49 protein-coding genes are annotated in these 57671 nt (G+C 59.9%); 22 read left to right on the top strand and 27 right to left on the bottom strand.

Annotation, left to right across the window (positions count from 1 at the left end; translation table 11 throughout):
• Position 1: 1 nt before the first annotated feature.
• The 3 genes from BV034_RS09745 to BV034_RS09735 form a co-directional block, all read right to left on the bottom strand.
• Complete coding sequence (locus tag BV034_RS09745) at positions 2–1144, bottom strand: FtsW/RodA/SpoVE family cell cycle protein (RefSeq protein ID WP_050026491.1); 1143 nt, start codon at positions 1142–1144, stop codon at positions 2–4.
• 209 nt (positions 1145–1353) lie between these two features.
• Positions 1354–2142, bottom strand: coding sequence for an ATP-binding cassette domain-containing protein (locus BV034_RS09740; RefSeq protein ID WP_265592818.1), 789 nt, complete (start codon positions 2140–2142; stop codon positions 1354–1356).
• A gap of 88 nt (positions 2143–2230) precedes the next feature.
• Positions 2231–4963: a hypothetical protein gene (locus tag BV034_RS09735; RefSeq protein WP_050026488.1), complete on the bottom strand. Its 2733-nt coding sequence runs from the start codon at positions 4961–4963 to the stop codon at positions 2231–2233.
• Between the two features lie 246 nt (positions 4964–5209).
• Between BV034_RS09735 and BV034_RS09730 the strand changes: the two genes are divergently transcribed.
• The 6 genes from BV034_RS09730 to smc all read left to right on the top strand — a co-directional run bounded on the left by BV034_RS09730 (position 5210) and on the right by smc (position 13532).
• Positions 5210–5722 (top strand): hypothetical protein, encoded by a 513-nt coding sequence (locus BV034_RS09730; RefSeq protein ID WP_050026486.1) that lies wholly within the window; start codon positions 5210–5212, stop codon positions 5720–5722.
• 105 nt (positions 5723–5827) lie between these two features.
• Positions 5828–6418 carry an HAD family phosphatase gene (locus BV034_RS09725; protein ID WP_050026485.1) on the top strand — a complete coding sequence of 197 codons (591 nt, stop codon included), beginning with the start codon at positions 5828–5830 and terminating at the stop codon, positions 6416–6418.
• A gap of 63 nt (positions 6419–6481) precedes the next feature.
• Complete coding sequence (locus BV034_RS34165) at positions 6482–7963, top strand: CbiX/SirB N-terminal domain-containing protein (RefSeq protein ID WP_063768730.1); 1482 nt, start codon at positions 6482–6484, stop codon at positions 7961–7963.
• A gap of 87 nt (positions 7964–8050) precedes the next feature.
• Entirely contained in the window at positions 8051–8350 is a 300-nt protein-coding gene (locus BV034_RS09715) for a hypothetical protein (RefSeq protein WP_050026483.1), read from the top strand.
• 48 nt (positions 8351–8398) lie between these two features.
• Positions 8399–9178 (top strand): hypothetical protein, encoded by a 780-nt coding sequence (locus tag BV034_RS09710; RefSeq protein WP_050026481.1) that lies wholly within the window; start codon positions 8399–8401, stop codon positions 9176–9178.
• Positions 9179–9545: 367 nt separating this feature from the next.
• Positions 9546–13532 (top strand): chromosome segregation protein SMC, encoded by a 3987-nt coding sequence (gene smc / locus BV034_RS09705; protein ID WP_050026479.1) that lies wholly within the window; start codon positions 9546–9548, stop codon positions 13530–13532.
• 462 nt (positions 13533–13994) lie between these two features.
• Here the strand turns inward: smc and BV034_RS09700 are convergent, their stop codons facing one another.
• From BV034_RS09700 to BV034_RS09690, 3 genes are all read right to left on the bottom strand, one after another.
• Positions 13995–14249: a hypothetical protein gene (locus tag BV034_RS09700; RefSeq protein WP_050026477.1), complete on the bottom strand. Its 255-nt coding sequence runs from the start codon at positions 14247–14249 to the stop codon at positions 13995–13997.
• On the bottom strand, positions 14246–15451 hold the full coding sequence (locus BV034_RS09695) for a S41 family peptidase (protein ID WP_265592817.1): 1206 nt from the start codon (positions 15449–15451) through the stop codon (positions 14246–14248). The genes BV034_RS09700 and BV034_RS09695 overlap by 4 nt, the downstream gene beginning before the upstream one ends.
• A gap of 67 nt (positions 15452–15518) precedes the next feature.
• Positions 15519–16784, bottom strand: coding sequence for a hypothetical protein (locus BV034_RS09690; RefSeq protein ID WP_265592816.1), 1266 nt, complete (start codon positions 16782–16784; stop codon positions 15519–15521).
• 442 nt (positions 16785–17226) lie between these two features.
• Here BV034_RS09690 and BV034_RS09685 point away from each other — a divergent pair, with 442 nt between their 5' ends.
• Positions 17227–17808, top strand: a complete 582-nt coding sequence (locus BV034_RS09685; protein ID WP_265592815.1) for a hypothetical protein — start codon at positions 17227–17229, stop codon at positions 17806–17808.
• A 10-nt stretch (positions 17809–17818) separates the two neighbouring features.
• Here BV034_RS09685 and thiD read toward each other — a convergent pair whose 3' ends face one another.
• On the bottom strand, positions 17819–18643 hold the full coding sequence (gene thiD / locus BV034_RS09680) for a bifunctional hydroxymethylpyrimidine kinase/phosphomethylpyrimidine kinase (protein WP_063768729.1): 825 nt from the start codon (positions 18641–18643) through the stop codon (positions 17819–17821).
• A 94-nt stretch (positions 18644–18737) separates the two neighbouring features.
• Here thiD and BV034_RS09675 point away from each other — a divergent pair, with 94 nt between their 5' ends.
• Positions 18738–19115, top strand: coding sequence for an ApaG domain (locus tag BV034_RS09675; protein WP_265592814.1), 378 nt, complete (start codon positions 18738–18740; stop codon positions 19113–19115).
• 17 nt (positions 19116–19132) lie between these two features.
• Here the strand turns inward: BV034_RS09675 and BV034_RS09670 are convergent, their stop codons facing one another.
• Entirely contained in the window at positions 19133–19738 is a 606-nt protein-coding gene (locus tag BV034_RS09670; protein ID WP_050026469.1) for a 5-formyltetrahydrofolate cyclo-ligase, read from the bottom strand.
• A gap of 234 nt (positions 19739–19972) precedes the next feature.
• Between BV034_RS09670 and BV034_RS09665 the strand changes: the two genes are divergently transcribed.
• Together BV034_RS09665 and BV034_RS09660 are read left to right on the top strand one after the other, a co-directional pair.
• Complete coding sequence (locus BV034_RS09665) at positions 19973–20857, top strand: MBL fold metallo-hydrolase (RefSeq protein ID WP_265592813.1); 885 nt, start codon at positions 19973–19975, stop codon at positions 20855–20857.
• 5 nt (positions 20858–20862) lie between these two features.
• A complete protein-coding gene (locus BV034_RS09660) occupies positions 20863–21393 on the top strand; it encodes a dihydrofolate reductase (protein WP_063768731.1) in 531 nt (176 codons plus the stop codon).
• Here the strand turns inward: BV034_RS09660 and BV034_RS09655 are convergent.
• The 3 genes from BV034_RS09655 to BV034_RS09645 all read right to left on the bottom strand — a co-directional run bounded on the left by BV034_RS09655 (position 21390) and on the right by BV034_RS09645 (position 24611).
• The gene (locus tag BV034_RS09655) at positions 21390–21869 is read right to left on the bottom strand and encodes a hypothetical protein (RefSeq protein ID WP_050026463.1); all 480 of its coding nucleotides are present in this window, start codon (positions 21867–21869) and stop codon (positions 21390–21392) included. The genes BV034_RS09660 and BV034_RS09655 overlap by 4 nt on opposite strands.
• 149 nt (positions 21870–22018) lie before the next feature.
• Positions 22019–23350, bottom strand: coding sequence for a Trx7/PDZ domain-containing (seleno)protein (locus BV034_RS09650; protein ID WP_050026458.1), 1332 nt, complete (start codon positions 23348–23350; stop codon positions 22019–22021).
• A gap of 67 nt (positions 23351–23417) precedes the next feature.
• A complete protein-coding gene (locus BV034_RS09645; RefSeq protein ID WP_050026454.1) occupies positions 23418–24611 on the bottom strand; it encodes a DUF1080 domain-containing protein in 1194 nt (397 codons plus the stop codon).
• A gap of 98 nt (positions 24612–24709) precedes the next feature.
• Here BV034_RS09645 and BV034_RS09640 point away from each other — a divergent pair, with 98 nt between their 5' ends.
• Positions 24710–25051, top strand: a complete 342-nt coding sequence (locus BV034_RS09640; RefSeq protein ID WP_050026453.1) for a DUF1992 domain-containing protein — start codon at positions 24710–24712, stop codon at positions 25049–25051.
• Between the two features lie 115 nt (positions 25052–25166).
• Entirely contained in the window at positions 25167–25733 is a 567-nt protein-coding gene (locus BV034_RS09635; RefSeq protein ID WP_050026451.1) for an elongation factor P, read from the top strand.
• A gap of 115 nt (positions 25734–25848) precedes the next feature.
• On the opposite strand, the gene BV034_RS09630 is transcribed toward BV034_RS09635, so the two are convergent.
• The 6 genes from BV034_RS09630 to BV034_RS09605 all read right to left on the bottom strand — a co-directional run bounded on the left by BV034_RS09630 (position 25849) and on the right by BV034_RS09605 (position 34783).
• Positions 25849–26220, bottom strand: coding sequence for a VOC family protein (locus BV034_RS09630; RefSeq protein ID WP_050026502.1), 372 nt, complete (start codon positions 26218–26220; stop codon positions 25849–25851).
• A 127-nt stretch (positions 26221–26347) separates the two neighbouring features.
• Positions 26348–27301 carry a YafY family protein gene (locus tag BV034_RS09625; protein ID WP_063768728.1) on the bottom strand — a complete coding sequence of 318 codons (954 nt, stop codon included), beginning with the start codon at positions 27299–27301 and terminating at the stop codon, positions 26348–26350.
• A gap of 143 nt (positions 27302–27444) precedes the next feature.
• Positions 27445–29628: a polysaccharide biosynthesis tyrosine autokinase gene (locus tag BV034_RS09620; protein ID WP_050026441.1), complete on the bottom strand. Its 2184-nt coding sequence runs from the start codon at positions 29626–29628 to the stop codon at positions 27445–27447.
• A gap of 188 nt (positions 29629–29816) precedes the next feature.
• Positions 29817–30581, bottom strand: coding sequence for a polysaccharide biosynthesis/export family protein (locus BV034_RS09615; RefSeq protein WP_050026439.1), 765 nt, complete (start codon positions 30579–30581; stop codon positions 29817–29819).
• Between the two features lie 53 nt (positions 30582–30634).
• Entirely contained in the window at positions 30635–32473 is a 1839-nt protein-coding gene (locus BV034_RS09610; protein ID WP_265592812.1) for an outer membrane beta-barrel protein, read from the bottom strand.
• A gap of 477 nt (positions 32474–32950) precedes the next feature.
• A complete protein-coding gene (locus BV034_RS09605) occupies positions 32951–34783 on the bottom strand; it encodes a glycosyltransferase family 39 protein (RefSeq protein ID WP_050026436.1) in 1833 nt (610 codons plus the stop codon).
• 103 nt (positions 34784–34886) lie between these two features.
• Between BV034_RS09605 and BV034_RS09600 the strand changes: the two genes are divergently transcribed.
• A complete protein-coding gene (locus tag BV034_RS09600; RefSeq protein ID WP_050026434.1) occupies positions 34887–35375 on the top strand; it encodes a deoxycytidylate deaminase in 489 nt (162 codons plus the stop codon).
• Between the two features lie 15 nt (positions 35376–35390).
• On the opposite strand, the gene BV034_RS09595 is transcribed toward BV034_RS09600, so the two are convergent.
• The 3 genes from BV034_RS09595 to BV034_RS09585 all read right to left on the bottom strand — a co-directional run bounded on the left by BV034_RS09595 (position 35391) and on the right by BV034_RS09585 (position 44573).
• Entirely contained in the window at positions 35391–36299 is a 909-nt protein-coding gene (locus BV034_RS09595) for a metallophosphoesterase (RefSeq protein ID WP_050026432.1), read from the bottom strand.
• Positions 36300–36379: 80 nt separating this feature from the next.
• Positions 36380–38002, bottom strand: a complete 1623-nt coding sequence (locus BV034_RS09590; RefSeq protein WP_050026431.1) for a response regulator — start codon at positions 38000–38002, stop codon at positions 36380–36382.
• Between the two features lie 31 nt (positions 38003–38033).
• A complete protein-coding gene (locus BV034_RS09585) occupies positions 38034–44573 on the bottom strand; it encodes a HAMP domain-containing protein (RefSeq protein WP_050026430.1) in 6540 nt (2179 codons plus the stop codon).
• A gap of 278 nt (positions 44574–44851) precedes the next feature.
• Here BV034_RS09585 and BV034_RS09580 point away from each other — a divergent pair, with 278 nt between their 5' ends.
• From BV034_RS09580 to BV034_RS09570, 3 genes are read left to right on the top strand one after another with little or no spacing between them, the layout of a single operon-like run.
• The gene (locus BV034_RS09580; protein WP_050026428.1) at positions 44852–45268 is read left to right on the top strand and encodes a hypothetical protein; all 417 of its coding nucleotides are present in this window, start codon (positions 44852–44854) and stop codon (positions 45266–45268) included.
• Between the two features lie 6 nt (positions 45269–45274).
• Positions 45275–45538, top strand: coding sequence for a DUF5985 family protein (locus BV034_RS09575; protein WP_050026422.1), 264 nt, complete (start codon positions 45275–45277; stop codon positions 45536–45538).
• Between the two features lie 28 nt (positions 45539–45566).
• Positions 45567–45827, top strand: coding sequence for a DUF5985 family protein (locus tag BV034_RS09570; protein ID WP_050026421.1), 261 nt, complete (start codon positions 45567–45569; stop codon positions 45825–45827).
• A 77-nt stretch (positions 45828–45904) separates the two neighbouring features.
• Here the strand turns inward: BV034_RS09570 and BV034_RS09565 are convergent, their stop codons facing one another.
• The 3 genes from BV034_RS09565 to BV034_RS09555 all read right to left on the bottom strand — a co-directional run bounded on the left by BV034_RS09565 (position 45905) and on the right by BV034_RS09555 (position 47344).
• On the bottom strand, positions 45905–46357 hold the full coding sequence (locus BV034_RS09565) for a hypothetical protein (RefSeq protein ID WP_265592811.1): 453 nt from the start codon (positions 46355–46357) through the stop codon (positions 45905–45907).
• A 42-nt stretch (positions 46358–46399) separates the two neighbouring features.
• Positions 46400–46705 carry a hypothetical protein gene (locus BV034_RS09560; RefSeq protein ID WP_050026418.1) on the bottom strand — a complete coding sequence of 102 codons (306 nt, stop codon included), beginning with the start codon at positions 46703–46705 and terminating at the stop codon, positions 46400–46402.
• Between the two features lie 75 nt (positions 46706–46780).
• Positions 46781–47344 (bottom strand): GNAT family N-acetyltransferase, encoded by a 564-nt coding sequence (locus BV034_RS09555; protein ID WP_050026417.1) that lies wholly within the window; start codon positions 47342–47344, stop codon positions 46781–46783.
• A gap of 593 nt (positions 47345–47937) precedes the next feature.
• On the opposite strand from BV034_RS09555, the gene BV034_RS09550 reads away from it, so the two are divergent.
• The 4 genes from BV034_RS09550 (at position 47938) to BV034_RS35885 (ending at position 51500) form a co-directional block, all read left to right on the top strand.
• The gene (locus BV034_RS09550) at positions 47938–49278 is read left to right on the top strand and encodes a PQQ-dependent sugar dehydrogenase (protein WP_050026416.1); all 1341 of its coding nucleotides are present in this window, start codon (positions 47938–47940) and stop codon (positions 49276–49278) included.
• A 93-nt stretch (positions 49279–49371) separates the two neighbouring features.
• On the top strand, positions 49372–49983 hold the full coding sequence (locus tag BV034_RS09545) for a sulfocyanin-like copper-binding protein (RefSeq protein WP_081887694.1): 612 nt from the start codon (positions 49372–49374) through the stop codon (positions 49981–49983).
• Between the two features lie 42 nt (positions 49984–50025).
• Positions 50026–51372 (top strand): OFA family MFS transporter, encoded by a 1347-nt coding sequence (locus BV034_RS09540; RefSeq protein ID WP_050026414.1) that lies wholly within the window; start codon positions 50026–50028, stop codon positions 51370–51372.
• Positions 51369–51500, top strand: a complete 132-nt coding sequence (locus tag BV034_RS35885) for a hypothetical protein (protein WP_265592810.1) — start codon at positions 51369–51371, stop codon at positions 51498–51500. The genes BV034_RS09540 and BV034_RS35885 overlap by 4 nt, the downstream gene beginning before the upstream one ends.
• Positions 51501–51509: 9 nt before the next feature.
• Here the strand turns inward: BV034_RS35885 and BV034_RS09535 are convergent, their stop codons facing one another.
• The 4 genes from BV034_RS09535 to BV034_RS09520 form a co-directional block, all read right to left on the bottom strand.
• Positions 51510–51815, bottom strand: coding sequence for a hypothetical protein (locus tag BV034_RS09535; protein WP_050026412.1), 306 nt, complete (start codon positions 51813–51815; stop codon positions 51510–51512).
• A 158-nt stretch (positions 51816–51973) separates the two neighbouring features.
• Positions 51974–52609, bottom strand: a complete 636-nt coding sequence (locus BV034_RS09530; RefSeq protein WP_050026410.1) for a hypothetical protein — start codon at positions 52607–52609, stop codon at positions 51974–51976.
• 115 nt (positions 52610–52724) lie between these two features.
• A complete protein-coding gene (locus tag BV034_RS09525; protein WP_081887699.1) occupies positions 52725–53249 on the bottom strand; it encodes a response regulator in 525 nt (174 codons plus the stop codon).
• 150 nt (positions 53250–53399) lie between these two features.
• Complete coding sequence (locus BV034_RS09520) at positions 53400–54650, bottom strand: ATP-binding protein (RefSeq protein WP_050026406.1); 1251 nt, start codon at positions 54648–54650, stop codon at positions 53400–53402.
• A gap of 129 nt (positions 54651–54779) precedes the next feature.
• On the opposite strand from BV034_RS09520, the gene BV034_RS09515 reads away from it, so the two are divergent.
• Together BV034_RS09515 and BV034_RS09510 are read left to right on the top strand one after the other, a co-directional pair.
• Positions 54780–56306, top strand: a complete 1527-nt coding sequence (locus BV034_RS09515) for a glycine hydroxymethyltransferase (protein WP_050026404.1) — start codon at positions 54780–54782, stop codon at positions 56304–56306.
• A gap of 19 nt (positions 56307–56325) precedes the next feature.
• Positions 56326–56994 carry an epoxyqueuosine reductase QueH gene (locus BV034_RS09510; RefSeq protein ID WP_050026402.1) on the top strand — a complete coding sequence of 223 codons (669 nt, stop codon included), beginning with the start codon at positions 56326–56328 and terminating at the stop codon, positions 56992–56994.
• The last annotated feature ends 677 nt before the right edge of the window (positions 56995–57671 follow it).

Below are 57671 nucleotides of genomic sequence, written 5' to 3'. Positions count from 1 at the left end.
GTCAAAACTCGTCCTGCTCCCCTTCGTCATCACGCCGACTCGTCTTCTTGATCGGGGAAATGTTGCGGTGGATCCAGACGCTCTGGACCATGCCCATGAGGAACATGCAAACGATCAGGAACGTACCGCCGTAGCTGGTGAAGGGAAGAGGCAGACCGGTGATGGGCATCATGAGGATGTTCATCCCCATGTTTTGCATCGAGTGGGCAAACAACATGCCCACAATCCCCACCACGATCAGCCTGCCTAAATTGTCCCGGGCATAGAAAGACACGAAGATGCACTGTAATAAAAGCAGGGCCATGACCACAATCTGCAAGAGCCCTCCTCGAAACCCGAATTCCTCGACGATCACGGAATAGATGAAGTCGTTGATCGCCTCAGTAGGAGTGTAAAAAGTGCGATGCACCGAGCGACCGTCCACTTTGACGGAGAGTGGCCCCTTCCCCTCAAAACCCGCAGAGCCCACGGCAATCTTCACCTTGTCTGCCATGTAGGCTTCCCCCAGGGTGTCCACCTTCTTGTTGGCGAGCATGTTGACGAACACCTCCACACGCTTTTTCTGGTAAGGCTTGAGACCGAAGAAGTAGGCGACAGGAAGGATGCACATCACCCCCAAGAACAGTGTGATGAGGTACCGGAAGGGAATACTTCCCACCAGCAGCATGGCAATCACCACCGGACCATACACTGCGGCCGAGCCGAGGTCCGGTTCCTTCAATACCATCGCCATCGGAATTCCCGCCAGCACTCCAGACACCCCCAGCCGCAGCCAATGGTGCCTGAAGACCGGAGCGATGCGATGCAGGTCTCCCAAGACGACAGCGAGTGAAACAATGGTCGCCACAATGGCCAACTGGGATGGCTGAACGGGGACACCCGCAATGAGGATCTTGCTCTTTGCGCCCTTCTCCTCAATACCCCAAATCTTCACGGCGATCAGCCCCAGGATCCCGCCAAAATAAAGGATCCACCCTCCCCAACGCACCCACTTGTAGTCGATGAGCGATGCCACTCCAAACACTGCCAGCCCAAGTACCCCCCACTGCACCTGACTGCGCCAGATGGTGGAAAGATTCATCCCCTCACGGAAGGAAGAGGCATTGTAGATGGCCCAAACGCCCCACACGATCAATGCGATCATGTTAAGAGCGAGGATCCAGTTAAGACCTAGAAATTTGCGAAAGAGAGGGGTCATTGGCAGACAAAAGACTGGAAGACCAAAGACCAAAGACTTGATGAAGACTCGCCTCGCGAATCCACGAAGACATCACCCACCACTCTTTTCCGAACTCTCAAACGCAGTTCAGAGCCATGGTCAGGTCTTTTGTCTTCTGTCTTCAAGTCTTTCGTCTAAAGAGAAGGTACCGCCGCGAGGAGCTTTTTGGTGTACTCGTGATGAGGATCTTCACAGACCTGCTCCGCGGTGCCCTGTTCGACAATTTTTCCGCGGTGCATCACAATGATCTCATCGCTCATGTGCTCCACCACGGCGAGGTCGTGGGCGATGAAGAGATAGGTAAGCTTGAACTGCTCCTGCAGGTCCTGCAGAAGATTGATGATCTGGGCCTGCACGCTCACGTCCAGGGCACTGACGGGCTCGTCACACACCAGGAACTTGGGCTGCACGGCCAAGGCTCTCGCGATGCCGATGCGCTGGCGCTGGCCACCGCTGAATTCATGCGGATAGCGCCACATGGCCTCTGCGGGCAGGCCCACGCGCTCCAGCAATGCGGCCACCGTGTCCCGGCGACCTGCCTTGTCCAGATGGCGGAAATGAATGCGCAGCGGTTCCGCGATGATCTGCTCAATGGTCATCCGGGGATTGAGCGAGCCAAACGGATCCTGGAAGATCATCTGCATCTCCTTGCGATAGGGGCGAAACTCGCCCTCGCTCAGTGGCAGGATGTTCTTGTCCCGATAGATCACTTCCCCGCCAGTGGCGGGTATGAGCTTGAGCACCGCGCGGGCGATGGTGGACTTGCCACTGCCGCTCTCTCCCACGAGGCCCAGAGTGCCCCCTTCAGGAATGGAGAAGCTGACCTCGTCCACCGCACGGATCTCATCCACTTTGCGGCGCAGGAACCCTGCATGCACAGGGAAGTGAATTTTGAGCTGGTTGACGCGAACGAGAGGTGTCATAAGCCGGGCGGGGCGAGTGTAGCACATGCCCCCCACCGGGAAACTTCAAAAATCCAAAGTTCTTTTGCGCCTCACTCCGGAGGCGGGACTAGCGCAGCGGACGGGTAATCCGCTTCCAGAAGAAGTCCAACTCACCTGCCAGGGAGGTCATCACCCCATGGAGATCACCACCCCCTGGGGCAGTCTCCGTGTCAGTGAGGATCTGGTTCATGGCATAGAGGCTGGCGAGGCTGCGGTTGTCGAGGTGCACAACATCCAGATGCGTCCGCAGCGCGGAAGGAATGACGTCCTGCTGAAGCAGTCCCGCCAAGGGAGCGGCCTCCATGTCACCCTTAAAGACCAGCAGCTTGATCTGCGGAGAGGGCTGCCCGATCTGACTCGCCGCTGCGGTGAGTTCCGCCACTCGGCCCACCACGAAGCTCGTTACCGTCTTCCAATACCGTTCGTCAGCAAAGTCTTCGAGCCCAAAGATCATCTCCGCCCCCTGCAACCGCCAGCGGGAGAGAGAACGCCCCCCCAAGCCCGGCAGTTCCAACTCATCATAAGTCACGACTGGGAATCGCTTCCCGGCCACGCGCACGACATTGGCGATCATGGGCCAGTTGACCTTCAGAAGCTGATCTCGACCGAGAATTTGCTGGCGCAGGGCGCTAAATTGTTGAGGGAGCGTGCCTTTGGACTCCGTCGCGATGCCATTGGACTGCGCGGTCGCCGTGGTCGTCGCCGCCACGCCGGCAGGGCCACCCGGGGGCATCAGCCGATGCTTGGAAGGCGACTCTTTGGCCGGACTCGCCGGAACGATCCTGACCTTCTGCGGCGACTTCGACGCCGCATCCGGCAGAACGGTGGGCTCAGCGGTTGCCCTCACCTTCGAAAGAAGTTGGCGGAGCCGCTCGAAGTTGTTCTCAGACGAATCGGCCTGAGGCTGCGTTGGTGCTGAGGTCGGCGCAGGCCCACCAAAGGTCCCTGGGACTGCCGAAGCGCCTGATGGCGATGAGTTCGCCTCCTCCGGGGAGGGTTTTGATGCGGGCGTAAAGCTGCTGTCTGGTTGGCTGGCGGTGCTCGACTCCGGTCCCGTCAACGGCTGCTGCGGCGGCGAGACACTTTCGGGCGGATGGGGCGCAAATTGGGGCGCCGCCTCTGCCGGAGGAGCCGGTACAGGCACGGGTGCGTGCTGACCGTTGTCCGGGCTAAACGGCGAGAAGAATGCTGGCTTGGCCGGAGACCGCTCTATCGGCGGGGACGGAGGAGCAACTGGCGGCGCGGGCAGTTCCTCTGGCGCTGCGACTGGGCTTGATGGTGCAACAGACGCCACTTCCGGAGCGAATGCGGCGGGCACGCTCGCTGGCGGTTCCACGAGCGGCAGGAACGAGTTCCTCGGCTCGATATTCACTTGCGGCAGGATGGGAGCAATGTTCCCACCCGCGGGAGCGGCAGGTGCCGGGGATCCTGCCAGACTCACGACTTCGCCCCCTTGGTCTTCTGCCAAATGCTTGGCCAGGGCCGAGAGGTCTTCTTCTTCCTCTTCCTCAATCTCAGGCAGGAAGGGCGACATCGCAGAAGGAGCGTGCAGGCTGCCCACATCCTCCAGGATCAGCGGCAGAGCATCCCCATCGGCCGCACCGAGGGGACCGGACTTGCCGGTCTCTGTAGCCGCAGAGCGCAGCCATTTGCGCCAGGCCTGGGCGGCATGCCGCAGCATGCCACGCGTGGAGACACTGCCAGTGGGACGACCCAGGAAATAACGGTCCAGGTCCAGATAACCGAGAAACTCTTCACGATGGCGCTCCCCCACCCCCACCTTGGCCATTCGCAACTCAATGAGCTCAATCGCCTCCGCCGCATTCAGACCAGCGAGGGACACATTGCGGGCGTTGAGCCGGTCCTCCAGCGCACTGGGCAGTTGTCGGCCAAAGGTGGTGTCCCACAGGTCCTGATTCATGCTCAGCACCACCCGCACACCGGGCAGGGAGGTAAGCTCCAGCGCCATGCGCGCCACAGAAACTCCCGCCTCGGCGTCACGATAGAGGCCGTCCATGTGATCGGCCACCAGCACCACCGGCTTCCAAATCACCACCAGCTTGAGGAATCGCACGAGCTGCTCCGGCCCCGTCACATCCATGCCAGCCGCCAACGTCGCCAGATTGGCCGCAGTGGGCTGCTCCACGTAGTCAAACATGGCCCGCAACCAGTCCGCCACCTCCGCGCGCCCTTCCAGGTAGGTCACCTCGGTGAGGGTCGTGTGCAGCTGGTCGTAGTGTTTCCTGAACCACTCGCCGATCACTTTGGCGGGACCGCTGTCGGAAAACAGGTTCATCGGATCCTGAGACAACACCCGCAGCGCCTGGCTGGGGTCCGTGCTGGGGATCCGCCCCGTCTGAATGAGTCGCTTGAGCAAGGCCGCATGCACCCCGCTGCATACGCGCTGCAAAAGATTGGGCTTCACCCCTGAATAGGCGAGGTCCGCCACGATGCCACGTCCGCAGCCAGCCCAGGTCATACCATCCTCCGTCTGCCAGGGCAGGCTTGCCACCACGGCCTCAGATTGCAGCTTTTCTGCCACGCGGCCGAGCAGGTGCGTTTTCCCGTGGCCTGCTCTGGGAGCACTCAGCAGAATGACACGCCCCTCGTTTTCCAGTGCTCGCAGCTCTTCCAGGGCCGTCTCATGGATGGCCACCGCTGGCTCACCCTCCCCTTCATGCCAGGTGGCACAAATGTCGTTGCCGAACGGTTGTAGATTGGCCAGCGCCACCCGATCAGGATGAATCGCAGCTTTCGCAGTCCCGGTGGCCTCCGAATGTGGGTTATTGGCAGGAATCATGTTAACCCGAAGTTCTAAATTGATTCGCAAAAGGGAGAGTTTCCGCATTCGCGGGATGAACAATCAATACTATATTTGTCTTTCCACACAACCCTGTTTTTACTAGAATTTCCAGAAGTTGCAAGCGGCTTCCGCAGATTCTGACACTTTGCCAGTCACGAGGATCGAACAGTATTACATTACCTCAGCGTGAAGCATGCCTTTGCCCTTTGCCAAGGCTGCAACGTCGCTTAGATTCCCTGCCCCATGACCCTCCAACTTAACTATACCCACGCTTGGGCCTTTGGTATTGGCCTCTTCATTGGCCTGGCCCTCTTGTTCTCCGCTCTTCGGTCTCACTGGAAGACGGCCCGCGAATTGCGCCGCTTTAAGAAGATGCTCAATGACAAAATGGATCTTGAATCCAAGCAGCAGACCGACCTCACCAAGGATCGCGACCGGCTGAAGGGTGAGAACGAGAACCTCCGGCTGCAGGTGGCCCGGCTCAACGACCGCCAGGACAACCGCGCGAACCGCGAGCTGGAAATCTACGCTCGTGCGGAAAAGCAGATGAACATCAGCGCTCCCGGCTTCGCTCCCGCCTGGGAAATTGCCAAGGCCAATGCCCTGTCCTCCCTCAATGAAGAGGAAAAGGGCAACAGCTTCCCGCAGCGCATCTTCCGCAAGCTGGTGGGTGGCAACAATGCCGTCGCCCTGCCTGCAGAAGCAGCCTCCAAGGCGCAGAGCACCAATCACACACACGCGGAATCCGCTGCTTGATTTCGGGCCTGACCCGTTTCACAGAACGACCAGCCCTCGCGTCGGTTTTCCCCCGCCCTTCCGGCCCCCGGAAGGGCTTTTTATTCGTAATCTTGAGCGACACCCATGCTGCAACTCCCTGACCGCAAGTTCTCCGCCTACATCTTCGACTGCGACGGCACGCTCGTTGACTCCATGCCGCTCCACTATGTCTGCTGGATTGAGTCCCTCCGGCTCAACGGCGCGACGTACGCCTTTACGGAAGAGGAGTTCTACCACTTCGCCGGAGTGAAGGAATACGACACTGTGGTGGTCCTGAACGGCTTGCACAAGGTCAACGTGGATCCCGACGCGGTGGTGCGCATCAAGGCCGAGATGTTCGAGAAGCGCATCCCGGAGATTCAACGGGTCAATCCCGTCGCGGACCTCGCTCTCTCCACCTTCGGCAAACTGCCCATGGCCGTCGCCTCCGGCAGTGAGGAGCCGATCGTACACGCCTGCCTGAAGCACACCGGCTTGTTCCACCTTTTCCCTCACATCATCACGCCGATCAATGTGGAGCGGGGCAAGCCTGCCCCAGACATGTTCCTCCTCGCTGCGGAGCGCATGGGCGTACCGCCGGAGGAATGCCTGGTCTTTGAAGACGGGCGGAGCGGTCTGGAGGCAGCCAAAGCCGCTGGCATGGAAGCGGTCTTCATCCCGCGGACCCTTCGCTAATCTACCTCCAAAAGGATGAATCTGGGGAGGACACCCCGATTCTGCACGTTCTCTAAATACAGCATGGTTCCGGACACAGCAGCGGCATTGGTGATCGTGGGTCACGGTTCAACGATGAACCCGGACTCCAGCGCGCCCACACACCAGCATGCGGATGAGATCCGCCGCCGGGGGCTTTTCGCCGAAGTCGCCTGTGCCTTCTGGAAGGAGGAACCCTCCCTGCGGGAAGTGTTTTACCAGACCACGCAGCCCTTGGTTTATGTGGTGCCCAACTTCATCAGCGAAGGTTATTTTTGTCAGGACGTGCTCCCTCGCGAACTGCGGCTGACCGGCCCGGTCACCGTGCGAGACGGCGTCACCTACGCCTACTGTGACCCCGTCGGCATTCACCCTTCCATGACCCGTCTGCTACTGGCCCGGGCCGAGGAGGTCGCTCCCGGTGTCCCGCGCGACCAAACCTGCCTCATCATCGTAGGTCACGGCACCAGCCTGAACGAGAACTCCCGCAAGGCGATCGAGGATCAGGTGAAACTCATCCGCGACGGCGGCTATGGCTTTGCCGAGGTACTGGATGCCTATATGGAGGAGGAGCCGCTCGTCGCCAAGTGGCATGAGCTCAGCACCGCCCCTCATGTGGTGGTCGTGCCTTTTTTCATTGCGGACGGCTTGCACAGCTACCAGGACATTCCAGTCCTGCTGGGCATGGAGAGCGAGCCCACCGCCGCCCTCAGTCAGAACGAAGTTTTCCGCCACAATCCCCATGCCCTCTATGGCCGCAGCCTGTACTACAGCAGCGCCATTGGGACTGAAGCCCTCATGGCCGAGGTCATTCTGGATCAGGTGAAGGATTTCAAAGCCAAATATGGCGCAGCTTTGGAGGCCGCCCCCCTCCGTGACAGCTCAATCCCCGCGCTTCCACGCGCTCCGTTCAAGCTGGGCCAAATCTCCGCCGTTCCCTCTGAAGACGGTCAGGGTTGGCACCTCAGTCATGTTGATGATGCAGGCGCTGGAGATCTGAGCGTCTCCACTGATCCGCTCGAAGCCCGCACCCTCAGCATCTACGATGATGCCGGGCAGTTCCGCCCTCTCAAGACCGCCCCGACGCTGCGCCACGGCTGGAAGCTCGTGCTGGCAGATGAAGCCGCCCTCCGGCTGGCGCTTGATTTCCTCTATCCCGCAGCGCTCGGCCTCGCCCGGCATCAGGCGGCAGGCACATTGGAGCCCGTGCCGTTGCGCCAGACGTTAGGCCGCCAGACGGGAATGTACCGGTTCTCCAACAAGATCACCGACGAGCAGGCCCAGGAAATGGTGGCCTGCCACTGTGACGCCGAAACCAAGTGCATCCGACGCATCACCTGGCAGCTCAACCCTGAACAGCCTCTGACACTCATCGAGGACAACAAGCGTCCGGAAACCGTTCCAACAGATGAGATCCCGTTGCTCTGCGTGGAAGCCTGCACCCACATTGTTTCCGCAGCTCGCGAGATCGCACGCGGCGGCAGCGTGACCGGCGCCCACGCGCAGGGACACAGCCACAGTCATTGAAGGTTCTTGCCGAAGTGAATCACGTTGGAAGGTCAATCGCCGATGACGAACGCCTCTAACTGCCCCTAGCTTCCAGCCTCCCCCACCATGATCCGGCGTGGCAGAACCTTGCTGGCGCAGAAGCGCCGCCTGCAACAAATACAGCAGGCCGCACGTGAGCACTTTCAGAAGCACCATCCCACGGATCCCATTGTTTGGGTGGTACTGGCGGAGGAACTCTCCGTAGGATCTGTGGTGGGAGTCGCCTATGGCACAGGCCAGATCCCTCCTCCCTACCGATTTTTCAGGGTCGCTTCCAGCGGTCTTTCTGTCACCCCCATGAGCGCTCTCTACTGGCCCTCATCCTGGGGACAAAACCCGCATATTTCTCCAAACACTCGCGAATAGAATCTCACCAGCAACGTTCAGACAGGATCACCCTCATCCTTCGCTACCATGCACCGCGCTGTTGTTGTCATCCTGCTTCTGCTCTCAACGCTCACCTCCCGTGCCGAGGAAAGCATCCAAGAGCTGCCACTGCCCACCATCAAGGCTCTGGGCAAAGAGCTCTATCAACGCGATCAGATTGCCTCCGCCGCGACCGATGCTCTCCTGGCTGCCAAGCCCGAGGCGCGCAGTGTCCCGGTCCGGGGATGGATTACCCACTCCGAGAACGACGTGCAACGCGTCTATTTCATCCAGGAGCGGGACTCCAAGATCTCACTGGCCTATAGCGTCACCTTCTACGAAAAAACTGCCCCCAAGATCGAGGATCACAAAGGGGCCGACTTGCCCGAGCCTGTCGCACGGCGGTTCACTGCGCGACAAGCCGCACTTGCGGCGATCCCGAGATTCATGACCAAGAAGTACAACTTCGAGGTCCTCGATGCACCGACAGGAGGCGGGTTCATTGTCTATGCCCTCGCCGCCACCCGGAATCCGAACGAGGTCGTTGCGGGTGGACACTACCGCGTCACGGTCGCCGCCGATGGCAAGGTTCAACAGGTGGACGCACTGTCCCGGAGCTTCCTCGTCTTGCAGAAACCAGACCCCGGGGCGACCAAAGACAAGGAGGTGGTGGGTGTGACAATGTCACATGTCGTGAGCAGCACCCCGGTGGAAACTCACGTGTTTCTGAGCCTCCTGCACAAAACTCCCCTCTATGTTCTCACCCCAGACAAAGTGATCTGGAAAGTGAGCGAGGGAGACATTGTGAAGATCGGGAACGCCAACTGACTACCATTCACACCTGACCCCTTGGCCTCTCAGCGCAAAAATGCGGCTGTGAACAACCCTGTCGGGATAAATGTGAATAACTCAGCTGTTGCGACGGAGGCGTTTTCCTTCTTTCCCCATCCCGCCGGGAACGCAGCGTTTTCGACCACTTTTCAAGCGATATTAAGCGTTTTTCGGGGTGAAAAATTCCTGCAAGACAGGACCACATCTTGTGCTATATACGAGAGCGCACCCCTACAGCTTGTGCAATCACATCTTTCTTGCCCTTTTTGTCACCTGAGATTTAAGTTCCCCAAGTGATCTCCTGCCGCTTCCACCCGGCACCACGTTCACCGCTCAATTTCAACGCTCTGCTCCCGCTTCCGTCATGTATCTCAAGTCCCTCGAAATCCACGGCTTCAAGTCCTTTGCTGACAAGACGTTGTTTGAGTTCCACACGGGCGTTACCGGCATTGTGGGTCCCAATGGATGCGGCAAGTCAAACGTGGTGGACGCCATCCGCTGGGTACTGGGGGAAACTTCCGCGAAGGCCCTCCGTGGGGCGGAAATGGCGGACGTTATTTTCAACGGGACGGACAAGCGCAAGCCTGTGGGCATGGCGGAAGTCATCCTGACCCTGGCAGACTGCGAGCAGGGCCTGGGGGTGGACTACAATGAAGTCGCCATGTGCCGCCGCGTCTTCCGCGATGGACGCTCTGAGTACCGCATCAACGGCACCATCTGCCGTTTGAAGGACTTCCAGGAGCTTCTGGCGGGCACGGGCATCGGCCGATCAGCCTACTCCGTGATGGAGCAAGGCAAGATCGACATGCTCATCAGTGCCAAGCCGGAAGACCGCCGCTCTGTCTTCGAAGAAGCGGCTGGCATCACCAAGTTCAAAGGCCAGAAAAAGGAAGCCCTCCGCAAGCTAGAGTACACGGAGGCCAACCTCCTCCGCGTGGCAGACATCATCGCGGAAGTGAAGCGCCAGATGGGCACCCTGCACCGCCAGGCTCAGAAGGCCAAGCGCTACCAAGTGGTGCACAAGGACCTCCGCATCCTGGACTTGCACCTCGGCCACAAACATTTCACAGAATACACCGCGGAGAAGACTGAGTCGGAGAACCAGATCATCTCCCTGATGACGGAGCTCAACGACCTGCATCAGCGCGTCCATGCGAAGGAGCAGGAAGTCACGGAGACCCGTGAAATCTACCATCAGGTGGAGTCCACGATCAATGGCCTGCGTCAGCAGTCTCAGGAGTTTCGCTCCAAGATCCAGGGGTCCGAGAGCAAGATCGAGTTCAACCGCGAACGCGTGGAGGAACTGGAAGGCCGGATCCGCCGCAACGAAGAGGACGCGACCAACAACCGGGACATGGTGGACCGTCAGCAGCGCGAACTTGCCGCTGCAGATGAGCAGTTCTCCTCGATCCGCAACACCATTGAAAGCCGCCAGTACGCTCTGGAGGAGCACCAGATCACGCACAACGCCATCATCCCAGAGCGCCAGAAGCTGGAGATGGAGCGGCGCACCCTGCGTGAATCTTTCCGCCGCCTGGAAGGCGAGGCCGCCACGGCCGATGCCAAGGCCCAAAGCCTGACAAACCAGATGGCGACGGACCGCCAGCGACATGAGGCCCTGGCACATGACAAACAATCCGCCATGCAGGCCCGCGAAGCCAGCCAGGTGGAGTTTGATCATCTCCAGCGTCAGATTGAAGAACTGGAAACCGTCCGTGCCGAGCTGGAGCACAAGCTCAAGGAGCTGACCAACACCATTCAGGAGCAGCGCCGTCAACGTGACGCTGCCTCTGAGGAACTCAACAATCTGCAACGCCAGCTCACCCAGCGTCGCTCACGCCTCGAGGTGCTGCAGCAGATCCTGGAGAAGGGCGAAGGCCTGGAACTGGGCACGCAGAATATTCTGAAGGGCCTGGACGATCCCGACCGCATCAAGGGCGGCATCCGCGGCCTCGTGGCCTCGGGCATTGAGGTGGAGCCCCAGTTCATCTCCGCCATCGAAGCAGCCCTCCGCGATCACCTCCAGGCCATTGTGCTGAACCACACCTCCCTGGCTGACGAGGTGCTGCAAAAGCTCACGGACCAGCGCCTCGGAAAAGCAGCGGTGATTCCGCAGGATCTTATGTGGCGCAACGGCGGGACCGAACGCCAGTTCATGCCCAACGGCGGCGTCGCATGGGCACTGGACAAGGTGAAATCCCAGCCGCACGTACAGCCCCTCGTGGAACACGTGCTGCGAAATGTCCTGATCGTGGACGACCTGCAGACGGCCATGCGGTTGAAACACGATCACTCAGATCTGGCGTTCGTCACCTTGAAGGGAGAAGTCCTGACCGAGCACGGCGTGCTGCATGGCGGGGCAGGCAAAGAAGAGGCAGCCTCCACCCTGCGTCGCGAGACCGAACTGCGGGAACTTCGGGTGCAAGTCGAAGCGCTCGACATCCAGGTCGTAGAAAAAGAAGTGCTCATCGAGGACCTCCGCATGGCCTTGGAAGAGCAGCAGCGTGAGGAGGCCAACGCCCGGGACGCCTCCCAGATGAACCGTGAGGCCCTGAGCCAGTACCAGGGCAAAGTAAGCGTCGTTCAACGAACCCTTCAGCAGGCGACCGCCAAACTCGACTCCCTCGAGTGGGAGCAGGGACAAATCGCCCAACGCCTTTCCGCCGCCGAGGCCCAGATCCAGCAGCATCGCGAGGCCAATCAAATCGCCCTCTACGAGATCGAGGAAACTCAAGAGCGCGAACGCGCCCTGGAGACCCAGATTGAATCCGTGATCCGCCGTGAGGTGGAGTCCACCGAGCGCCTGAACGAACTCAAGACAGCCCTGGCCCTTGAGCAAAACGCCCTCCAGAACGTGGAGCGTCAAAAGGCCCCGCTTGCCAGCCGTCTTGAGGAACTCGAGTCTAGCATCAGCCGCTACGAAAATGAGTGCTTCATCTGGAAGCAGCGCATTGATTCCGCCGTCGCAGAAAACCGCCGCCTGGTGGAGGAGACCGAAGAAGCCCGCCGCCTGTTGAGCAATGTGGACAATGAAGGCCGGGAATCCGTGGAGCGTCGCAATGCCGCCTTCGAGCGAGTGACCGCGCTGGAGACGGAACTCAATGCCATCCGCTCCCGCCACGGTGAGCTCAATGACCACCGCAGCCGCGCCGAGGTCCAGCAGACCCGCGTGGAGATGAAGTTGGAGAACCTCATCAAACACGTACAGGAGCGTTATCAGGTCAGTCTCGATGCCTTCGAGCCGGATCCGCACTCCCTGCTGCTTTCCATCTCTGAGCAGAAGAAGACTTTCGACCGCACCAGCAAGCGTCGGGCCACCCTGTCCTCCCGCAACGACAGCATCTCCGACGACGATTCCTCCTCTGAAAACGAAGGGGCATCATCCGCTGACGCCAGCTCCACCTCTGACAGTGAGATGGAGGGCAATCCCCTCTTCGACGCCGCCGCCCTGGAGCGCGGGCCGGATTGGGATCTGGTTCAGGAAATCGTCAACGACCTGCGCCAGCGTCTGGAAAGCATGGGCCCGGTGAACCTGGACGCCATCCAGGAGTTCGAGGAACTCGAACAACGCCACACATTCCTCGAGACCCAGCACGGCGACCTTGTAAAGAGCAAGGAGGAGCTGCTCCAGGTGATCGCGAAGATCAATGATACCACGCAGACCATGTTCACCGAGACCTTCATCCAGGTCCGGAACAACTTCCGTGAGAACTTCAAGGAACTCTTCGGCGCCGGCGGCCAGGCCGACCTCATGCTGCAGGACGAGAATGATCCCCTGGAGTGCGGCATCGAGATTATCGCCAAGCCCCCGGGCAAGAAGCTTCAGAGCATCAGCCTCCTTTCCGGTGGTGAGCGCTCCATGACCGCTGTGGCCCTGCTGTTCTCCATCTTCATGGTCCGCCCCAGCCCCTTCTGCGTGCTGGACGAACTCGACGCGCCGCTGGACGAGTCCAACATCAAGCGCTTCCTCGCCATGCTGGACAAGTTCATCAACGCCAGCCAGTTCATCATCGTGACGCACAACAAGCGCACCATGTCCAAGGCGGACGTGATCTACGGGGTGACCATGCAGGAGTTCGGCGTGAGCAAGCCAGTGGGCGTGCGCATGACCAACGAGAAGGTGTCGCTGGAAGACAACGCCCCGACCGTGGCCGAAACCGTCCGCGGTGGAGCGGCCCATGCCATGGGCCTGACCCCGCCTTCCGCCCTGCCCAAGAAGACCCGCGGCAAGAAGAGCGCGGCCGCCGAAACCGCCGAGGAAACCGAGCCTGCTCCAGCCGCCGAAGAGACCTCCGACGCAGGATCCGAGGTCACAGCGGAAATTCCCGCAGAAGAGGTCCCAGTGATGTAACGCCAGACTCACGGACAATTCCGTCAATCCACACCGCTGCCAGAACCCCTGGCAGTGGTTTTTTTGGGCCTTGCACGCAGCCACTCTCAAGAACCCGCTGGCCCCCAATTCACCTCGAACCCGGAGGGTTCACCATGAGTGGCCATGGGTGAAGCGAGCGTAGCGAGTGCAACCCATGGACCAGCAAGATGAAGAACTCTACCGCGGAGCGGTAGGCCCATCGTGCCGCGAACCCCTCACGAAATCTCGCCACACCACCCACTCAGACTTTGGCCGCCATAGGCCTACCGCTCCGCGGTAGCAACACCTTGTTCACCTTCCATGGGTAGCCCTCGCTCCACTCGGCCGACCCATGGCTACGCACGGCGAACCCTCCGGGTTCATGAGATAACCCGCAAATTGACGCACTGACGCACTGACGCACTGACGCACTGACGCACTGACGCACTGACGCACTGACGCCTACCGCCTCCAAGCCGGGATCACCGGATGACTCACCTGCACGTCCTTCATATCCTCGGGAATCAACCGCCCCTCATCAAAATCGCAGAGCGAGAGCAGCACATGATAGTGGTCGCCTGAGTTCAATGGCGGAATGCCGTCCAGCCCCTGCGCGTAGGCGATGATCTCCTTGCCGTTGGGCAGGGTGGCGCGGTAGGTGCGGTGGGTAAGAACCTCGCGAATGGTCACGGGTGCAAGCAGGCGGATGTCACTCATCGGCTGGGAGTTTGAGAAGAGGCAGGACTTGGAGTCGGGCTGGGGATCGCGGGCGCAGATGGCACTATCGGCTTCGCGGGAACGGCCTTCGGGATGTCCTCGGCACTGGATTGATCGGTCGGGGGAGTGGCCGGAGCTGTGTCCATTTCCCACTTCAACTTAAAGCCCGAGAGCGTCGTGCTGGATCGAACAAGATCCAGGGCACGCTGCACCACCACCTCACGAAGCTGCCCTTCATCTCCCGGCAGAGGCTGTCCCTGGCTCTTGCGAACGTAGGCATCCACCTCGGGATTGCCACCCGAGACGAGCGCCGCCTCGTTGAATCGGGGACGCACGCGGTCCACGACAAACGGCTTCATGGATTTGCCCCGGCTACCGGCGAACACTTTGCGCTTGTCCTCAGTGGATCCCTTCAAGAAGTAGTGCGGTTCCAGCCCCTTGCGGAAGGTGGAAGTATCGTCGGGCAGCAACAACTCGGCGCTTGCGTAGCGCAGCATGGTCGCGTCATCCAGGCGGACATCGGTATAGCGCACCATGGCACCTCGGGTTTTGGAGCCTACCAGAATGGTTTGGCCCTTTGCTTTCAGGCACGCGGCCACTGCTTCCGCCGCAGGACACGCATCATCATCCACCAGCACAATCACCTCTTGGGTCCAGATGGGAGCCCGTTTGGAAATGAAAAACTCCGCCTCATTCCGGCCCATCTGTTTCATCTTGAACATGAGCTGCCCTTCTGGGAGGAAGCACTGAAGCATGAGCGCCGCCTCGTCAAAGACCCCGGCCGTGGTGGCTGAACGGAGATCGAGGATCAGTTGTTTGGCCTGCTTTTCCACCAAGCCAGCGAGGGCCTTCTCAAACAGCGCACCTTCACCTGGAGCAAAGGTATCGGGACGAAGGTACGCCACGTCTGGTGCCAGGAATTCCGAATGCACATTAGGCTCTGTGGGGACGGCATGCTGCACCACAGGCTGGAGCGAAGCCCCAAAGTCGAGGCGCTCCAGCAGGCCCTGCAACGCGGCGCGATTGAGCTCCTCAAATGTGAGATCGTCGCGACGAATGTAGTCCCGACGGAGGATCTGGAACGCCGACTGCACCCCGTTCTGCGGCAGCTGATCCAGCAGCGGCCCCGCCGTGAGAATTGGACTCGCAGCAACAAACAAGCCACCGCAGACCAGGAGCTGGGCAGTTGAGGGCAGGCGCATGGACATCAGCATGCACCATGATACGCAACAGAGTGCAGCCTGCCAGCAGCGAGTTTCTCAGGCGCCCCTATTGTCCCGGCTGGATCAGTTCCCCACCCTGCCAGTTTGAACTCGTCAACGCCCGCTCTGCCACCAACCAGACCAGCACTTTGGGACGAAGCCCTTTGGAGGTCTGCACCCACTGTCGGGGAGCTCCCAGTTGCGCGCCTTCCATCGACCACACCGTCCTCACTGGGAGACCCAGCTCACGGGCCAGATGGGTGGCAAATCCTGCCTGCAGTTCCTCCCATGTTTGCACAAAGGAGTCCCCCATCAGATGGACCTGCGCGGTCAGGTCATCTCTCTTGAGCAGTGCTTCAGCCTCTGGGGTGACTGCCGAGACTTGCAAGGTCACCGTCGGACAGAGTGGGATCTGCACTCCCAAGGCTGTGACCAGATCCATGCGCCGAATATCCCCATCATACTCGATGGGCTTCCAGGTAACCGGCAAGGCGTGAGGCAAGATTTTGGCCTCAGGCAGTTCCACAACCGAGCGGATCGTTTTGGCGATCTGTCCAGCGGCCTCGGCTGCGGCCCAAGAACTCCAATGCGTGTCGCTGTTGAGCCAGGCAGGGTACTCCCGCCCTTCATGCACGTAAAAGCGATGAAGAGAGAAATGCTGGTACAAGTCCACCACTTTCACGCCGTCCTGCCGTAGGGCTTCCAACAACATTCCCACGGACTCTCCACTGCGCCGCCCTTTGCACTCCCGGCCATCGTTAGAACCCATCGCCACATCCGGATACAAGCTCGCGGATTGCGGCGCAGGCACAAAGACCAGGGTGATTCCCAAAGCTGCAAGTTTCTCGCTAAGCCCACGCACCGCGCTTCTGACCCCTCCTCGATCACGGGAGATCAGCTTACGCTCCGCACCTGCCGAGTAGAGCTCCCAATCCCCACCGTAAAAGTACATGGGTGCCGAGCTGGGCCCTGTCGGAACGTCTAGTCGGCTCTTAATGACCGAATTGAGGGGACGGTTTGCAAATTGTGTTCGTCCGGGATTCGCCGACCGGTCCGGCAACGGCTCCGCAGAGCTGAATGACTTCACCCAATACACAGGCAGGTCGAAGTTGAGAATGTCATCTGCGGTGGCCAGATTCTTCAGCCCTAGCGGTGCCTCACTCATGGGCATCCGCTCCAGCTTCACACGCACGCCCTGCCGAAGATTGGCAGCCTGGGTGCGCTGGCCCGACTCCTTGCACATGAAGGCAGCCAGAAACTCCTCCCCAAAATCTTCGGCATGCCCGCGACACTTGACCATCATCAACGCATCACGATAAGGAGAATCAATCACCCTCGTGGGATCTGACAGTTGCTGCACAACAGTTGGAAACGCCCGCATGCGCGCCTTGCGCTCCCTCAACTCCTCAGCAGTAGGGGCGTCAACGGGAGACTCCTGCGTTCTCCTGGTACTCGGAACCTCGATCGCAACCTCTTCGGATGCATGATGACCGCGCCCCGGAGATCGCTGGAAAAGCCATCCCATCGTAAAAGTGGCACCGGCCAGGGTCAGATAGAAGAGGTGAAACGAAATGCGATTGAGTGCCATGTCCCATGGGGCGGTAGCACAGCCCCCTCCATGGTGCAAAGCCGCAATCCGTCCGTCTTCGCCTTCATTCAGAATACTTAACTTTCACCATTTCCGAATGGGATGATTCATGCCAACTTAGCGACGTCACAAGGTGGCATCCTTCCCCCCGATATTTGGCCAAGAAACCTCTGCCTTCCTGCCTGAGATGAATCTAAAACGCCTGCTCCGCCCTTTGTCATGCGCCATCGCGCTCACCCTTGCTCTGGTTTCCTGCGAAACTCCCGACTATGCCGGTCCCGGCCCACGTCCCGCGCCGCGGGTTCTCATTCCTTCTGGATTGAGTCAGAACGAGGTACGCTTCATGCCGGAGATCGAGGACACCCTCATCCGCGCCGGATATCGGCCCACGCGTGATCGGTCAGCCGAGTACCAGTTGGAGTTCGATGTCGATGACGGTCCCGTGAATGCGGACACGCATCTCACCCTCTCCCGCGAAGGCTCCGAAGTGGCGCGTTCCTACGCACGAGTGGGAGGACCGCGCATTATCCTGCACAGGCAGGAGTTCATCCGGCAGTCCTTCGACAAGTGCCTGCGTGACTTCGAGTCCCAGCTTTCCCGCGCCAGCGGTGGGGGCGGTTACGGCGAGTGGCAACGGCCGTCCGGCTCCTATCGCCAGACGGACCGCCAGGTTTATGAGGATCGTGGTTTCGACCGCGGTGGCTATGATCAGGGCCGCTATGACACCTACGGCGGCTCCAGCCAGGGCGGGTACGAGCAGCCTTACTGACGAATGTCTGCTATTGCCCAGCGGCGGCCCCGGGTGGGGCATGATTCAGGGCATCAATCTCGACGCCGCCATGCTGCCAGCGGAAGTGTTGGCGGATGGCGGCGGTCACGAACTGTTTGCCCAGGGCGACCGCTTCTTCCAGCGAAAGTCCACGCCCCAAACCAGCGGTGATGGCAGCGGAGTAGGTGCAACCGGTGCCATGCGTATGGACTCCGGAAATGCGCTCTCCTTCGTACCAACGCACGAGCGAGCCATCCACCAGTAAATCTGGCGCTGAGGCCCCGGCCAGATGACCGCCTTTCATAAGCACGGCGGCACCATGCTTTTTGGCCAAAGTCTGCGCGGCAGAAAGCATCTCCTCCCTCGAAGTGATGGCAGCTCCCAGCAATACCGCGGCTTCGTCCAAGTTGGGCGTGATGACCCTGGCCAGCGGCAGCAGGCGGCCGATGAGAGTTTCCTCCGCATCGCGCTCGAGCAGTCGCCCCCCACTGGTGGCCACCATCACCGGATCCACCACCAAGGGCACTCCTGCTTGGGCCATTGGCTGCCAGGCCTCCACCACCGCCTCAATCTGTCTGCGCCCCCCGAGCATGCCCGTCTTGGCAGCGACCAAGGGCATTCCCTCTGCCAGAACGCGGATCTGTGCCCCGATGATATCCGGCTCCAGGAGCTGGATGGAATCCACCACCGCCGGTGTCTCCGCAACCACACTGGTGATGGCGGTCATGCCGTAGCACCCCAGCGCGGTGAAGGTCTTCAGATCGGCTTGAATGCCGGCACCGCCCGAGCAGTCGGAGCCAGCGATAGTGAGAACTACGGGAAGAAAGGATGCCATAGGGGGGGGAAACGCTCAACATGTCTCGACCGCAGCGGTTGCCAACTTGAACTCGTTCCTTTGCTTCCCTGCCCGGTGTGTGACATCTTCGACCATGTCGATGACGTTTGTAGAATTGCCGGGGCTGACGGTGACGGTGGATCAGGTGTTGTATCAGCCTGAGCTGACCGCCCCGGTGGACCGGCCCCACCCTTTTGCCTATCATCTTTCGATTCACAACGGCTCCGACGAATCCCTCACCATCGTGGGCCGCAAGTGGATCGTGACGGACCTGCACGGCGGAGTGCTGGTGGTGGAAGGCGAGGGCGTGGTGGGACACAAGCCCCACCTGGACCCGGGCCAATCCTTCAGCTACAACAGCTTTCATGTCGTGCGGGAGCCCAGCACCGCCTCAGGCACTTTCTTTGGCCAGACCGACCACGGACAGCCCGTGTACGTAAGAGTGCCGGAGTTCGAAATGACGCCCCCCTGAGAACCTCGCTACTGGGATCAGGCACCTTTTCGTCCTGCGGGAAGGTGCCACCCTGCCTCCGTGACGATCCGGGGCAGCAGGATATCATGCTGCTCGCAGGGCACTGAATCCAGAAGTTGGATCTGAAAGGCCACTCCCACGGGACTGCCGCGGAACCCAGGATGCCCCAAGATCCGGTCATAGTACCCCTTGCCTCGTCCGAGGCGGCTGCCCAAGTCGACACCGAAGGCCAGACCTGGTACCAGAACAGTCCCCAGATCCTCAACTCGTACGGCGCTCTCTGGAGACAGTCTGGGCTCCAACACGCCAAAAGGCCCCACGATCAGGTCCTCCACCCCATGCACGCGGTACGGAGCCATGGTCTCCCCTTCAATGCCAAAGAGCGCCACCGCATACCCTCTCTTGGCCAACCAAGGCAGGAGCCGCAAAATCTCCGGCTCGTACTTCATTCCACCAAAAATCGCCACCACCCCTGCTGAATCCGCCCACGATTCATGGGTTGTAAGGTGTTGATACACTGCGTCAGACCACCGCCTCCGGTCCTCCTCGCGGGTGGCGCGAAGCGTATCCTTCATTCGTCGGCGGAGTTCGCCCTTGGTTTGCTGGATCGTTTCTTCTTTCACGGCACAGAAAATGCGTCCCCGGAGTCCAGTGTTGTCTTGTCATCTTTCCTCAGAAATCTAAACTTTTCAAACGAGGGACGCCTTTTGGCGTCCAATCCCCTGCCAATGCTCCACGACCTCCGATTCAGAACCGTCAACCCGTCCTCCCGCGAACGTTGGCTTCCGCGGTTTCGGTTTGGCAGGGGTGAGATTGACCGGGGTACCAGTTCCAACGGAAATGGGAACGGAAACACGGTGGGTCTCCTCCCCAGCAAAGGTTGGCAGCAACGCAACTTGCAGTTCCTGAGCGACATCCTCATTCCGACCCTCCTTTCCCCACGGCAACCCAGTGCCAGTTCCTCACTGGTGACGCATCTGGAGAAGAATGAAACCGGAGTGACTTGGCTGGGGCATGCAGGATTCCTCCTGCAAATGGGGGGCAAGAACATCCTCGTGGATCCGAACTGGGCGCTCTGGCACGGCCCGGTGAAGAGAGTGCGCCACCCCACCCTGCTGGCACCGGCATTGCCGTACATCGATCTGGTCCTCATCACGCACGCCCATTTTGACCACCTCCACATTCCCAGCCTGCGCTCCATCGCCGCGGGTCAGCCGGTGGTAGTCCCTGAAGGGGTGGGCAGCGTGGTGAAAAACTGCGCATTCAGCAAAGTCATCGAGCTGGACTACTGGGGTTCCTACGACTTCGGCGATCTCAAGGTGACCTTCACCCCCACCAAACACTGGGGAGCCCGCTACATCCACGATACCTACCGGAAATTCGGGGGATATCTCATCGAGGGCAGCGGCCAGACCATCTTCCACTGCGGGGACAGCTCGATGTTCGATGGGTTTAAGGAAATCGGAAAACGGGCCGAGATCGACGTGGCGCTCATGCCGATTGGTGCGTACCAGGCCCCCAGCGGAAGGCCTGTGCACATGAACCCCGAGGAAGCCATGGAAGCCATGGACATGATGGGGGCCCAGCACCTCATCCCGATGCACTATGGTACCTTCCCTCTTGGCGGAGAGCCCATTGCTGAACCCTCCATCCGGCTGCTGGCCTCCGCCAAACAGCTTGGCAGGGACAAGTTCGTCCACGTCATGGATGAAGGGCACCCGGCGGTGTTTTCGCTCGCTTGACCGGCGTGAAACCAGAGCTCACGCTGATCGCCGCCGTTGACGAGAACCTTCTGCTGGCCACAGCACAGGGCATCCCCTGGAAGCTGCCCGACGATGTCGCCCACTTCCGCGCCTATTGCGCCGGCAAATGGCTCCTGCTGGGGCGACGCACGTTCGAGGAAATGACGGGCTGGTTCAAGCCGGACCAACATCCTCTGGTGCTGACCTCGGCGTGTGGCTACGATCCCAAGCCCGGTAGCGGCGTGGCTTCCGTGCCGCAGGCGCTGGCTCTGGCCGAAGCATCGGGCCAGGAGGAACTGGTGTGCATTGGCGGTGGACAAGTCTTTGCCACCGCCATGGCGAACGCCACCCGGCTGGTCGTCACCCGGATCAGGCACACCTTTGAGCCGGGCGACCGGCCTGTGTATTTCCCGCACATCTCAGGAGACACCTGGGACGAAGAGCGTCGCCAGGAACATCCTGTGGATGACCGGCACGCGTGGCCGTTTGCCTTCGTCGAGTACGTGCGCAGGGCGGAGAAGCCGCAAGGAGCCTAGAGGACCGCAAGTACCTGACTCTTCTGGCCAACCCGTGCGCCGGGAAGAGCGACCTGCGAACCCGCCTTTGCCCCCACGAGAAGCTGCCCCAGCGGGGAGGATGGGGTGATCACGAGGACCTCCCTGCCTTCATGCTGCACTTCCGTCCCACCAGCCGTGGGGCCTAGGAAATAGTATGAGGCCCCTTCCGGGCCCGTGAGGTGCACGAGCGCCCCCAGCGCAGCAGGTTCGCCTTCTTCAAACTGCCTGCACCTCAGAGTGCGATAGGCTGCCAGCGCCTCCTCGGTCTCGGCCACCCGCATCGCCTGGCCCCGAGCCAGATAGGAAGCCTCCAGACTGCGCGTGTCATACTTGTTCTCGGCCCGGCTGCCAGGATCTGTGGCCGCTGCATAGGCGTCCCGCGCCGCACGATGGTAGGCCTCCACCTGCGCGGTGAGCGCGGCAATGATTTCTTGAATGACAGCTTCCTTGTTCACTTGAGAAGACGTGCCACAGGATTGCGGCGGGATCAAATGCTGCGAAGAATCGGGATTCGGAGCTCTACATCCGCACCCAATCCCCTGAGTTGGACCCTGTAGGGGGAAACGGCTCGCCCCAGAGCTTCACAGCACCCGGAGTGCGGCACCTACTGCATGGGCAGGGCGATTTCCATCCGATTGCCGTCGCGCGTGAGTTTTACCTGAACCACATCCCCCGGAAAACGGTTCTGCAGCAGGTAACCCAGCAAAAGACTCTCAGTCGCGAATGAATCTTTGCCGTCCACTTCCAGAATGATGTCCTCCTTCTGAAAGCCAGCCTTCTTCGCCGTGGCATGTTTCCCGTAGGCACCCAGCCCCTTGACCCGCAGAGCCATGCCACTGGGTTCGATCCCCAACTTCACCCGATCCCCCAACGGCAGTGTTTCCAACACCATGCCTCCCAATACCATGCCCCGCATGGGCCAGGCAGCCACCCGACCGGAGATGTTGGTCTGGGACCGCCAGCCAGGAGAGAGCCTGAGAAACAGCGTCTGCTCCTGCCCATTGCGACGAATCTCCATGGGCAACTCCACCGTGTCGCCCGCCCTGTGCAGCACCCAGCTCACATCGGCGATCGACAGGATCGGCTGCCCGGCGAACGTCACCACATCATCTCCAGCCTGCAGACCAGCTTCGGCGGCAAAAGTCCCCGGATTCACCGACTGCACTCTGGCAGCCTGGTCTGGGGCGAGGAGAAATCCGACGGTCTCAGCCGCCGGCATGGGGTAGATCCACTCCTCCGGGAGCGGCTTTTTCTGGTCCCGGTGCCAGGCACGGAACGCGTCCCCGATTTGATGACAATGCACACAACTCTGCACCACTTTTCCCTGCCAGTTGAGCTCACGCTCATATCGGCCCGCCAGCAGCGGGATCTCCAATGGCGACTTGAACGGCAGAGGCTTGCCCTGTTTCCCGACAAGACTGGTTTTGTTGGCCGGATATCCGGCATGGAGTTTCAGCGCCCCCTCCAACATCCGCAAGTAGCCTGAGACGGAGCTGTCTGAAGCATCCTTCTGATGGGTCCATGATCCGTAGCGGCCGTAGAGCGTGCCGTCACCATTGAAAACCAGTGTGGAAAAGGAGAGATCGTAGTCGAACTGGAAGACGGTGAGGTCCAGCGCATTGGCATTGATGAGCCTTACACAGACAAACTTGTCCAGAAGGGGCTGCAACTCCTGCTCCTCCATCAAGACACGGGCATCCAGACCCGCACAGGCCAGACATGGGATGCAACGCAAGACCACGAGCAAAGGCTTGCCGGAGCGTTTTGCCTCCGCGAACCCGCGATCAAGATCATTGTAGATCCAGCGGTCATCATTCTCCCAGGTGGCACGGTCTTTTCGCACCGCGCCTTCACGGTCTTTGACAGCCTCTGCCCGCAGCCCAACCGCCACCGCGAGCAAGGTGCTGAACACAAAAAAATGACGATGCAATTTCATGCATCGCCATTTTGCTTAAATCGAAAGAATAGCGCAACCACCGTGTTGGGCGGTCAGCGACAGTTTCCTACTTCTTCTTGTCCCACTCCTTGGATTTCACCAGAGCGTCCACTTCAGCCTTGGCGGCGAAGTCAGCCGGTAGGGCGTTCGCTTTGGCAAGGTATTGCAGAGCGGCCTGGAAGCTCAACACCTCGCCCTTCTTGCCCTCCAAGTTGTCCGCCGGGAGAGCTTTCAGAGAGGCAACATATTCATCTGCTCCAGTTTTCACCTGAGCGGCAGCGGCAGCGTCATTCTCATACACAAGCGACTCCATGAGCAACAGAGTCCTGGCCTGACCTTCCGACTTGGTCGCATTCTCCCGAATGCCTTTGGCGATCTCCTTGCGCTTGGCCGTGGCCGCGGCCTCGGTCAGCTTGCCATCCGTGCCTCCTTCAATCGAACGGGCAGGTAGCGGACGATACCAGATGTTGCGATAGCGCACCGGGTTGCCGTGGTCCTGGAGCTTGAGCGGCCCCTTCTCCGGGAAGGGACGGGGCTTGGAGCGCCCCTTATGCCCACCCCCGCCTTCGAGCGGAGTGTGATCCTGCACCAGCACGCCATTGATAAAGACGGTCAGCGACCCCGGGTCGAGTTCCTTGCCATCTTTGAAGATCGGGCGGCGGAAGATGATGTCATAGGTCTGCCATTCGCCGGGCGCGAAAAGTGGATTGGCCATGGGCGGATTGACGCCATAGACCGAGCCAGCGAACCCATCGGCATACGTGGGGTTGTTGTAGTTGTCCAACACCTGCACTTCGACAGCTCCCATCAGGAAAACGCCGCTGTTACCACGGCCCTGGCTATCCCCTTTTACTTCTTTGGGTGCCGACCACTCGATGTGGAGCTGGCAATCACCGAACTCCTCCACAGAGCGGATGTATCCAGATCCCGGCACACACTGGAGGGCTCCGTCTTTCACCACCCATTTGGTCGGTTCAGCCGGGCTTTTATCAGCCTGCCACTTGGAGACTTCCGCTTCGGTACCGCCAAAGAGAATGCGGGCGTCTGAAGGGGGCTTCCCAGGTTGTTCCTGGGAGCTGAAGGTGCCAGGCTCCACACGAGGAGGCTGCGGGCGGTTGCGATCATGGATGGACCAAGGGTGAGTGGCATCTGGCGCATCACCATAGAAGGCAGAGCCGATGGGGCCGGCGGCGTGCAGAGCCGTGGTCAGGAGAGGCAGGGCGCAGAGAGCTGCCAGCGTGGAGGGTGAGGAGAGCTTCATGGTATTTGAAAAAACATCTCTGATGTCATGAGGGATGGCTGGTACGTCGACGCCGCCTCCGCCCTTGCAAAGGCCCCTTTTATAGAGGATCTGAAAGCATGTCCTCGCCCTTCGCACAGCTCGCGGAAGTTCGTATCAAGGAGGCTATCGACGCTGGAGAATTCGACAATCTCTCCGGCAAGGGCCAACCGCTCGACATGGAAGGCTATTTTTCCGCCCCTTCCTCCTTGCGCTCTGGATTTGGTTTATTGAAGAGTGCTTCGGTGGCACCACCAGAAGTGACCGCCATGCAGGAGATCGCAGGCCTGCGCCAGCAGATGGAATCTGCCACGGGCGAACGGGCCACGCTCCTGCGTAACCAACTGCAAATGAGAGAAGTAGAACTGGCCATGGCGCTTGAAAGGGTCAAGCGCGCCCTGAAGGCGGACGTGTTCGACTGAGGCCACCGGGAGGCGCACGAGGGCGTTTTTGCAACGGGACGCCACTCCCACCCGGCACCGACGGCGCTTCTCCGTCCTTGCAATTTGACAATTCATCTCTAAGTAGCCCGCTCCCATGGCTTCGACACCCGTCATCAACCTCCGCAAAGGACACGCTGTTCGTTACAACAACGACGTGTGCCTCGTCACCGGCACCGAACTCAAGACGCCGCCGCGCATGGCGTCGTACGTGCAGATGTCGATCCGTAGCATCACTACCGGCAAAGTTCACAATCTGCGCATGACCTCCAACGAGTCCTTGGACTCCGTGGTGCTCAACAAGGATGCGCACGAGTACAGCTACAAGGACGGCGACGGTTACCACTTCCTCCACCCTGAGACCTTCGAAGACGTCACCCTGGGTGAAGACTTGGTGAAGGACGTGAAGGAATACCTCATGGAAGGTCAGAAATACCTGATCATCTTCACGGACGATGTGGTGGCGGGCATCGAACTGCCCCCTTCGCTGGTGATGAACGTGGCCGAAGCCCCCGAAGGTGTGAAGGGCGACTCCGCCAACAACGTGTACAAGGCCGCAGTCATGGAAACCGGTCTCACCGTGCAGGTGCCCCTCTTCATCAACTCGGGCGACAAGATCAGCGTCAAGACCGAAGACGGTTCCTACCTCGGCCGCGCGAACTAAGGCCAGGACAGGCTCCCGCCTTTCCGTCATCAATCACCAAAGAAGGCAGCGCGACATCCGCGCTGCCTTCTCTGTTTTTGGGGAGGTTTTAAGTTGTTTCCGTCATCCCGACGGCTCAGGCCATGCTGTGCAGGCCGACGACGTTTCCTTCGGAATCCTCGAAAATCCCGATGAAACCATGCGGTGGGATGTCCGTGCGCCCCTTGAGCACCGTTCCCCCTGCGGCCGGAATGCGGGAGAGCACCCCGTCAAGGTCCCCTTCCACATTCAAATAGATGATGGTGCCGCCCGCGCCGGGCTTCATCTCCTTCATTTTCGTGAGGGAGCCGCCCACGCCCTTCATGGGATCATAAGGGAAGATGGCCATGGGCAGCGAGGAGCCGGCGACCTCCTCAAGCTTCTCATTGAGGATGGTTTCATAGAACGCCTTGGCACGTGGAAGGTCGTCAACAGCCAGTTCGAACCAGTTCAGGACATTGTCTTTCATGATGTGATTTTGGGTGGTTTGGATTGTTTTGCTTCGTTGCCCGGAGCTTCCGGAGAACGTTCCCATCAAACCACACCCTCATGACAACCCTATGTCAGGAGCCTTTTACAAAAACACCTCCGGATTCTCATGGTGCATATTGAGCCGCCAGTTCAACGGCCATGCGATGAAGGCGCCCACGTAGATCCGGTGGGTCAATCGCCTCGGCTTCCGCACCGAAACCCATCAGCCAGCCCGAAAGCCAGTCGAGGCAGGGCACCAGAATCTCCACCTCCGTCCATCCTTCTCGCACCCGGCTGGGCACCATGCTCGCACAGCGCATCTCCCGCTTTACCCGCTCCATCACCTGAGGGGAGAAACGCGCAAGCACCGGAGTGAGCTCATGGCGGGTGATGGCATCCGCTAGGAACTCCTTCACAGAAAAACCTTCATGCCCTTCAAAGGTGTCTGTCGTGACCTCCCACCGGGAAATCCTGTCCAACCGGAAATCGCGGAAGTCCTCGCGCATACGACAGTAGGCAATGAGATGCCAGTGCCGGGCGTAGTACATGAGCCCCAGCGGCTCGACCCGACGGGTGGTCACCTCCCCACGAGCGCCGGCATTGTAATGCAACACGGCACATCGTTTCCTCACGACTGCCTGCTGGAGCGGCATGAGACAGTCAGGACGTCCCGTCTCCTCCTCGGCATGCGGTCTCAGCCAGACACCCACAGCGGGTTGCAGGCGATTTAGGAAATCGTGCCGTTCTTTGGGCAGCACAGACCGCACCTTTAGCAGGGCCGAGCGCAGGGCGGCACGAAGGGAGTCATCCGCCACCTGCTCGGTCACTTCGCCACTCACAAAAAGCGCGGCAGCTTCGTCCTCCGTGAACATGACGGGCGGCATGTGGTACCCTCGCATGAGGCTATAGCCCACTCCGGCCTCGGCGACGATTGGCACTCCGGCCTCTCCCAGAGCGACAAGATCGCGATAGACGGTCCGCACGCTGATCTCAAAGTGGTCAGCCACCCGCTCAGCGGTGATCACGCGATGACTCTGCAAAAGCAGGATCATTCCTGTAAGTCGGTCAATGCGGTTCATGGGTGCGGGAGCGGACAGCTAGCACAGTTCTCTTGAACAGCAATAGCGATGCGAGGAGTTCGGAAAAGGGACTGGGGCATCAAAAAACCGGCCACCCGAGATCGGGTGGCCGGTTGCAAGTATTTGCGCGGAGACCTGGAACCTTAGGCGTTGCCCTTGGCCTGTCCCTTCGTACCGCCCACCGAGTAGTAGCTGGCGTAGTTGTAGTAAGTGTACTCCTTGAGGTTGGAGGCAGAGCGGTTCAGGATGACGCCACCCACATTGACCTGACGGTCATAGAGCAGGTCCATCGCCTTCGCGCTGAGACGGGCCATGGTCGACGAGAGACGAACCACGAAAAGAACGGTGTCGAGCTTCGGAGCAAAGCTGGCCGTGTCATCCGCCACAAGCACCGGAGCGCTGTCGAAGATCACATAGTCGTACTCATCGCCCATTTCCTTGAGCACCTCTTCCGTCAGGCGGGCGAGGAACAGCTCGGAGGTCTGGTCGAACACTTCGCCACGCGGCAGGACGTGCAGCCCCTTCGTACCGCTTTCCAGCACCGCATCACGCCAGTGGATGCCAGCCGTAAGAACGTTGCTGAAACCAGGAGCCACTGGAAGCTTGAAGAGCTCATTCACCCCACCACGGCGAAGGTCACCGTCCACCAGCAGCACACGGGAACCGCCCAGAGCCATGGTGATGGCCAGGTTGGACACCGTGGTCGTTTTGCCTTCGTTGGGCACGGCACTGGTCACGAGAATCAGCTTGGGCGGTTTTCCGTCCTTCCAGTTCTTGAAGAGGATGGACGAGCGGAGGTTGCGGAAAGCTTCCGCATAAAGATGGCGGTCATCGCTGGGACGAATCAGGGTCACATCGCCACGACTGCGCTGTTCAGGCACCTGACCGACAATCGGCTCGTTCGGGAAGAGCGCCTGGAACTCGCTGAAGGAATTCATGCGGTCATCAAGACGGTCGAAGAGCAGGAGGATGATGGACCCTGCAGCAAGACCAACAGCGAGAGCCACCAACAGCGGCACAATCAGCTCAAGTTTCACCGGCTGAGCATCCGCAGGAGGCTCCATGATGGCGACAAGGTCCGTCGTCAGGAAATTGTTGGAATTCACACGCGTCAGCGCCTGGTCCCACTTTTCTTTGTCCGCCTTGGTCTGCTCCACCCGGTTCTTGTGCGACTGGTGAGTCACAATCTTCGCGTTGGCCTCGCGGGCCCGGTTTTCCCAAATCTTCACCTGGTCGTTCAGGTTGTCGATTTTGGTCTTGATACCGTCTATGCGACGCTGCCACTCCTCCACGCTGGCATCTTTGTGAATGGAGATCAGCGAACTCTGGGTCTGGAGCTTGGTGTCGAGCTCCTTAACGACCGGATGCTCTGGACGGAAGGTCTTCAGGAGCTGATCACGCTCCTTCATGAAAAGGTTATAGTCAGCGAGAGCCTTGAGATACTCCTGTTCAGAGCGGGAGAGGCCCGTGAACAGTTCGGTGCCCGTGGGGATGTCCAGCTTGGCCATCGCTCCTTCTCCCGAGCCAGGAGCGGACGTCCCGGCAGCAGGAGCGCCTGTTGGGCCCGTGCCCTGCCGATCCTTGTTCTTCAGGTAATCATCCAGACCCATCTTCTCCATCAGCTTGAGCTCGGTCTCATACACGTTGAGGCTCTGCTTCAGTTGAGCGAGGTAGAGGGCGGACTGATTTCGGTCTCCTTCAAAGATCACCACGTCATTGTCCTTGAGGAACGTCTCAAGGTCTCCCTGCGCCTCCTTCACCTTCTTTTCGTTCAGCAGCACTTGCTCCACGATGCTGTTCATCACCCTGCTGCTGGAGTCTTCGATCATCTCCTTGCGGAATGCGATGTACTCCTGAAGCAATGCCGTCGCGAACTCCTTCACGTACTTCCGCTCCTTGCCGGTGGCGATCACGTTGAGGATGGAGGATCCCTTGGTCTGGACCACCCGGATATCGACATCGATCTCAGGCAGTTCAGGATGCCTGGTGCGTACCATTTGCAGCGCACGCTTGCGGAGTTCAGGGCCGTTCAGGATTTCGATCTGGGTGCCGTAGAATTCCGCCAGGTTGAAATTCACCAAGGTGCTGGAATTCTGTGAGGCATTCGCATTGACCATGGTGCCTGCGTGAATGCGGCCAATCGTGCGAAATTCGAGAGGTTTGCCCGTGATTCGCAGCGTTTGCACACAAACTGCGATGGCAGCAGTGAGAAGCAAGAACCACCAGCGGCGGCGGAGCAGGATCTTGTACCGCTGGAACTTCGCCGAGGTCTCGTGAAACCGGTTGAGCGAGCTGGCAGGGTTCTGGAGGGTGTCGTAGGATTCCATACTTTGGATCTGACTGATGGATGGCAGTGGGGAGTTTACCCGCCTCGAGGGCGATTAGGAAGTACTTTTTACAATGTACCTACGGCCCCTGAATTTGTACCGATGGCGTTTACGAAAAAGCTCCCGTTCCAGATCTGGAAGGGAGCTGTGGTGACCTCTTTTGTGGAGAGACAATCCAAAATCGGGACTTAGAAGTTGATGAGTTTTTCGTCAACGATGATGACATCGTTGGGACGGATCAGAATGTCTTTTTCCAACCGTCCCTTGGTCATCACGTCGTGCAGATTGATCTCATAGGTGACGCTGTTCTGGCCAGGGCGCTTGCGGATCACCTTCACCTTCTTTGTCTTGGCGAATTGTGTGAAGCCGCCTGCGCGGAGAATGGCCTGGCTGACGGTCAGATCTTCCTCCGGCGCCAACTCGTATTTGCCCTGGCGTCCTACTTGTCCGTAGATGGTGACGTAGCCCATGTCATCCTGCACCATGTTGGGGCCAAATTTGCTACGAACTGCCTTTTCCAAGGCGATGATCACGGTGGCGCGCTGGAAGTACTGCTCCTCCAGCTTGGACTTCATGGAAACAGCAACCTGTTTGCACGTGCGGCCTGACGCCTTCACCAACCCAATATAGGGAGCCTGGATGTCACCCGAATCCTGCACGTCCAAGCTAAGCACTTTCTCAGGATCTTCCACAATCTTGAGGCTGATGCGGTCTCCAATCATGAGGGGCCGCACATCGTCCAGCGACTGCATGGACATGATGCGAGACGCAGCCACAGAGGAGTCATCACGAGTCGGAGCCGGAGCGGCTTCCGTAGGATTCGTCTGGGCTGCTGCGGGCCTGCGACGGCTACCGTTGGGCTGCTCCGCAGGCCGGAAAGACGGGTCTTGAGCAGGCAGATACTCGGAGGCGAACAAGGCGGCAACAACGGCCACGAGTGCTTTTTTCATCATACTTGGTGTGGTGAACAGCAGTGAGACAACTACTGATTGATCGCGTTCGAGAATTAGAAGTTGTAGTTCACCGTCATGATCACCCGATTCTGGTCGAAGCTCTGCGTTGGGTCTTCAGCGTCAGTGGTCCAGAAACGATATCCCAAGCCCAAATTAAGTTTGCGATTCACGGCGTAATTCAAGTCCAGCGTGAAGGCGTGCTGCTCATAGCTGCGCCCTTCCAGGTTGGAATCGGTATTGCCGTAGTGGTAGCCGAAGCCCAGCGTCATCGTGTTTGTCAGGCGGTGGCTGAGGAACGCGTCGATGCCCCACTGGTCGGTGCTCTCAGCAAGGCGGCCACCGGAGTCTTCAGCTTGCTCGTAGAAGGTGGCCAGGCTGATGCGGCTGCCGCGCCAGGCGATGATGCCCATCCCGTAGGTGATGTAGTCCGCCGTAATGAAGTTGGACGTCGTGTTGAGGGACGATTCGTGCCCGAAGGAGAGCTGGTGGGCGATACGGGAGTTGAGCTGGTTGAAGAGCGTGACGTTGTAGTAGTAGTCGCTCAGGTCGTTGCCATCGAAAGTGTGGCCACTTTCAAAATCGTCGTCCGCCTGCTTCTGAATCTGCTGGGCAGCAAGAAGGTCGGACAGCTGCTGACGCTGCTCAGTATAAGCAGCGGACTGGGCCTTGGCTTCCGCCGGATCCGTGATGCCCGGCAGAGTCGCAGCGGCATTGGCGTCCAAGGCAGCAAGCTGCGCCTGAGTCGAGGTGATGTCAGCATCGCTGACCGAACGGGTGAAGCTCGGCGGATCATCAAATTCAAACACCTGAACACCGCCCGCGGCTTTCAGCATGGTGCTGCGGGTGATGGGCAGGACGAAGAACACACCAGCGGTGGCGGTGGTGCCATCGTTCTGGAAATCGTCTTTGTAGTTGATCCAGGAGAAGCTGCCTTCAAGACCGACAGTGAAGGTGCCCGAAGGCGACCAAGCCAGAGACCCCGAGATGGAGTCAATCGTGCGGTCATAACGCTCATCTTCGTCTTCAAGAGCGAGAGAGTCGGAATGGTTGAAGTTGATAGACAGATTCACCTTTGAGTTGATGGCCCAGTTCATGGCCAGACCCACGTCGTTCTGGAACACGCCAAAGATGTCATTGTCATCCAGCGTGAACTGGTCGTTCGTGGCGGGCCGCACGGAAACGCGGTCATACAGAACGAAAAGGATGTCTCCAACCTGAATGTCGAACGCCAGGGAGGACCCCGGCAGCACGTTCAGGTTGAACTCATTGCCATTCGCGGAGAGTTCGGGATGGTCAAAGTAGTGGTCAATCCCGATGCCCAAGGCAAGGGAGAGACGGTTGGACTCCGTGATCGGATAATTGGCGTCCATGTTCAGGTACGCCCCAGCGATCATGTCGCTGATTTCGTCCTTGGAGGCCCGGGTGACGTTGTCGTTGTACTCAACGTTCGCCCCGAAACCGAGACCGATGTTCACCGGACCGAGCTTGATGTTGCGCTTGCCTGCCAGGAAAGGGTCGGTGATGTAGGCAGGAGCAAAATAAGTGCTGGAGGAAGGATAGGGCCCGGCAGCTCCGCTGTAATCCCCCACGTTGCGGCGGGAATACCCCAAGTATCCAGAGCGCACGCTGGGAGTTCCCAAGGCGCGCGAAATGTCTTCCGTACCCGCACGCTCACCGAGAGCCCGCTCCTCCTCCAGCACGGCCTCACCGGAGTACTCGCCGCGGCTGTAGTCGTACACTCCCGAGCTGGCAGTGGGAGCGCTCTCATCCACCGCGCCATTGCGGAAACTGAACGCCCGATTGCGCAGGTCGTCGAAGAAGAGCCCCGTTTGGGATGGCGCCACGCCGCTCTGGCCATAGGCGGCGCCTCCGGCAACGGCGGAAATTACCATCGCGAGCGCAGCAAGATCTCTCGAGAATGGGGTCTTCGCTTTGAACGTCATATGGAAATATAGAAATTTGGGGTACGAACTCGTCATGCAAGCAAAGCGGCTTCGCATTGTCGAGAGTAATTCGCGACGAAATACAAATTTTCACGCCCTCAATTGCGCCAATTATGCCACCTGCCTGAGTAAGTGTGTCAATTTGCAGGAAAAGCTTGGAATTGAACACAAAATGAACAGTGCCGACCCGCCTGGGGAACGCTGTTTTTTTACGGCCTTGGCCAGGCCGGGCGAAGTGTCATTTCCGCCACTCAAATTCCAACTGAACCTCCCGACGCGGTGCACGAAAGCTGCGGGTGTCGGGCTCCAGATGACGGGGACGCACGCGACGTGAAAACAGCTGGATCATGCTGGCCAGAATTCCTTTGGAGCGCCTCTTCATGAGAAGAGGATTGTGTTCAAAAGAACAGACCAGTCAATGCTCATTTACTTCAATTTATACAAATAATGAGTAAACTGCCCCTCTTCCTGACCCCAAAGGGTGGCGATTTTTTCAAATTCCTCACCTTGTTCGATCCGGTGGAACATTTTTTCAAATTCAGGGTCTGCAATTTTTCGACTGAAACTGATGCAGAAAACGCGGTTCTCCTGACGGGCGCGCGCAATGAGTGGATCCAGTTCTGAGGTCTGCTCAATGATGACCACTCCACGGTCGTAGATATCGACATCTGAATAAGCAGCCGCATGGAAAGCCCCAGCAGGCACGGCTTGCGCGACACCACGAAGATCCTCCTTGCCGAGATGGTGAAAGCGGAGGTCCAGCCAGAGCCAGCCCGTCAACACAATGGTCATGAGGAAAATCACCACACCTTGCTGCCAGGGACGTTGATTGCCGAATTTGCCTGCCGCCGCCAGCACCACGCACCATCCAACCAAGACGTGCAACAGGTACCAGAGGTGGATGAAATTGCCCTGTCGTCCCATGGCAAGCCATCCTCCGAAGACTGCAAGAGGGCCTGCCACGAGGATCACCCAGGCCACGCCTCCCGCCCGAACAAGGGCCACGCTGCCCAAGATGACCAACAATCCAACGCTGACCACGCCCGCCCAGATCCAGGGCTGCTGAGAAAGGAAGCGTCCGAGAGCGAGGTTCACGGGATTCCCCGGATCAGAGTCCACCCACCGGACGCCAGCCACCAGACAACCTGCCAGATCCTGCCACCATCCCCACCCCATGTGGCCGTGGATGCTGACGTTGGTTTGCAAGGCCTTCAACAACTGGGGCAACATGGGCAACAGCAACGGCACGGCACACATCGCGCCCACCACCATGCCAAACAGCGGTCCCCAAAGCTGGCCCCATCCCTGTCGGCCTTTCCAGACACGCCAGATCCAGCCGAGCAGGAAAAGCCCGTTGAAAGCAACCAGGTAGTAGAGAGTCCCGGAAAAGCTCCACAAGGCGAAGAACTGGGCCAGTCCCATGGCCACCCACCAGCGCCAGCGATTCTCCTGCCAAGCCCGCAGGGCAAAATAGAGACACAAGGCCACCCCCAGCATCATGAAGGCATACCCCCTGGCCTCTGCCGAATATCGCACGTGCCACGGATGCAGCCCCAGTAGGAGCATCCCCCACCAGCAGGTGCCACTGCCAGGAAACAACCGCCGGAGCAACGCCCACACCACCATCAACGTCACGAGACCCGCCACCCATGAGGGGAAGCGCAGCCCCACCTCATGCACCGTACCCACCGGGGCCCCGGTGAGGCGGAGGGCCGCCGCATGACTGAGCCGGGCCGATACGGAGAATGGGGTGGAGTTGTTACCCACCTGGTTGAGCCAGAGCGTTTCACCCCACGACGGCTCCCGCCAGCGGGTGGTGCCATCGGAGCGCTGCTGAAAGTACCCGGAGAAATAACGCCGAAAGTTGTGCGCCTCGTCGTTGTAGAGGCTGAGGTCCAGACGCAACCACCGCACGGTGCCAGCCAGTATCAGAATGGCGAACAAAGCGGTCCATCCCATCCTGGACAGACGGGAGACCTGGATCGACTGCCCTGGTCGAACAGCAGCGGCCCACCAGCGTGCCGTGGCCGCCAGACCAGTGCAGAGCATGGCATTGAGCAAGCACCCCCAGTAAAGTCCCCAGTGTGCGTAGGCGATGACCCGGTCTTGGGACTTCACCTTCGCGTCACCTTCCAGAATGTGCAGCGCCTCGCGCCAGTCCTTCCCGGTAGAGATGACGGCGATCCAGAACAAAAGCGCCGCTCCAGCGAGCATCCAAGTCAGCCAGCGGGCAGCTGAGTTTCCCCCAAGAGGGATCATTTGTGACTGGCATTCTTGGCCCGGGGCTTGCATCATCCGGCGAACCTAGCGGGCGATTCCCGTTCATCACTCAAATTATTTTTGCAGCCATCACCCAATTGCCATGTCCGACGCCTCTTCCATCCCCACCGTGACGCCGCCCCGGACGCGCATCAGCATCCCGGAGTATGCGATGGCACTCGCCCACGTGGCGAGCCTGCGGTCTGAAGATCCGTACCGGAAGGTGGGAGCAGTGGCGTTTGACTTCGACAACCGGGTGATCGGCACCGCTTACAACGGGCTGGCACCGGGGTTCAATGCGGATCACGAATTCTGGCTGGATCGCGACATCCGGCGCAAGTTCATGTTGCACGCTGAGGTGAACCTCTGCGCCCTCTTCACCCGCGGCACCGTGAAGCTGGTGGCTTGCACCACCAAGCCCTGCACAAGCTGCGCCCAGATGCTCGCCGCTTACGGAGTAAAAGAGATCTACTATCGTGACGACTACCCGGAGTCCGAGGCAAATGCCATCTGCAAGCTATACGGCATCCAGATTGAGCAGCTCACGGACTATCCGGTCATCATCTCTCCGTTTGAGGAGCTGAAGCGATAGGCAGGGTTTGCCTGCTCAAACCCGCCACTTCAGCGTCTTGATCTCCCCGTGTTGGGGATGATTCGCATCCAGAGCGCGGAGTTCCAGTTGAATGGCGTCTGGCCGCAAGGTGGCGAGCACCCACCCGTTGGGGAACTCCTGCTTAAACACATAAGCCACCGGCGGAAGGTTGATGAAGTGCAGGCCCGTCTCGTCCTGTGTGATGCTCCATCGATGCGTGTGCCCGTAGATGCACGCTTTCACCTGCTTGCGAGGGCGCAGGACCTCCAACAAAGCGGCCGAATCCATGAGAGCATCGGTTTTGACCTCTTGAAGGAGGATGTTGTGGTGCACGACGATCACGGCGGGCTTGTCCGGTCGGGCGTCAAGCTCCTTGCCCAGCCAGGCAAGCTGTTCCGCCCCCAGCACCCCAGGGGTGGCATTCACTTTGTCCAGACTGTCGAGAAGGAACCAGTTGGCATGGGGAGTCTCTTGCACGGAGACGAAGCGGCTGGGTACCGCCGGGGAAGTGGGACGATCCAGCACCTCCGTGACGGCAACACGATCATCGTGATTGCCCATAAGCAGGTGCACCGGCAGCTTGGCCTCGACCAGCGGCTGAAGAAGCGGCTTCAACGTCTGGTAGTCGGCCTTCATTCCCTTGAGGTGAGCACAATCGCCACTCAAGATGAGCCCAGAAGGACGTTCAGTCCGGGAAAGGACTTCCGCCACGCAGGACCTCAGGTTGGCGGTCATGGTGACGCCACGAGAAACAGCCAGCGGATCCGCGTCGATGTGAGTGTCTGAGAACAGGGCCCAAACATCTCCCGCGCCGGCAGTTGATTGAGCGCCGAGAAAGCGGGAGGACCAGCCAAAGCACACGGCAGCGGCGGACTGGGCAAGAAAACGACGACGGGAAGTGGCAGGAGCGAGCGTGACCGGCATAGGGGCCTAAACGGCAGAGATTGGAATTTTTCAGTTCCCACTTTGGAGATTTCACCTCAAAGAGAGGCAGCGCCTCATCCCTAGGAGGCACCCGCGAGTTGCGGAGAAAGGGCCACGAGACAGCTTTCGAGCTCCGCCACATCCACAGGCTTCGTCAAGTGATAGGCAAATCCCGCCATCTGGCTGCGCTGGAGATCCTCCGCCATGCCATAGCCACTCAAGGCAATGCCTGCAACGGTTCGAGGTTTGGCAACCTCGACAAAAGGTTCCATCAGTTCCAGCCCCTGGCCATCGGGCAGGCCGATGTCGCTAATGAGCACGTCAAAGCGATCAGACCGCATGGCATCTGACGCGCCCGCCACGCTGGTGGCCAGAGTGACCTGATAGCCTCGCCGCAGGAGAAGGCGTTTCAAGCTGTTCGCTGTGTCCTCATGATCCTCCACGAGCAGCAGCCGCAAGGCGGGAGTCGTGTCCTGTAGTATATTCGGTGCCGCTGGTGCCTCAGGCACGCTGACCGCCCGGAGTGGCAGGGAGACAGTGAAGGCACTGCCCTGCTCCGCCCCACGACTCGCGGCCCGGATCGAGCCCCCATGCAACTCCACGAGCACCCGGCAGATTGCCAGCCCCAACCCAAGGCCCGTTGACCGGTCACCGTGCACCTGCTCGAAGGCATCAAAAATCTTTTCCAGCTTCCCGGGTTCTATCCCAATACCCGAGTCTTCGACCCTGATTGCCAACAGGCGCCCCGTCGGATCGTTCTCAGTGGAGATCCGAACCTCTCCGCCTCTTCCCGTGTACTTGATGGCGTTGCCCAGCAGGTTGTACACGATCTGCTGGATGCGCGAGCCATCCGCCACCACCTGGGCCTGCGTGGCACGAAGATCCGTCTGTACGATGATCTCCCGCGCGCGGGCCTCGGGTTCACACACCTGCACGGTTCGCCTCACCAGGTTGTGCACATCCACATTCTCGGGATGGAGTTGCAGCTTGCCGCTGCGGATGCGCGCCACATCCAGAAGGTCGTCGATAAGCCTGGCCTCCAGCTTCACATTCCGGCGAATGGTATCCAGCAACTCTTTCACGGAGGGGTTGCACTCATTCTCCTCTTCAATGAGGGTCACAGCGTGGATCACGGGGGAGAGAGGGGCCCGGAGTTCATGAGACAACATGGCAAGGAAGCGGTCCTTGGCCTGGTTCGCCGCCTCCGCCTCCGCCCGCGCGGCTTCCGCACGGATACGCTGGGCCCGGTCCTCCGCACTGCGTTCCAGCTCGGCATTTTTCACCGCCAGTTCCTGGTTCAAGCGGGCGAGCTCCGCAGACTTGCGGAAGAGCTCCACAAAGACGCTGATCTTCGAACGCAGGATCGTGGGATTGACCGGCTTCGTGATGTAGTCCACCGCGCCCGCGCCATAGCCCATGACCACATGTTCCTCTTCGAAGTAGTGCGCCGTGAGGAAGAGGATGGGAATATGCTGGGTCTTCTTGCGCTGCTTGATGAGCTGGGCCAGCTCGATGCCGCTCATATCAGGCATCTTCACATCCATGACGATGGCCGCGCACTCGTTCTCCACCAGGGCCAGAAGGGCCTGGTTGGCAGTGGTGGCTTTGAGCAGACGGTGTTCTGGCGAACTCAGAATGGTCTCCAGGACGACGAGGTTCCGCTCGTCGTCATCCACCAGGAGAATGTTGATGGGGTCGCCCATATTTGAAGGAGTCGATCAGTCAGGGGTGAAATCAGCGGTGCAACCAGACACGCAGGAGCGAGAGAAGCTGCTCCGTGTTCACCGGCTTCGCGATATAGTCACTGGCACCGGCCTCCAGACACTTCTCCCTGTCTCCTTTCATCGCCTTTGCTGTGAGGGCAATGATGGGCAGGGTGCGGAATTCAGGATTTTTACGGATCTCACGCATGGTCTGGTAGCCGTCCATCTCTGGCATCATGATGTCCATCAACACCATGGAAAGGTCCGGATTCTCTTCAATAAGCTTTACGGCCTGACGCCCATTCGTGACGCTCAAGACCTCCATGTCATGGTTTTCCAGGAGGATGGAGAGTGCAAAGATGTTGCGGGCATCATCGTCCACCACCAGCACTTTCCGACCGTGCAACACCTCATTGGACTCATGGAGGCTGCCAATCATCTTCTGCTTTGATTCCGGGAGGTCAGTCATCACACGATGGAGGAAAAGTGCCGTCTCATCCAGCAAACGCTCTGGCGACTGCACATCCTTCAACACCACGCTCTTGGCCACCTGACGCAGTTGTTTTTCCTCGTCCGGAGAGAGGTCCTTGCCGGTATACACCACGATGGGCACCTCCTGCAGAGTGGGCTCCTTCTGAATGGTCTCGAGCAGCTCGAATCCGCTCATGTCTGGCAGCCGGAGATCCAGCACCGCGCAGTCGAAGTGCTGGTCCAGCAGCAGTCCCAGGGCCTCCTTGCCCCGGCCCACGGTGACGATCTGAATGTCCTTGCCCCCGAGCAGCTCCTCGATGCTCTCGCGCTCTATGTCGTTGTCCTCCACTACGAGCAACCGCTTCATCCGGGGCTGGGAGAAGATCTTGATGCGGTCAAAGGCAATCTCAAGGTCATCCGTGGTGGCGGGCTTCACCATGTAGGAGAAGGCACCATGGGAGAGCCCGTGACGCCGTTCTTCATCCAATGAGATGATCTGGACTGGGATGTGCCGGGTGGTGGGATCAAGCTTGAGATTGTTCAGCACCGTCCACCCCAGCATGTCTGGAAGGAAGATGTCCAGCGTGATGGCGGTGACCTGGTACTGGCGGGCCAGAGCCAGAGCCTGCTGGCCACGAGTGGCCACCAACCCCTTGAAGCCTTTGTCCCGGGCCAGTCCCAACAGGACCCGTGCATAGTGTACATCGTCCTCGACAATGAGCAGGACGTTGTCCCCCGGCAGGACGAGGTCCCGATCATCCACGATCTGGTCTTCATCCTGCTGCACGCGGAGTGAGGATATACTCAGCGGACTGGTGGCACGCTTGATCATCTCCCGCCGGGACTCACCCTCACCGCGGCCCGCCGGACCGACATAGTCCAGAGGCAGATAAAGGGTGAAGGTGCTGCCCTCCCCCGCCACGCTGTGGAGGCGGATCTCCCCGCCCAGCAGGGTGGCGAGCTCACGGGAGATGGCCAGCCCCAGCCCGGTGCCGCCATACTTGCGGGAGGTGCCCGCGTCCGCCTGTTGGAAGGCCTCGAAAATGAGGCGCTGCTTCTCGGGCACGATGCCAATGCCCGTGTCCTGGATCGCGATGCTCATGACGCTCGGCACACGACTCAGCACCGGATGATCCGGACTCCACCCCTCCGAAGCGAGCCCAACCTTTAGATTCACACTCCCCTGGGCGGTGAACTTGAACGCATTGGAGAGCAGGTTCTTCACGATCTGCTGGAGACGTTTGGGGTCCGTGCTGAAGTGGCGGGGCAGCCCCGGATCAAAGTCCAGCTTGAAGGGCAGGTTTTTGTTCTCCGCGATGTGGCGGAAGTTGCGCTCCACGGAATCCCGAAGGGTGGCAAAGGTAATTTCCTCTGCATCCACCGAGACCGTTCCCGATTCGATCTTGGAGAGGTCCAGGATGTCGTTGATGAGGTTGAGCAGATCCGAGCCGGCGGAGTGGATGTTGCGGGCAAAATCCACCTGTCTGGTGCTGAGATTGCCGGCACTGTTCTCGGCAAGTTGCTGCCCCAGGATGAGAATCGAGTTGAGCGGGGTGCGCAACTCATGGGACATGTTGGCCAGGAATTCGGACTTGTACTTGGAAGTGAGGGCCAGCTCGGCGGCCTTGTCTTCCAAAGCACGTCGGGCCTGCTCGATCTCGCGGTTCTTGCGTTCCACCTCGGCATTCTGTTCCGCCAGCTCCTGGGCCTTCTGCTCCAGTTCTTCGTTCGTCTGCTGGAGTTCGTTCTGGCCAGACTGGAGTTCCGCAGTGAGCTGCTGACTCTGCTGGAGGAGACCCTCGGTACGCATGGTGGCCTCGATTGTGTTCAACACCACCCCGATGGACTGGGTGAGCTGTTCAAGGAAGTTCAGATGCGCTGCGGTGAAGCGGTGCAGAGACGCCAGTTCAATCACCGCCTTCGTTTCCCCTTCGAACAACACGGGCAGCACCACAATGTTGGCTGGAAGAGCTTGTCCGAGGCTGGAATGCACATTCGAATAATGCGCAGGCACGTCCGCGAGCAGGATGCGCTGCTGCTCCAGGGCGCACTGGCCCACCAGCCCCTCGCCCAGTTGGAGCCGCTCACTCTGTCCTTTGGGCGTGGCAAATCCTGCCAGCAGCCGGAGGGAGCGGTCCGCATCCCCAGCCATCTGGTAAATGGTCCCCTGGTGCGCGGAAACAAGTGGAGCGAGCTCAGAAAGCAACATCTGCCCCACGGTGAACAGATCCCGCTGGCCCTGGAGCATGCGGGTGAACTTGGCCACGTTGGTCTTCAGCCAGTCCTGCTCCTGGTTGCGCTCCGTGGTCTCGCGCAGGTTGTTGATCATCGTGTTGATGTTGTCCTTGAGCTGGGCCACCTCGCCGCGAGTCTCCACCTGGATGGAGCGGGTGAGGTCCCCCTTGGTCACGGCGGTCGCCACCTCGGCGATGGCGCGCACCTGGGTGGTCAAGTTCGCCGCCAGCAAGTTCACGTTACCGGTAAGATCCTTCCACGTCCCGGCGGCACCCGGCACGTTGGCCTGACCGCCCAACCGCCCTTCCACCCCCACCTCACGGGCCACGTTGGTCACCTGGTCGGCGAAGGTGGCCAGAGTGTCCGTCATGTTGTTGATGGTCTCCGCCAGTGCGGCCACTTCCCCCTTGGCCTGCACCGTCAGCTTCTGGCGCAGGTTGCCATCCGCCACTGCGGTCACCACTTTCACAATCCCGCGCACCTGGTCAGTCAGGTTTGCCGCCATCACGTTCACGGAGTCGGTCAAATCCTTCCACGTACCCGCCACACCCGGCACGCGGGCCTGACCGCCCAGTTTGCCCTCGGTACCCACTTCACGAGCCACGCGCGTCACTTCCGCAGCAAAGGCGTTGAGCTGGTCCACCATCGTGTTGATGGTGTTTTTGAGTTCGAGGATCTCACCCTTCACGTCCACCGTGATCTTGCGGGAAAGGTCGCCGCGCGCCACGGCTGTGGTCACTTCCGCAATGTTGCGCACCTGCGCCGTGAGGTTGCCGCCCATCGCGTTCACGGAGTCGGTCAGGTCCTTCCACGTCCCAGCCACGCCCGGCACCACGGCCTGCACGCCCAGCCGCCCTTCCGTCCCCACCTCACGCGCCACGCGTGTCACCTCCGAGGCGAAAGAGCGGAGCTGCTCTACCATGGTGTTGATCGTTTCCTTGAGCTGGAGGATTTCCCCGCGCACGTCCACCGTGATCTTGCGGGAAAGGTCACCGTTGGCCACCGCGATGGTCACCTCGGCAATGTTACGCACCTGGCCGGTCAAGTTGGAGGCCATGGAGTTCACGTTGTCCGTAAGATCCTTCCATGTCCCTGCCACCCCGGGCACCTCGGCCTGGCCGCCCAGCTTCCCTTCCGTGCCCACTTCACGGGCCACACGCGTCACTTCAGAGGCGAACGCACTCAACTGATCCACCATGGTGTTCATGGTTTCCTTGAGTTGGAGGATCTCCCCTTGCACGTCCACCGTGATCTTGCTGGAAAGGTCGCCTTTCGCGATGGCCGTGGCCACGTCCGCGATGTTGCGCACCTGCGCGGTGAGGTTGGACGCCATCGAGTTCACGTTGTCCGTGAGATCCTTCCACGTCCCTGCCACCCCGGGCACCTGCGCCTGGCCGCCCAGCTTCCCTTCCGTGCCCACCTCACGGGCCACACGGCTCACTTCCGCGGCGAAGGCGTTGAGCTGGTCCACCATCGTGTTGATGGTTTCCTTGAGTTCGAGGATTTCACCTCGCACGTCCACCGTGATCTTCTTGGAAAGGTCCCCGTTGGCCACGGCGATGGTCACCTCGGCAATGTTGCGCACCTGGGCCGTCAGGTTGGAGGCCATGGAGTTCACGTTGTCCGTGAGATCCTTCCACGTCCCTGCCACCCCGGGCACCTGCGCCTGGCCGCCCAGCTTCCCTTCCGTGCCCACCTCACGCGCCACGCGGCTCACCTCAGAGGCGAAGGCATTGAGCTGGTCCACCATCGTGTTGATGGTGTCCTTGAGTTCGAGGATCTCCCCCTTCACGTCCACCGTGATCTTCCGGGAAAGGTCTCCGCGCGCCACGGCGGTAGTCACTCCGGCAATGTTACGCACCTGGGCCGTCAGGTTGTTGGCCATGGAGTTCACGTTGTCCGTAAGATCCTTCCACGTCCCGGCCACCCCCTGCACATCTGCCTGGCCGCCCAGCTTGCCTTCCGTGCCCACCTCACGGGCCACACGCGTCACTTCAGAGGCGAACCCGTTGAGCTGGTCCACCATCGTGTTCATGGTCTCCTTCAGTTCCAGGATCTCCCCTTTCACGTCCACCGTGATCTTGCGGGAAAGGTCCCCACGGGCGATGGCGGTGGCCACGTCCGCGATGTTGCGAACCTGCGCCGTGAGGTTGGACGCCATGGAGTTCACGTTGTCCGTAAGATCCTTCCACGTCCCTGCCACCCCACGCGCCTGGGCCTGACCGCCCAGCTTGCCTTCCGTACCCACCTCACGCGCCACGCGCGTCACTTCTGAAGCGAAACCGTTGAGCTGGTCCACCATCGTGTTGATGGTGTTCTTGAGTTCGAGAATCTCCCCTTTCACGTCCACCGTGATCTTCTTGGAAAGGTCTCCGTTGGCCACGGCCGTGGCCACATCGGCAATGTTTCGAACCTGGGCCGTGAGGTTGGACGCCATGGAGTTTACATTGTCCGTGAGATCCTTCCACGTGCCCGCCACGCCACCCACTTCCGCCTGGCCGCCCAGTTCCCCTTCCGTGCCCACTTCACGGGCCACGCGGCTCACCTCAGAGGCGAAGGAGTTCAAGCGGTCCACCATGGTGTTGATGGTGTTCTTGAGTTCGAGGATCTCACCCTTCACGTCCACCGTGATCTTGCGCGAAAGATCGCCGAAAGCGATGGCCGTGGCCACGTCGGCAATGTTGCGCACCTGCGCCGTCAGGTTGTTGGCCATGAAGTTCACGTTGTCCGTGAGATCCTTCCACGTGCCCGCCACCCCGCTCACCTCCGCCTGACCGCCCAGCTTGCCCTCGGTACCCACCTCACGGGCCACTCGCGTCACTTCCGCGGCAAAGGCGTTGAGCTGATCCACCATCGTGTTGATGGTTTCCTTGAGTTCCAGAATCTCCCCCTTCACGTCCACCGTGATCTTGCGCGAAAGGTCCCCACGGGCCACAGCCGTGGTCACGGCGGCAATGTTGCGGACCTGCGCCGTGAGATTGGACGCCATTGCGTTCACAGAGTCAGTAAGATCCTTCCACGTGCCCGCCACACCCGGCACCACCGCCTGACCACCCAGACGGCCCTCGGTGCCCACTTCACGAGCCACGCGCGTCACTTCAGAGGCGAAGGAGCGAAGCTGCTCCACCATGGTGTTAATCCCCTCCTTGAGCTGAAGAATTTCCCCACGGACGTCCACGGTAATTTTCTTAGAGAGGTCCCCGTTGGCCACAGCCAGGGTCACGTCCACAATGTTTCGCACCTGCGCGGTCAGGTTGCCCGCCATCTGGTTCACACTTTCCGTGAGGTCTCGCCAAACCCCGGACACCCCCTTCACCTGAGCCTGCCCTCCCAATTTACCCTCAGTACCCACCTCACGGGCCACTCGCGTCACTTCTGAAGTGAAGACCGAGAGCTGGTCGATCATGCGGTTCACGAGCTGGGCAGAGTGCAGGAACTCGCCCTCAAGTTCCCGACCATCTGCCTCCAGGGCCATGGACTGGCTTAGGTCCCCTTTGGCCACGGCACCAATGGTGCGGGTCACCTCCGTAGTGGGACGCACGAGGTCATCCATCAGGTCATTGAGAGCATCCACCTCCTCTGCCCACTCCCCGATCAGCCCGGGCACGCGCAGACGCTGGTTGAGCTTGCCCTCCTTCCCCACCACCCGGCGAATGCGGGCAGTTTCCTTGACCCGCCGCTGGTTGATTCCCAAAATCTCATTGAACGCATCCGCCAGCTTCCCCTGGATGCCCGTCCACCCTGAGGGCAGCCGTTTGGAGAAGTCTCCGCTGCGCAAGGCAAGCATGGAGTTCAGGATTTCGATGAGGTACTCATCTCCGTGGCTGGAGACTCCAACGGGCTCGGTTGAGGCAGCGGACTTCATGGGCACACTTGCGGCAGCGGATGAGGGGAAAAAGACGAAGAAGCGAGACGCGGGGATACGGAATCGCGCGACGGCTGGCCGCCGCGCTGGTGGGTCAGGGCAAAGCTTTACCTCAATACGACCGCCGTCGCCCAACACTTTAATTTGCAAGACAGACAAAATAAACCCATCCAGTGCGAGACCGGGCTGCGAACACTGGGTCCAATCACCCCTGCTATTCCGAGCCTCAGAACTGTTCACCCACCCCAATCCCACCCGTACACCCGACAGCTTTTCACGTGGCAGAAGGAGCACTCACAGACCGCATCCGAAACTTCGTGGAGCACTATGTATTTGCCGTGGAGCATTTGGAGGTGATGTTGCTGCTAGAAGCGGCACCCGACACGGCTTTCACAGCGGATGAGGTATACAGCAAGATTCTGAGCTCCCGCGGTTCCATCACCGCCTGGCTCGAGACGGCGGTGGAGCATGGCCTGGCATTAAAAAAGGCATCACCTAGCCAGGGATCGACGACCTACCAGTTTGCCCCCCGCACACCGGAACTGGGGGAATACATGCAGGAGCTGGCCCAGGTCTATCGGGCCTACCCGGTACGCGTGATTGAGGTGATCTACCACCCCGGAAGACGCCAGCAGAGCCAGCAGGACCCCGCCCGATCTTTCGCCAACGCTTTCAAATTTCGCCACTATCCTTGAACCGCCATGGTGGAGACCGTTTACATCCTCTGCTCACTGGCCGCCTTTGTTTGCGCCATTCTCCTCTTCCGCGGCTATCGGAAGACCCGCCTTCCCCTGCTGATGTGGAGCGCGCTCTGCTTCACCCTGCTGGCCGCCAGCAATGTGGTGCTGATCTTTGACATGATCGTGTACCCCTCCGGCGATCTCTCCCTGCAGCGAAACCTTCTCACCGGTGCCTCCATGGCCGTGCAGCTTTACGGCCTGATCTTCAACTCTCACACCTCTTAGTCGCCCTTCGCAATCCGCCCACCTGACCATGTCCGGAGCTTTTCTTTCAGGAATGATTGCGGCCGCCAGCCTGACCATCGCGGCATTCTTCTGGCGTTTCTGGCAACGCACTCGAGACCGGCTCTTTCTGTACTTCTGCACCGCCTTCGTGCTCATGATGATGGAGCGCATCATGCGCACCCTGCTGAATTTGGACAACGAGATGGCCCCGCTGGTGTACGCCGTGAGACTTGCCTCCTATCTGGTCATCATCGCCGGCATCATCGACAAGAACCGGCGCTTGAGGTGAGGGGAGCTCGCGGATGCTTCACGGCACTAATTGACTCCTCCCTCGACCGACCGACGGCCTCACGTTGGCACGGAACCTCAGGGCCTCGGAGACAGACGAAGCAAGGCATAGTCCGGAACGAGATCCTGACCAGGATATTTGATCTCGTCTCCCAAGTCCACCGTGGAGAGAGATTCCCCTGCCTGCCCCACGAATTTCTCGCGAATGGATGCCACTTTACCAGACCAAGGTCCGGACAAGATCATGACACGTTCTCCCAGCCGGTACGGTCCGCCATTGCATTGTTCACAAGCCCGCATCACCCACCGTCCCATAAACGCCACCGCTAAGACATAGCCCACCGGCCAAATGGCAAGCAGGCAGATCAAAAGCAGAACGACTGCGCTCCAGTCTGAATGCAAAAGATCGATCACCCCGTGCCCAGCAAGCCAAATCATGAGCGGCGCCCAAGTGATCAACGCCCCCAATATCCAGACAACAATTACCGGCTCTGCGCAGAATCGATGAAAGCAGTAACGAATACGTCGCATGTTCATAGAAATGGGGCGCAGATGGAACGCCACTGGGATGCTTCAAAAGGTCTTGGAGCCATTTCTTGCTCGCCCCACTTGTCGGGCAACAAGAAAGGTTGAGCCCGAAAAAACTCCCGCCAAAGCAAGTACCGCCATTGCATTCCACAGCTTCGCCTGCATCGGATGTTCAGTAAGCCCGCCTCGCCCATCACACGGGCAGTTTTCGATCAACCAAGGGTAGGGAAAACCATAGGCCTTTGTGGTGCAGTACTCAAAGTAGTCATTCCGGGCATTGCGCTGGGAGTACACCAGCAACGACCCAGCAAGCAAAGAGGTAAGCAAAATGCCGAGCGTCGCGGATTTCATGTATAAGAGCCATCTATTGGCCAGTGATCGTCAAAACTCTCTTTCACGCACTTCGATTCAACTCATTTTCTCGAATCAAGTTTGCACCAAAAAGCTGGACTCACGATCGGTTGCAAGATGCCCACCGGATGGTGCTGGCAGCGCTATCTGGTAGCGCATCTCTTCCAACTGAGTCCCATTCATAACCTCGTGCTTCACGGCACCATCGTGTTCAAAGCCGATCGCCTCATAGAAACGACGCCCCAGCTGGTTTCCGGACAACACCCAGAGCGTCACCCTTACATAGCTGCGCTCTGCGGCTGAGTGAAGGGCCGTCGTGCACAGTTTGCGCCCCACCCCTTTTCTCCATGTTGCAGGATTCACGTAGATGGCGGCAATCTCTGCCGTGCCCGTGGTGCCAGGATCACGCGTTGGGATGAGATGGCAAAAGCCCGCAACTCCGCCCTCAAGAACCGCGACATAGAGATCCCCCTTCGCACCGAGGGAGAATCGTTCCCAGAAAGGAACACGACTGGCAACATCGAGTCCGTCGAGGAGCACGTCGGGAACAATCCCACGATACGCCGCCCGCCAGCCTGCGACTTGGATTTCGGCGATGCTTGTCGCATCGGATGAGTTTGCCCGTCGGATCTCGATCATGACATCTGGTGGGGGACGGCCAGCACACCCGTCAAAACCATACATAGAATGCTCTCAGGTTTCATTGGGCGGGCGGGGCAGCAGGGGGTTGGCTCGATTCAAAACTCCTATAACACTACCCTCAACTCAAGGCCAATCCCTCCAGGACCAGCCGCAACTGATGGTGTGAGGAGACTTGCCCAACCACCGCGAGGTTGAGCTAGCCGCCGAGACCCCAACCCCAAGCCGAAGTTCATCCCAGAATGGGGCGTAGCACAGCCCCATGCTATCCCGGCGCTCAGCCGGAATTTATTCCACACGCCTACGCACCAATGCCCCGTCCGCTCTTCTCGATGTCCCCCTTGAATCTGTATGCCTCTCCAAAATCAAAGCGTCCCGCACGCCGTTTCTCTGCGTAAGACTCTACAAATTGAGCGCCTTGTGCGCTCACAACTTGTATACCGGGCACTCTGCTGCCACCCGGCAGGAGAACCCTGTCATCATTATTCCAGGCTATTGCTGACCCTCAACAAATCTGCAATGCTTATGCAATAAAAAGGGAGGCACAGTCCGGCATGGACTGCAAAGCCGTCCTTTTACCAAGTAGCAACATCATGAAAACGCTTCCTCTTGCAGCGCTTGCGCTGGGGCTCACGGCCCCGTTCGCCCTTTCCGCAGAAGTCCAACCGGCGCAACCCGGCGGCAAACTTCCCGGGAATCCTGCCATCCAGCTGGTCAAAGTTGCTGACGGACTGGTGGATCCGGTCCATGTGGCGTCCCCCAAGGACGGCACCGGCCGCCTCTTCGTGTGTGAGCGTCATGGCATCATCCGCATCGTCAACAAAGACGGCAAGCTGCTCGAGAAGCCTTTCCTGGACATTCGGGACAAGACCATCAGCTCCTTCCTGGAAGTTGGTCTGTACGCCATCGAGTTTCACCCCAAGTTCAAAGAGAACGGCATCTTCTACATCTCGTATGCGGACCTCTGGTTCAACAGCTCCACGCTGATCACGCAGTACAAGGTCTCTGCCAAGAATCCGGACCGGGCCGACCTGGATAGCGCGAAGGTCATCATGCAGATTGACTTCCCCTATCCCAACCACCACGGCGGTAAGATTGCCTTCGGACCGGATGGCTACCTGTACGTCGGCGTGGGCGATGGCGGATGGGAAGGCGACGTCTTGGATGCCGGCCAGGACAAGAGCACACTGCATGGCAAGATGTTGCGGATTGATCTGGCGAACACCTCACCTGATCGCGCCTACTCAATCCCGAAGGACAACCCCTTCCTGACTCCGCTGCAGCAGATGACTCTGTTTGGCATCTCAGAAAAGCAGTTTTCCCAGATCAAACCAAAAGCCCGCCCGGAGATCTGGGCCTACGGTTTGCGCAACCCGTGGACGTTTTCCTTCGACCGTGAAACAGGCGACCTCTACATCGCCGATGTCGGTCAGAACCATTGGGAAGAAATCAATTTCCAGCCCGCCACGAGCAAGGGCGGTGAAAACTACGGCTGGAGCTTCATGGGCGGCAGTCACACCTTCCCCATTGAAGATGAAGCGACCAACCCGCGCGTGGGCATCCTGCCCGTGGCGGAGTACAGCCATGTGGACCAGGGCATCTGCGTCACCGGCATCGGCGTGTATCGCGGCAAGAAGTATCCCAGCCTGAATGGCATCTACTTTGTCTCTGACTGGGGCAGTGGAAAAATCTGGGGCATGAAACGGGATGCCGCCAACAAGTGGCAAATGCAGGAACTGCTGGACCTGGACACGCCCCTGCGCCCAACCAGCGGTGGGGAAGATGAAGAGGGAAATCTCTACATCACCCACGCCACCGCCAACTACGGCGGCCCGGTCGACCCCACCGTGAGCGAGCGCGGAGCCTTGTGGAAAGTCGTGGCGGCTGATGCCGTGCCCGATGGAGCCAGCCTGGCCCCGCTGCAGAAGAAATAAGGAACCCAGGAGATCCTTGTTCAACCCTTTGGTCCTCGCCGTAGCGTGCCCGACCCGGCACGTCATGCGGCGGAGGCCGCTCCTTCCCCATTTATGAAAACCAGCCTTGCCGTGCTTTTTCACGGTTTACTCCTCGTACCCATGGCCCTTGTCCACGGCCAGACTCCGGCTCCAGCAGGCCATGACCACCACGCACCCGCTACCGGGGGCGGACGAAAGATCGAGTTGATCAAAGACATCACCGCCGACGACTTTCTGCGGCTGGGCAAGGAGCCCAAGACTGTGGAGGTCACGCTGGTGGCCGTGTACAACGACGACAACTACGGCATGAACTTCAACGGCTATGCCAAAGGGGCAGCCGTGTACACCATCCCCAAAGGCTGGAAGGTCCATGTCACCTTCATCAACCCCAGCCCGGTCCCTCACAGTGTGATCGTGGTGGAGAAAGATGACGTTCGGAAACTCCAGGTGGCGGAGCCCTACTTCAAAGGCGCCGGCATTGAAAAACATCTTCAGGGCATCGCCTTTGACAAGCGCACCTTTGAGTTCACGCCAGATGAGTCCGGTGAATACGCATTCGCCTGTGGCTTTCCCGGTCACACGATGAACGGCCACTGGCTCACTCTCCTGGTCTCTGACACCGCAGAAAAGCCCACACTCAAGCTGGGTGATGAGCCGGCCAAAGACGCCAGCTCCTCCAAGTAATCCCGCACGCAATTCCGCGATTCTGAGGCACTCTCTATTTCCATGAACTTTCTCAGCCGCGAAAGCACTGTCGCCCCGCCCGGCTATTCCCGCTGGATGGTGCCGCCTGCCGCCATTGCCGTGCACATGTGCATCGGCCAGGTGTATGGATTCAGCGTCTTCAATGTGCCGTTGACCAAGTTGCTTGGGGGCGATGCTTCGGTGGCTGGGGACTGGACCATCCCCCAGGTGGGCTGGGCCTACCAGATCGCCCTGATTATGCTGGGTCTATCCGCAGCGGTCTTTGGCAAGTGGGTAGAGCGGAACGGTCCCCGCATGACGATGGTGGCCAGCGCAGCCTGTTTCTGTGGCGGTCTCCTGCTGGCAGCGCTGGGCGTGAAGCTGCACTTGCTCTGGCTCGTGCTTTTCGGCTACGGGTTTGTGGGCGGCATCGGTATGGGCCTGGGCTACATCGGCCCCGTGTCCACCTTGGTGAAGTGGTTCCCCGACCGCCCTGGCATGGCCACGGGCATGGCTATCATGGGCTTCGGCGGCGGAGCTCTTGTGGGCTCACCGCTGGCCACGGAACTCATGACCCACTTCCGCCCCGTGAGCAGCCAGGGTGTGGCTCCCACCTTCCTCACCATGGCAGCGATCTACGCGGTCTTCATGAGCTTCGGAGCCTGGCTGGTGAAGGTGCCCGCCGCGAACTGGAAGCCTGAAGGCTATGTGCCTCCAGTCAAGGCGCAGACCCTCGTCACCACTGCCAGCGTGGGGGTGGATCAAGCCTGGAAGACTCCCCAATTCTGGCTGCTGTGGATGGTACTGTGCCTGAACGTCAGTGCAGGCATCGGCATCCTGGGACAGGCTTCGCTCATGTTTCAGGACATGTTTGGCGTCTCCGTCGCAGTGGGAGCCGGCTTCGTAGGCGTGCTGTCCCTCTTCAACATGGGTGGGCGTTTCATCTGGTCCTCCGTCTCCGACCTCACTGGACGCAAGGTGGTATATTGCATCTACTTCCTATTGGGTGCCGCCCTCTATGCCTCGCTCGCATTCGTCCAGAACACCGGGCAGAAGATGGTATTTGTCGCCGTGACTGCGGTGATTATTTCCATGTACGGAGGCGGCTTCGCCACCATCCCGGCTTATCTTCGAGATCTCTTCGGCACCGCTCAGGTGGGAGCCATTCATGGGCGACTCATCACCGCATGGTCCGCCGCCGCCGTCATCGGGCCCACGCTGATCAATTACATCTCCACCGCCAACAAGAAGGCGGGCATGCCAGCGGCAGAGGCCTACAACAGCACGCTTTACCTCATGACCGGATTGCTTCTGCTCGGCTGCGTCTGCAATCTGCTGGTGCGCCCGGTCGATCCCAAACATCATCAACCCACTCCCCCAGAAAAATGAAACCCTCCCAGATAAAGGTCATCATCGTCTGGCTGATCGTAGCCATTCCGCTGGGCTGGGGCGTGCTGAAGTCCGTGCAGAAGGCCAGCCCTTTGTTTACGGCCGGACAAGGGGCCGCTGCCAAATAGACGAATGGGTCAGTGGATCAATCCACGGGACAAACGCGACGTCCAGAGCATCCAGAGCGTCGCACCAAGCGCCACTCCCAGCAGCATTAGGATGAAGGATGCCCAAGTTTTGTGCCGCCAGTATGCAATCAGCCCACCTGTCGAGAGAATCGGCGCCGCTAAGGTGGCCCCGAACACGAGACAATGCCACGCCTTGTTGAAGTTGAAATTGCCAAACATCAGCAAGGCCATCAACAGGTAGAAGTAACTCAACAGCTGAGCTGGACACGAAAGCAGCAGAGCCACAAGCCTGAGCGCCAGATGGTTGGGCTTCATTGGGGGGAGATGGCAGTGGAAGGCAGATGTTGCCAAGGCAAGTCCGAATCGCACATGGTGAGACATCCCCACGATTTCACGACCCTGATTCAAGCATGGGGGGATCAAGCCTGCAATCGTGAAGGCGTCACCACATTGAGAACCCAGCACCTAGATTCTCACGGCTGCTTGTGCTGCAACACTGGCTTGAAATAGCCTTCAATCTTGTGGCTCTTGCTGGCACCAGTCACCGTGTCAATCTCATCAAAGGTGACCGAAATCCAACCATACAACCTCGTCCCACCAGTGAAACCGGATGACTTCAGCTTGAGCTCCTTCTTGGTAATTTTCGACCTCAGCGGGTTGGTTGGGCCGGGGTAGGTGGCCGAGAACGAGCATTTGAAGTTCCGCTTCGAGTCCAGTTCAACCGTCAGACTGCTCGCGTAGGCTGGCATGCCTCCGGCGAATATCAGCACCGCACCGTCCGTCGTTGCTGTCGCCTCACAGAACTCCATCGAATGCTCCCCCTGATGGGTGGAGACAAGATTCGCCGTGTGCTCCAGATTAAGCAAGTCTTCGGCATCAATCACGCCATCCGAGGTATCCTCCAGATTGCCCTCCTCATTTTCCACGATCCACCAATGATAGGAGGACTGGCTCTGATGGTAGAAGGTCGAGTCCAGCTTGGGGGTCACCGTGACCTTGGCGACGAGGGAGTCTTCGCAAGTAACAGGAGGTGCGCTGACCGGCTGTGCGAGAGCCACGCCAGCAAGCGCAATCAGCACAAGGTTTGCCAGACAATTGGTGGGAAACATGTTCTGAAAAGCGTGAAAGCTTACTCCAACTTGTCGCCAAAAAGTGATTCACGCAATTCAACTCCTACCACCGCCCTACTGATTTACTGAATCACCGAATTACCGGACCACCGCCCTATCTTCCCGGCGCATACCGATTCAGCTTACGTTGCAATGATCTGCGATGCACCCCCAGAATAGTGGCAGCCTTGGTGATGTTGCCTTCGCAGTCATGGAGCACGCGCTGGATGTGCTCCCACTCCACGAGATCCAAGGAAGGCACCGTAGCCGGAGCGGCCTCCGCATTGGCGGGGAGGCCCTCGATGGCGGCCACAACCTGATCTGCGTTGACGGGTTTGGTGAGGTAATCCGCCGCCCCCACTCTCACGGCCTCCAGGGCGGTGGCGATGCTGCCATACCCGGTCAGCACCAGCAGGCGGGCCCGCGGGGCGATCTGATGAAGGGCCTTCACCGTTTCAATGCCGGACATGCCAGGCATGCGCAGATCCACCACGGCGACATCCGGGGCCTGCTGCCGGGCCATCGTGACCGCTTCCTCCCCGGTGGGAGCCATCTGGCAGGCATATCCCCGACGCAAGAGCGCGCGGGAGAGCTGCTCGCGGAACGTCTCGTCGTCATCCACCAGAAGAAGGTTTTTCATCGCGAGGGTCATTCAACGAGTTCCGGGATCAAGATCAAGACCTTATGCGCACCGATCTCACGGGGCCCCGTCCGGCAGCGCATTCGCGGCAAAATGCCGCAGCACGACCCTATCGAAACTTTCAAAATCCAAGCTTCAAACTCCAAATTCTCAGCCTCTCTCGCCCACCGGGAGGACCAGAACGAATCGCTCCCCTCCTCCGTCAGCCGGGGTCGCAGTGAGATTACCCCCCATCTGATGAGCCAGCAGGCGAACGAGGTGCAGACCCAGTCCCATCCCCTGACCGGGTGACTTCGTGGTGACAAAGGGCTCCCCCAGATGGTGCCGCATACCCGCGGGCAATCCTGGGCCATGATCGCGCACCTCGAACCGAATGCGCCCTGCTTCGGTGGTGGCGGAGATGTCAACAATCGCGGGAACGGGCGCTGCCTGCAGGGCATTGCGCACCAGATTGGCCAGCGCTTCGCGGACAGCGTCCTTGGGCAAGAGGACAGTCTGCTTGGGGGCCCAGTGAAACCTCACGCGCTTCCGATCATCTGTCCCCAACGAAGCCGCAAGCGAGGCTTCAAGTTCCTCCAAGGTGAAGGACTCGCGTGCCCCAGAGGTGTCCGGCGGCCGCAGGCGCTCCAGAATGGCGCGACAGCGCTCCACCTCCTGTCGGATCGTGCGAGACATCTGGACCAGATCGGCGTCCTCCGCCCCCGTCGCCTCCAGTTCCAACTCCAGTTCCCGACTTACCAGCGCGATGGTAGAGAGCGGGGTGCCCATTTCGTGCGCCGCACCGGCAGCCAGCGTAGCCACAGCGTGGAATCGACGCTCCTCCTCCAGCCGGAGATGGGTGCGGCGGCGCTCGTCCGTCTCTGCCTGTAGCTGCCGCAGCAACCGTTGCACAAAGTGGATGAGCGTCCCGCTGACCAGAACAAATGACGTGATGCGCCCCACCCCCAGCACCTGCCCGGGCAGCGGCCCACCCTGCACCGTGCGCAGCGGGTGATGATGCGTGAAAAGGAACATCATGCACATCAGTCCGAGCCCGAGAAGCAACCACGCCGCCACCCGCCCGAGCGTCACGGCGGCCAGCACGGCATTCACCAGGAGGAAGAGGGCAAAGGGATTCTGGGTGCCCCCGGTCCAGTAGAGCAGCCCGGCCAGCAGCAGGGTATCCCACACCATGACGTGGGGCACCGCCGCATTGATCAGCCCACTGCCCGCCCGGCGCAGGGCCATGAGCAGCCCGTTGGTGAGCACCGTCACGGCCGGGAAAACGAGGACCGCCCCCCAAGGAATGGCCACATCAAACTGGCTCCGCGCTACGAACAGGGCCCCCAACTGCCCCAGCACGGCCACCCAACGCAGACGCACCAAGGCATCGGCCGAGAAAGAGGAGGGGGCAGGGGTCATACTGGACGCCGAAGTTCCCGGCCCAGCCAATAAACCCGGCGAATGCCGACCCGCAATAATATGAATTGGCCCTTCGGCGAAGTTCGGCAAGAGTACGTGGCCTCAATCCTATTCCCGTTCACACGATCTATGCCCACCAGCCCGCTCCTCGACTACATCGCCCAGACGCCCGCCGACCAGCTCGACAACGCCACGGTGGCCTACCTGGCCAATCTCACAGAAACCGCCAAGGTGGCCCCGGGTCTCGCTGGCTCGATCGTCCAGGAGCTGGCCGACCAGCGCAGCCACTTGAAGCTGATCGCCAGTGAGAACTACTGCTCCCTGGCCACCCAGCTGACCATGGGCAACCTGCTCACGGACAAGTACGCCGAAGGTTTCGTGTTCTCCCGCTTCTACGCCGGCTGTGACAACGTGGACCAGATCGAAGACTACGCGTGCCAGCAGGCGAAGCAGCTGTTTGGCGTGGAGCACGCCTATGTGCAGCCCCACAGCGGTGCCGATGCCAATATGGTCGCCTACTGGGCCATCCTGAGCGCACGCGTGGTCACCCCGAAGCTGGCCGAGATGGGCGAGCCCAACCCGAGCAAGCTGAGCGTGGAAGACTGGAACAAGGTCCGCGCCGTCACCGGCAACCAGAAGCTTCTGGGCCTGGACTACTACTCCGGCGGCCACCTCACCCACGGCTACCGCCACAACCTCTCTGCGCAGATGTTTGAGGCCCACTCCTACGCCGTGGACAAGGCCACCGGCCTCCTGGACTACGACGCGATCGAGAAGCAGGCGGAGGAGATCAAGCCCCTCATCCTGCTCACTGGCTACAGCGCCTATCCGCGCAAGATCAACTTCCGCCGCATGCGTGAGATCGCCGACAAGGTCGGTGCCGTCTTCATGGTGGACATGGCCCACTTCGCCGGCCTCGTGGCAGGTGGCGTGTTCAGCGGCGACTTCAACCCCGCCCCGTTCGCCCATGTGCTGACCACCACCACGCACAAAACCCTGCGCGGCCCCCGCGGCGGCATGGTGATGTGCACCAAGGAATTCGCCGAGTACGTGGACAAGGGCTGCCCTCTCGTGCTGGGCGGTCCCCTGCCCCACGTCATGGCTGCCAAGGGCGTGGCCTTTACCGAGGCCAACCAGCCGGAGTTCAAGGTGTACGCCGCCAAGATCGTGGAGAACTCCCAGGCCCTTGCTGAGGCCCTGGTCGCGGAAGGCTTGACCATCCCCACCGGCGGCACAGACAACCACCTGCTGCTCATCGACGTTCGCGCCTTGGGCCTTACCGGCCGCCAGGCAGAGACGGCCGTGCGCCGTTGTGGTATTACCCTGAACCGCAACTCCCTCCCCTTCGACCCCAACGGTCCCTGGTACACCAGCGGCCTGCGTGTGGGCACCCCGGCCATCACCACCCTGGGCATGGGCCCGGCCGAGATGAAGGAGATCGCCGCCGTGCTGAAGCTCATCCTCAGCAACACGGAGCCCGATATCGTGAAGGCCGAGGGCAAGCCCGACACCCGCAGCAAGGCCAAGTTCACCATCAAGCCCGAGGCTGAGAAGGAAGCCCAGGACCGCATCCACGCCCTGCTTTCCCGCTTCCCCGTGTATCCGAACCTCGACCTGGCCCTGCTGCAGAAGCACTTCGCTCCCACAGCAGCCTAGTCCAGACGACCTCCCTTGCGTGGATCTGCAGTTTACAGATCGTGAAAAGCTCCGGCCGCCCATCGAGGGCGGCCGGGTGCTTTTGCATTCCTGCTGCGCCCCCTGCTCCGGCGAGGTCATGGAGGCCATCGCCGCCTCCGGCATTGAGTTTGCCATCTATTTCTACAATCCCAACATCCATCCTCGAGAGGAGTATGAACTGCGCAAACAGGAGAACATCCGGTTCGCGGAGAAACACTCCATCCCGTTTGTGGATGCGGACTACGACAAGGACAACTGGTTCCAGCGTGTAAAGGGCCTGGAGTGGGAGCCTGAGCGCGGAGCCCGCTGCACCGCGTGCTTTGACATGCGGTTTGAGCGCACCGCGCTCTATGCTCACGAGCACGGCTATCCGGTGATCACAAGCTGCCTAGGCATCTCCCGCTGGAAGAACCTGGCCCAGATCAACGACTGCGGCGTCCGCGCCTCCGCCCGCTACCCAGGAATGAAATACTGGGAGATCAACTGGCGCAAGAAAGGCGGCTCCAGCCGCATGCTGGAGATCTCCAAGGAAGAACGCTTCTACCAGCAGGAATACTGCGGCTGCATCTACTCCCTGCGAGATACGAACAAACATCGCCTGGCCCAAGGCAGGTTGAAGATCGTGTTGGGCGAGAAGTACTACGGCCCCGAAAGCACGGGAGAGTAGAGTTGGGAATGCGGAATGGCGAAGGCGGAATGTTTTGAGGTGGGCGAACACCGCAGGAATCGTTGAATGTGACGGAGCATCCGCCTTGCTCACGTGTCCTTGGCCGGTAACGTGAAGCTCCTGTCTCGAAGGGACACTGGACCATATCCGGTGGTGCCAACCACCGGATACTTGCACGAATAGCATTTGCGTCCCGGAGGAACGCCGGACCTCACGATCGCTGGCAGGATTCCCGCAATCGTTTCGCGCCCCATTTCGACGTCCCTCCGGGATGCCAAATCGCCACATCAGTCCGCAGCCATCCCCTCATGGGTAAGTAGAAGTCTGGAGGTTTGATTCCGCTGCGCCTCGCGGTCATGAAACACCCTTTGGGCACTTGGCAGCACACCACGGGGAAAGATCGCAGACCGGGGAAGCTAGTGCCTGCCAAGGAACCTCAGGGAGTGCTGACGTGGAGGTGTTGATGGCGGTGGGGGGAAAGCGGATGGCGTCGGCTTTCCCCACCCGACCATTCTCTGAGCAAGGTACCCAACGTTGACTCGCTTAACCGACTATGATCGGAACAGTGTGACAGGAAAATTGGATGCCGGAGGCATTCCAGCGCTTAGCCGGGGGTTGAGCGTAGCGATACCCCCGGAAAGCAACAACCTCGCGTTCACCCCGGAGGGGTGACAGCC

The organism is Verrucomicrobium sp. BvORR034 (assembly GCF_000739635.1).
GTDB lineage: Bacteria > Verrucomicrobiota > Verrucomicrobiia > Verrucomicrobiales > Verrucomicrobiaceae > Verrucomicrobium.
The sequence above is the reverse complement of the archived record's forward strand: the minus strand, read 5'-3'. Positions and strand labels throughout refer to the sequence as shown.

Excerpts from the sequence above, each read along its gene's own strand:
- BV034_RS09710 (WP_050026481.1), top strand. The coding sequence starts at position 8,399 with ATGCACCGCGCTGTTGTTGTCATCCTGCTTCTGCTCTCAACGCTCACC.
- BV034_RS09625 (WP_063768728.1), bottom strand. The coding sequence starts at position 27,301 with ATGAACCGCATTGACCGACTTACAGGAATGATCCTGCTTTTGCAGAGT.
- BV034_RS09565 (WP_265592811.1), bottom strand. The coding sequence starts at position 46,357 with ATGCGACGTATTCGTTACTGCTTTCATCGATTCTGCGCAGAGCCGGTA.
- BV034_RS09700 (WP_050026477.1), bottom strand. The coding sequence starts at position 14,249 with ATGAGTGACATCCGCCTGCTTGCACCCGTGACCATTCGCGAGGTTCTT.
- BV034_RS09745 (WP_050026491.1), bottom strand. The coding sequence starts at position 1,144 with ATGATCGCATTGATCGTGTGGGGCGTTTGGGCCATCTACAATGCCTCT.
- BV034_RS09715 (WP_050026483.1), top strand. The coding sequence starts at position 8,051 with ATGATCCGGCGTGGCAGAACCTTGCTGGCGCAGAAGCGCCGCCTGCAA.
- BV034_RS09615 (WP_050026439.1), bottom strand. The coding sequence starts at position 30,581 with ATGATGAAAAAAGCACTCGTGGCCGTTGTTGCCGCCTTGTTCGCCTCC.
- BV034_RS09595 (WP_050026432.1), bottom strand. The coding sequence starts at position 36,299 with ATGCCGGTCACGCTCGCTCCTGCCACTTCCCGTCGTCGTTTTCTTGCC.
- BV034_RS09740 (WP_265592818.1), bottom strand. The coding sequence starts at position 2,142 with ATGACACCTCTCGTTCGCGTCAACCAGCTCAAAATTCACTTCCCTGTG.
- BV034_RS35885 (WP_265592810.1), top strand. The coding sequence starts at position 51,369 with ATGAAACCCTCCCAGATAAAGGTCATCATCGTCTGGCTGATCGTAGCC.
- BV034_RS09600 (WP_050026434.1), top strand. The coding sequence starts at position 34,887 with ATGTCCGACGCCTCTTCCATCCCCACCGTGACGCCGCCCCGGACGCGC.
- BV034_RS09605 (WP_050026436.1), bottom strand. The coding sequence starts at position 34,783 with ATGATCCCTCTTGGGGGAAACTCAGCTGCCCGCTGGCTGACTTGGATG.
- BV034_RS09685 (WP_265592815.1), top strand. The coding sequence starts at position 17,227 with ATGAATCTAAAACGCCTGCTCCGCCCTTTGTCATGCGCCATCGCGCTC.
- BV034_RS09540 (WP_050026414.1), top strand. The coding sequence starts at position 50,026 with ATGAACTTTCTCAGCCGCGAAAGCACTGTCGCCCCGCCCGGCTATTCC.
- BV034_RS09545 (WP_081887694.1), top strand. The coding sequence starts at position 49,372 with ATGAAAACCAGCCTTGCCGTGCTTTTTCACGGTTTACTCCTCGTACCC.
- BV034_RS09560 (WP_050026418.1), bottom strand. The coding sequence starts at position 46,705 with ATGAAATCCGCGACGCTCGGCATTTTGCTTACCTCTTTGCTTGCTGGG.
- BV034_RS09515 (WP_050026404.1), top strand. The coding sequence starts at position 54,780 with ATGCCCACCAGCCCGCTCCTCGACTACATCGCCCAGACGCCCGCCGAC.
- BV034_RS09640 (WP_050026453.1), top strand. The coding sequence starts at position 24,710 with ATGTCCTCGCCCTTCGCACAGCTCGCGGAAGTTCGTATCAAGGAGGCT.
- BV034_RS09735 (WP_050026488.1), bottom strand. The coding sequence starts at position 4,963 with ATGATTCCTGCCAATAACCCACATTCGGAGGCCACCGGGACTGCGAAA.
- BV034_RS09520 (WP_050026406.1), bottom strand. The coding sequence starts at position 54,650 with ATGACCCCTGCCCCCTCCTCTTTCTCGGCCGATGCCTTGGTGCGTCTG.
- BV034_RS34165 (WP_063768730.1), top strand. The coding sequence starts at position 6,482 with ATGGTTCCGGACACAGCAGCGGCATTGGTGATCGTGGGTCACGGTTCA.
- BV034_RS09570 (WP_050026421.1), top strand. The coding sequence starts at position 45,567 with ATGTCCGGAGCTTTTCTTTCAGGAATGATTGCGGCCGCCAGCCTGACC.
- BV034_RS09550 (WP_050026416.1), top strand. The coding sequence starts at position 47,938 with ATGAAAACGCTTCCTCTTGCAGCGCTTGCGCTGGGGCTCACGGCCCCG.
- BV034_RS09555 (WP_050026417.1), bottom strand. The coding sequence starts at position 47,344 with ATGATCGAGATCCGACGGGCAAACTCATCCGATGCGACAAGCATCGCC.
- BV034_RS09635 (WP_050026451.1), top strand. The coding sequence starts at position 25,167 with ATGGCTTCGACACCCGTCATCAACCTCCGCAAAGGACACGCTGTTCGT.
- BV034_RS09575 (WP_050026422.1), top strand. The coding sequence starts at position 45,275 with ATGGTGGAGACCGTTTACATCCTCTGCTCACTGGCCGCCTTTGTTTGC.
- BV034_RS09650 (WP_050026458.1), bottom strand. The coding sequence starts at position 23,350 with ATGAAATTGCATCGTCATTTTTTTGTGTTCAGCACCTTGCTCGCGGTG.
- BV034_RS09620 (WP_050026441.1), bottom strand. The coding sequence starts at position 29,628 with ATGGAATCCTACGACACCCTCCAGAACCCTGCCAGCTCGCTCAACCGG.
- BV034_RS09530 (WP_050026410.1), bottom strand. The coding sequence starts at position 52,609 with ATGTTTCCCACCAATTGTCTGGCAAACCTTGTGCTGATTGCGCTTGCT.
- BV034_RS09645 (WP_050026454.1), bottom strand. The coding sequence starts at position 24,611 with ATGAAGCTCTCCTCACCCTCCACGCTGGCAGCTCTCTGCGCCCTGCCT.
- BV034_RS09630 (WP_050026502.1), bottom strand. The coding sequence starts at position 26,220 with ATGAAAGACAATGTCCTGAACTGGTTCGAACTGGCTGTTGACGACCTT.
- BV034_RS09695 (WP_265592817.1), bottom strand. The coding sequence starts at position 15,451 with ATGCGCCTGCCCTCAACTGCCCAGCTCCTGGTCTGCGGTGGCTTGTTT.
- BV034_RS09730 (WP_050026486.1), top strand. The coding sequence starts at position 5,210 with ATGACCCTCCAACTTAACTATACCCACGCTTGGGCCTTTGGTATTGGC.
- BV034_RS09535 (WP_050026412.1), bottom strand. The coding sequence starts at position 51,815 with ATGAAGCCCAACCATCTGGCGCTCAGGCTTGTGGCTCTGCTGCTTTCG.
- BV034_RS09610 (WP_265592812.1), bottom strand. The coding sequence starts at position 32,473 with ATGGTAATTTCCGCCGTTGCCGGAGGCGCCGCCTATGGCCAGAGCGGC.
- smc (WP_050026479.1), top strand. The coding sequence starts at position 9,546 with ATGTATCTCAAGTCCCTCGAAATCCACGGCTTCAAGTCCTTTGCTGAC.
- BV034_RS09525 (WP_081887699.1), bottom strand. The coding sequence starts at position 53,249 with ATGAAAAACCTTCTTCTGGTGGATGACGACGAGACGTTCCGCGAGCAG.
- BV034_RS09585 (WP_050026430.1), bottom strand. The coding sequence starts at position 44,573 with ATGAAGTCCGCTGCCTCAACCGAGCCCGTTGGAGTCTCCAGCCACGGA.
- BV034_RS09590 (WP_050026431.1), bottom strand. The coding sequence starts at position 38,002 with ATGGGCGACCCCATCAACATTCTCCTGGTGGATGACGACGAGCGGAAC.
- BV034_RS09675 (WP_265592814.1), top strand. The coding sequence starts at position 18,738 with ATGTCGATGACGTTTGTAGAATTGCCGGGGCTGACGGTGACGGTGGAT.
- BV034_RS09725 (WP_050026485.1), top strand. The coding sequence starts at position 5,828 with ATGCTGCAACTCCCTGACCGCAAGTTCTCCGCCTACATCTTCGACTGC.
- thiD (WP_063768729.1), bottom strand. The coding sequence starts at position 18,643 with ATGGCATCCTTTCTTCCCGTAGTTCTCACTATCGCTGGCTCCGACTGC.